The sequence below is a fragment of the Brevundimonas sp. GN22 genome (genome assembly GCF_054824005.1).
This window is the reverse complement of the sequence record NZ_JSYD01000079.1, coordinates 1-40,557: the sequence shown is the minus strand read 5'-3', so window position 1 is coordinate 40,557 and position 40,557 is coordinate 1. Positions and strand designations below refer to the sequence as shown.

At 62.1% G+C, this 40,557-nt stretch carries 32 protein-coding genes; 17 read left to right on the top strand and 15 right to left on the bottom strand.

Features of this window, described 5'->3' with window-relative positions; all coding sequences use genetic code 11:
• Positions 1-709, bottom strand: a 709-nt coding sequence (locus OB03_RS11565) for an AMP-binding protein (RefSeq protein WP_461344222.1), incomplete at its 3' end; no start/stop codon positions are given.
• 337 nt (positions 710-1,046) lie between these two features.
• On the opposite strand from OB03_RS11565, the gene OB03_RS11560 reads away from it, so the two are divergent.
• Complete coding sequence (locus OB03_RS11560; RefSeq protein ID WP_461344221.1) at positions 1,047-2,111, top strand: hypothetical protein; 1,065 nt, start codon at positions 1,047-1,049, stop codon at positions 2,109-2,111.
• On the opposite strand, the gene OB03_RS11555 is transcribed toward OB03_RS11560, so the two are convergent.
• Positions 2,108-2,506 carry a hypothetical protein gene (locus OB03_RS11555; RefSeq protein WP_242914665.1) on the bottom strand — a complete coding sequence of 133 codons (399 nt, stop codon included), beginning with the start codon at positions 2,504-2,506 and terminating at the stop codon, positions 2,108-2,110. The two genes, OB03_RS11560 and OB03_RS11555, sit on opposite strands and share 4 nt — an antisense overlap.
• Positions 2,507-2,670: 164 nt before the next feature.
• Here OB03_RS11555 and OB03_RS11550 point away from each other — a divergent pair, with 164 nt between their 5' ends.
• The gene (locus OB03_RS11550) at positions 2,671-3,036 is read left to right on the top strand and encodes a hypothetical protein (RefSeq protein WP_461344220.1); all 366 of its coding nucleotides are present in this window, start codon (positions 2,671-2,673) and stop codon (positions 3,034-3,036) included.
• A gap of 15 nt (positions 3,037-3,051) precedes the next feature.
• Here OB03_RS11550 and ppk2 read toward each other — a convergent pair whose 3' ends face one another.
• Positions 3,052-3,792 (bottom strand): polyphosphate kinase 2, encoded by a 741-nt coding sequence (ppk2, locus tag OB03_RS11545; protein WP_242914669.1) that lies wholly within the window; start codon positions 3,790-3,792, stop codon positions 3,052-3,054.
• A 104-nt stretch (positions 3,793-3,896) separates the two neighbouring features.
• Between ppk2 and OB03_RS11540 the strand changes: the two genes are divergently transcribed.
• Together OB03_RS11540 and OB03_RS11535 are read left to right on the top strand one after the other, a co-directional pair.
• Positions 3,897-5,054, top strand: a complete 1,158-nt coding sequence (locus tag OB03_RS11540) for a serine hydrolase domain-containing protein (protein WP_242914670.1) — start codon at positions 3,897-3,899, stop codon at positions 5,052-5,054.
• 180 nt (positions 5,055-5,234) lie between these two features.
• Positions 5,235-5,438 carry a cold-shock protein gene (locus OB03_RS11535; protein WP_242914672.1) on the top strand — a complete coding sequence of 68 codons (204 nt, stop codon included), beginning with the start codon at positions 5,235-5,237 and terminating at the stop codon, positions 5,436-5,438.
• A gap of 75 nt (positions 5,439-5,513) precedes the next feature.
• Here OB03_RS11535 and gluQRS read toward each other — a convergent pair whose 3' ends face one another.
• Positions 5,514-6,362, bottom strand: a complete 849-nt coding sequence (gene gluQRS / locus OB03_RS11530) for a tRNA glutamyl-Q(34) synthetase GluQRS (protein ID WP_461344225.1) — start codon at positions 6,360-6,362, stop codon at positions 5,514-5,516.
• Between the two features lie 80 nt (positions 6,363-6,442).
• Between gluQRS and OB03_RS11525 the strand changes: the two genes are divergently transcribed.
• The 3 genes from OB03_RS11525 (at position 6,443) to OB03_RS11515 (ending at position 8,555) form a co-directional block, all read left to right on the top strand.
• Positions 6,443-7,105 carry a DNA-3-methyladenine glycosylase family protein gene (locus tag OB03_RS11525; RefSeq protein WP_461344219.1) on the top strand — a complete coding sequence of 221 codons (663 nt, stop codon included), beginning with the start codon at positions 6,443-6,445 and terminating at the stop codon, positions 7,103-7,105.
• An 84-nt stretch (positions 7,106-7,189) separates the two neighbouring features.
• The gene (locus tag OB03_RS11520; protein ID WP_461344218.1) at positions 7,190-7,843 is read left to right on the top strand and encodes a trimeric intracellular cation channel family protein; all 654 of its coding nucleotides are present in this window, start codon (positions 7,190-7,192) and stop codon (positions 7,841-7,843) included.
• A gap of 142 nt (positions 7,844-7,985) precedes the next feature.
• The gene (locus tag OB03_RS11515; RefSeq protein ID WP_242914680.1) at positions 7,986-8,555 is read left to right on the top strand and encodes an HNH endonuclease; all 570 of its coding nucleotides are present in this window, start codon (positions 7,986-7,988) and stop codon (positions 8,553-8,555) included.
• On the opposite strand, the gene OB03_RS11510 is transcribed toward OB03_RS11515, so the two are convergent.
• Complete coding sequence (locus OB03_RS11510) at positions 8,528-9,703, bottom strand: serine hydrolase domain-containing protein (protein ID WP_242914682.1); 1,176 nt, start codon at positions 9,701-9,703, stop codon at positions 8,528-8,530. The genes OB03_RS11515 and OB03_RS11510 overlap by 28 nt on opposite strands.
• A gap of 228 nt (positions 9,704-9,931) precedes the next feature.
• Between OB03_RS11510 and OB03_RS11505 the strand changes: the two genes are divergently transcribed.
• Positions 9,932-12,274 (top strand): TonB-dependent receptor, encoded by a 2,343-nt coding sequence (locus OB03_RS11505; RefSeq protein ID WP_461344217.1) that lies wholly within the window; start codon positions 9,932-9,934, stop codon positions 12,272-12,274.
• Between the two features lie 66 nt (positions 12,275-12,340).
• Here OB03_RS11505 and OB03_RS11500 read toward each other — a convergent pair whose 3' ends face one another.
• Together OB03_RS11500 and rpmB are read right to left on the bottom strand one after the other, a co-directional pair.
• Entirely contained in the window at positions 12,341-14,044 is a 1,704-nt protein-coding gene (locus OB03_RS11500; protein ID WP_461344216.1) for a M1 family metallopeptidase, read from the bottom strand.
• 112 nt (positions 14,045-14,156) lie between these two features.
• A complete protein-coding gene (gene rpmB, locus OB03_RS11495) occupies positions 14,157-14,453 on the bottom strand; it encodes a 50S ribosomal protein L28 (RefSeq protein WP_242914687.1) in 297 nt (98 codons plus the stop codon).
• A 230-nt stretch (positions 14,454-14,683) separates the two neighbouring features.
• Here rpmB and OB03_RS11490 point away from each other — a divergent pair, with 230 nt between their 5' ends.
• The gene (locus OB03_RS11490) at positions 14,684-15,178 is read left to right on the top strand and encodes a DUF3617 domain-containing protein (protein ID WP_461344215.1); all 495 of its coding nucleotides are present in this window, start codon (positions 14,684-14,686) and stop codon (positions 15,176-15,178) included.
• 79 nt (positions 15,179-15,257) lie between these two features.
• Here OB03_RS11490 and OB03_RS11485 read toward each other — a convergent pair whose 3' ends face one another.
• A complete protein-coding gene (locus tag OB03_RS11485; protein ID WP_461344214.1) occupies positions 15,258-16,304 on the bottom strand; it encodes an NAD(P)-dependent alcohol dehydrogenase in 1,047 nt (348 codons plus the stop codon).
• A gap of 217 nt (positions 16,305-16,521) precedes the next feature.
• On the opposite strand from OB03_RS11485, the gene OB03_RS11480 reads away from it, so the two are divergent.
• Complete coding sequence (locus OB03_RS11480; protein ID WP_461344213.1) at positions 16,522-18,120, top strand: AbgT family transporter; 1,599 nt, start codon at positions 16,522-16,524, stop codon at positions 18,118-18,120.
• Positions 18,121-18,176: 56 nt separating this feature from the next.
• On the opposite strand, the gene OB03_RS11475 is transcribed toward OB03_RS11480, so the two are convergent.
• The gene (locus tag OB03_RS11475; protein ID WP_461344212.1) at positions 18,177-21,254 is read right to left on the bottom strand and encodes a DUF3857 domain-containing protein; all 3,078 of its coding nucleotides are present in this window, start codon (positions 21,252-21,254) and stop codon (positions 18,177-18,179) included.
• Between the two features lie 73 nt (positions 21,255-21,327).
• Positions 21,328-22,233 carry an acyl-CoA thioesterase gene (locus OB03_RS11470; RefSeq protein ID WP_461344211.1) on the bottom strand — a complete coding sequence of 302 codons (906 nt, stop codon included), beginning with the start codon at positions 22,231-22,233 and terminating at the stop codon, positions 21,328-21,330.
• 423 nt (positions 22,234-22,656) lie between these two features.
• Here OB03_RS11470 and OB03_RS11465 point away from each other — a divergent pair, with 423 nt between their 5' ends.
• The 5 genes from OB03_RS11465 to OB03_RS11445 all read left to right on the top strand — a co-directional run bounded on the left by OB03_RS11465 (position 22,657) and on the right by OB03_RS11445 (position 31,561).
• Positions 22,657-25,671 (top strand): TonB-dependent receptor domain-containing protein, encoded by a 3,015-nt coding sequence (locus tag OB03_RS11465; RefSeq protein WP_242914699.1) that lies wholly within the window; start codon positions 22,657-22,659, stop codon positions 25,669-25,671.
• A 125-nt stretch (positions 25,672-25,796) separates the two neighbouring features.
• On the top strand, positions 25,797-27,095 hold the full coding sequence (locus OB03_RS11460; protein ID WP_461344210.1) for a metal-dependent hydrolase family protein: 1,299 nt from the start codon (positions 25,797-25,799) through the stop codon (positions 27,093-27,095).
• 118 nt (positions 27,096-27,213) lie between these two features.
• On the top strand, positions 27,214-28,533 hold the full coding sequence (locus OB03_RS11455; RefSeq protein ID WP_461344224.1) for an Hsp70 family protein: 1,320 nt from the start codon (positions 27,214-27,216) through the stop codon (positions 28,531-28,533).
• A 253-nt stretch (positions 28,534-28,786) separates the two neighbouring features.
• Complete coding sequence (leuA, locus tag OB03_RS11450) at positions 28,787-30,484, top strand: 2-isopropylmalate synthase (protein ID WP_461344209.1); 1,698 nt, start codon at positions 28,787-28,789, stop codon at positions 30,482-30,484.
• Between the two features lie 96 nt (positions 30,485-30,580).
• The gene (locus OB03_RS11445; protein WP_461344208.1) at positions 30,581-31,561 is read left to right on the top strand and encodes an Lnb N-terminal periplasmic domain-containing protein; all 981 of its coding nucleotides are present in this window, start codon (positions 30,581-30,583) and stop codon (positions 31,559-31,561) included.
• 6 nt (positions 31,562-31,567) lie between these two features.
• Here the strand turns inward: OB03_RS11445 and OB03_RS11440 are convergent, their stop codons facing one another.
• Positions 31,568-33,634: an alkaline phosphatase D family protein gene (locus OB03_RS11440; protein ID WP_461344207.1), complete on the bottom strand. Its 2,067-nt coding sequence runs from the start codon at positions 33,632-33,634 to the stop codon at positions 31,568-31,570.
• Between the two features lie 249 nt (positions 33,635-33,883).
• Between OB03_RS11440 and OB03_RS11435 the strand changes: the two genes are divergently transcribed.
• Complete coding sequence (locus OB03_RS11435; RefSeq protein WP_461344206.1) at positions 33,884-35,098, top strand: class I SAM-dependent methyltransferase; 1,215 nt, start codon at positions 33,884-33,886, stop codon at positions 35,096-35,098.
• Here OB03_RS11435 and OB03_RS11430 read toward each other — a convergent pair.
• The 3 genes from OB03_RS11430 to OB03_RS11420 form a co-directional block, all read right to left on the bottom strand.
• Positions 35,095-36,642: a sensor histidine kinase gene (locus OB03_RS11430; RefSeq protein WP_461344205.1), complete on the bottom strand. Its 1,548-nt coding sequence runs from the start codon at positions 36,640-36,642 to the stop codon at positions 35,095-35,097. The genes OB03_RS11435 and OB03_RS11430 overlap by 4 nt on opposite strands.
• A 53-nt stretch (positions 36,643-36,695) precedes the next feature.
• Positions 36,696-37,406, bottom strand: coding sequence for a response regulator (locus tag OB03_RS11425; protein ID WP_461344223.1), 711 nt, complete (start codon positions 37,404-37,406; stop codon positions 36,696-36,698).
• A gap of 74 nt (positions 37,407-37,480) precedes the next feature.
• On the bottom strand, positions 37,481-38,983 hold the full coding sequence (locus tag OB03_RS11420) for a DUF4153 domain-containing protein (protein ID WP_461344204.1): 1,503 nt from the start codon (positions 38,981-38,983) through the stop codon (positions 37,481-37,483).
• Positions 38,984-39,512: 529 nt separating this feature from the next.
• On the opposite strand from OB03_RS11420, the gene OB03_RS11415 reads away from it, so the two are divergent.
• The gene (locus OB03_RS11415; protein ID WP_461344203.1) at positions 39,513-40,205 is read left to right on the top strand and encodes a Crp/Fnr family transcriptional regulator; all 693 of its coding nucleotides are present in this window, start codon (positions 39,513-39,515) and stop codon (positions 40,203-40,205) included.
• A 12-nt stretch (positions 40,206-40,217) separates the two neighbouring features.
• Here the strand turns inward: OB03_RS11415 and OB03_RS11410 are convergent, their stop codons facing one another.
• Positions 40,218-40,373, bottom strand: coding sequence for a LytTR family DNA-binding domain-containing protein (locus OB03_RS11410; RefSeq protein ID WP_461344202.1), 156 nt, complete (start codon positions 40,371-40,373; stop codon positions 40,218-40,220).
• Between the last annotated feature and the right edge of the window lie 184 nt (positions 40,374-40,557).

Here is a 40,557-nt window from a genome sequence, read left to right as displayed (position 1 = left end):
CGAAGGCGCGCATATAGGTGCGGGCACGCGAGTGCGGGATGCGCGCGGCCTTTGGCAGGCCGGTGGTGCCCGAGGTGTAGATGTAGAGCGCGGTATCGCGGTTGGTCAGGCCCTTGCGCAGGCCGCGATCCGGACGGACCGACGAGGCGCTGCGGACGGCATTGTCGAAGTCGCGGCGGGTGTTGGTCTCGTTCTCTTCGCCCAGACCCAGAACCCACAGCATGATGTCGCGGTCGATCAAACCGCGGCTGTCCTCGGCGGCCTGCCAGCAGTCTTCGTCGGTGACGACGTTGAACGCGCCCGAAATGTTCAGGCAGTGGGCCAGAGCCGAACCGTTGAGGTTGTTGTTGATCAGGGCCGTTGCCACGCCGACCTTGGAGAAGCCGAACCATGCCGCCACGTATTCAACACGGTTGTGCATCAGCAGGGCGATGGTGTCGCCACGCTTGAGGTTACGGCTGGCGGCCCAGTTGGCGTAACGGTTCGCGAGCGCTTCGAACTCGCGGTAGGTCAGGCGACGGGTCTCGTCTTCTACGCAGATGTTATCCGGGTATTTGTCGACGGCTTCTTCGATGTCGTCGCAGATCAGAACATCACTATCCAGAGCGATCGGCTTGATGCGCTTCAGGAGGCGTACAAGCCCTCCCAGAAAGCGGATTTCGCTCTTGATGTTCGCCACCATACCCATGAGTGCGCAGCCTTTCCCCATTGAATATTTTCTTTGTTGATGAACGGCATGGGGGCGCGGGTCAACTGCTCGAAAGGCCGCATTGGTCCATTGTTCCCGAAAACTGCACAGTCTCGGGTCGATTTGTATGACGTTGGGTAAAGTTAATAGGCGACCTTACGTCAACAATGGCACCGCACAGATATTGGATTGCGCCGGTTGTGTAGTGAACCAGACTTGTTGGACTGTTCGCCCAACCGTGATTTTATCGGATAGGCGAAGGGCCTGTGCAGGTGATGTGAAACAGGCATCGTCAGGCCATAGATTTGTCCCCATGTGCTGATGTCCTGATCGTTCGATCTAGGATGCTGGAGTTCGTATGTCGTCCAAAGCGTCAACGCCACCCGTCGAAAACACCCCGCGCGAGGGCCAGTCTGTGCCGCCGCCGGCGCGTATTCCTGCCGTCGGCGAAGGGACATTCCAGAAGGGCCGTGTCGTATGGGGACGTCCTCCCCAGGTCACGTTCCGGGCCGGACCTCTGCCGAGAGATGAGGGGCTGGCGCGTCTGATGGCCATGCCGCCCCATCCGCAGCCCCCGCGCACCCAGTCCGCCACGCCACGCGTGACGGGGTCTGCGGCTGCAGGTGCAGGCATGGGTGGGTTCTCCAACGTCCCGTCGCCCAAGCCTTCTGTGAGCGAGAGCAAGGGTGCGGTCCCGCAGGCCAACGACTCCGGCATATTCGGCAATACTCTGGTTCCGCCGCCGCCCACCAAGCCGAAGGCGTCCGAACCTGTGACGACTGCGCCCGCAGCAGAGGCTCCTGTGGTCGCTGCACCCGTGGCGACTGCTGTGCCGGAAGCGCGCGATGTCCTGAACGAACCGGTCGTGTCTTCCCCCGAGCCGGTGATTGCTGCGGCACCATCGTCAGTTAAAGGCAAGCGCGGGATCGGGACTTGGGTGGCTGTGGGCGCGATTGCGCTCGCCGCGGGCGTGGCAGCGGTGGTGTGGTTCAATCGCGAACCGGCCACTGTGACTGAAACGCCCGCTCCGCCGGTGACGGCACGAGAGGAGACAGCAACCGCGCCGGTGGAACTGCCTGCCGAAGCGCCTGTGGAAGCGCCTGTGGTAGCGGATGTTGCTGCGACCTCGACCCCGCCCGTTGCTGCGCCTCGTGCACCGGCCGCACCGGCTCGCGCTACGACTGCTCCCGCGCGTGAAGCCGCTGCAAGGCCCCGGCCTGCACCTGCAGAGCCATCACGCACGACTGCGCCTGTGGCCCAGACGCGTCCGGCACCCCAGAGCACCGCTCCGGTCGTGGTGGTCACGCCGCCTGTGGAGGCCGATACGCCGCCCGTTGTTCAGGGGCCGCCGCCCACCGCAGCGCGTCCGCCGGAAACCGATCCAAACGCGCCTGTCGTCACGCGACCGACGAGACTGGACTAAACCGGCGGCGGCGGGGCTGGCTTGAGTGGCACATAGCCCCGCTCGACCATCCGGCGAAGGGCTTCATAGGCCTCGGCCAGTTCTTCATAGGCAAGGCGGGCCGAGGACAGTCGCGCCACCTGATCGGGTGTGGCTGGCGAGCCCGACTGGCTGAGGCGCAGAGCTTCAGCCGCCCAGCGCGCGCGGGCCTGTGCCGTCATGACGGCCAGCTTTTCGAAATGGACGGGATCGGCCTCGCCCAGCATCTGGCCGATGACCTCGCGGTTTGCCAGCCAGGCGGTGTAGTCGATCTGTTCCAGCAAGCCGCGTAGCCGACGCTGGTCCTGCGGGTCCATGTCTTCCGGCTGGAAGTGATCGCGCGGGCGGCGGTAGTTCTGGGTCAGGATGGTGGACATCGGCGACCTTTCACTGTGCTGGGGCAAACAGGGTTGTGCAAACCAAGCTGGGCCATAGGGGTTAACTCCGCGTTGAGGACGGAACCGGACAGCGGCTGCGCCCATTTCGAATAGGAGAGTTCCCGCCAGCGTGTCGGGGACGATGCTACGATGGAGACGCTGAAATGGCTGATACTCTGACTACGCCCCAGACCCCGGCGAATGCAAACGACGAACGCTCGTGGGAGGAAGCGCTGGAGGAAGCCATCAACCTGTTCGAACAGGGCGAGTCGCTTAATCAGGAGCGTTTCGCTGAGCTGCTCGAAGAGTTGAAGCGCGGCAAGGTTCACGCCGATCACCTGCCCGCAGATGATCCGCGCCTAGAGATGATGGCAGCCCTGCGGGAGCGGGCGTCCAAGCTGGAAGCCAGTGCAGCACTGGGTACTGGTCCGACCGACCAGATCAGCAGCCTGCTGGGCGGTCTGACCGGCCAGCCCAGCAAGACGACGGCCCCCGCCGTCACCGAGATCGAAGGCCGCGGCGAAGACTGATGACTACAATGGCGGTCAGGGGTTCAGCTTGCCCTTGGCTGACTTTGCCGACAGGACGACATCGCTGTCCGGCTTGTCCACCTTTATGGGGGACTGGGCGGCGGCATGCAGGATGTGGCGGATGATGTTGAGACGCGCCGTCTTTTTCTTGTCGGTTTTAATCGCTGTCCAAGGGGCGAAGTCGAAGCTGGTCTTGGTCAGCATTTCGTCGCGGGCCTTGGAATAGAGGTCCCAGCGCGCTTGAGCCTCCTTGTCCATGGGCGAGACTTTAAAGCGTTTGATCGGGTCGCTTTCTCGTTCGGACAGGCGTTTGGCCTGTTCCTCGCGGCTGATGTCCAACCACAGCTTGATGATGGTGATACCCGAGTTGGCCAGCAGGCGCTCGAAGTCCTCGACGTCGCGCAGGAAGTCGGCGTGCTGTTGCGGCGTGCAGAAGCCCATTACGGGTTCGACGCCGGCGCGGTTGTACCATGAGCGGTTGAAGATGACTGTCTCGCCCGCCGCCGGCAGGTGCGGGACGTAACGTTGGAAGTACCACTGGCTGCTTTCACGCTCTGTGGGCTTGGGCAGGGCGACCACGCGGGTCAAGCGCGGGGCCATATTCTCGGTCAGGCGTTTGATCGCGCCGTCCTTGCCCGCCGCATCGCGACCTTCAAAGATGATCAGCGTCTTGCGGCCCTGTTCGATGCCTGCCGCTTGGATCTCGACGATTTGGACCTGAAGGGCTTCCAACTGGGCTTCATAGTCTTTGGACATGGCGTCTCGCTTCTCGCATTGGGGACAGGGCCAAAACCGCTGTGATTTGCCGCATTACACGCTCGTAACTTTGCTTATCTGCGACGAGGGTCAAGCATGGCGATATGCAAAACACCGACCAAGCCCGAACCGTTGCTGCCTCTGTTGGCCCAGATCGCCGCGTGTTTCTTGTCGCGGGGGCTTCGGCTTCCATGACGGGGGTGATGCCTGCATTTGCGCGGGCGCAGGCGGCTGCGTCACCATTTGAGGCAGGGCTCGAACGGGCGTTCGAAGCAGCCAAGCCTGTGGCGCTGGCGGGACGGGTCTGGAAGGACGGGCAGACGCTTTGGCAAGGGGCCAAAGGCTTGCGGCGCGCCGATGGTGAGGCTGCCGTGACCCAAGACGACCGCTGGCATCTCGGCTCCAACGGTAAGGCCATGACGGCGGCGCTATGGGCGCGACTGGTGGAGCAGGGCAAGGCCGCGTGGGACATGCCGCTGCCCCGCGCTGTGGAGGCTGCCTATCCGGGGATGGCCATTCATGCGGGGTGGTCGGATCGCAGTGTCGACGATTTCATGCGTCACCGCGCAGGGCTTTATGACGACACCTACATCACGCCGCTCTGGTTGATGGCTTCGCGGATGAAGCCACAGCCCCTTCCGGTTCAGCGGCGCGAGTTGGTGCAGGCGGTTCTTGCGGCACCTCCGAACGGTCCTCGGGGAACCTATACCTATGGAAACGCCAACTACATATTGGTGGGCGCGCTCATGGAGGGGCTGAGCGGACAACCGTGGGAAGAGCTGATGCGCAGCGAGGTTTTCGCCCCGCTCGGCATGGTGACGGCGGGCTGTGGCGCGCCGCAGGGAGAACAGCCGTGGGGGCATGGTGCACAGCTCAAACCGGTGAACCCTGAAAGTGCGGGTTCAGACAATCCTGCGGTGATGGGTCCGGCGGGAACCATCCATATGGGATTGGCCGACTATGGACGGTTCCTGAACGCCATGATGACGGCGGGCTGGCTGTCGCAGGACAGTTTGTCGCGGCTGCTCACTCCGCTGGATGGCGAGCAGTATGCCTTGGGCTGGATGGCACCCGGATCAAGGGCCTGGGCGGGCGGTCCGGCTGTATTACATAACGGTTCCAATACGATGTGGTTTGCGACCGTTGTTATGGCTCCGGCGAAAAAACTCGCCTTTGTGTCTGTGGCGAACGATGCCGAACACGGCGGAGAAGCCTGCTCTGCGCTTATGAGCGAAATGATCTCTGCGGCCGCGGCAAGTTGAAATAACGGAATCATTTCAGTTGACCGTTTGCGAATAGCAAGGGACAACGTTTGCGCAGTCCGGATATCGCGTGAGGTCCAAACTCGCGTCTCGCTCCTTAGTCGAACGAGGTTGTCCAGATGGACTGACGGGTTCTCTTCGGGGAATTCGACTGGAAAACGCGTTCAATGGAGACGCAACATGGCGACCGGCACGGTCAAGTGGTTCAACCCGACCAAGGGTTATGGCTTCATCCAACCTGATGACGGTGGTTCGGACGTTTTCGTCCACATCACTGCTGTCCAAAAGGCCGGCCTTGCTGGCCTGGATGACAACACCAAGGTCGAGTACGAACTCGAAAACCAGCGCGGCAAAACCGCTGCTGTGGAACTGAAGGTTCTCTAAGAACCCCGGCTCCCGGACCTAAAGGTTCAGGAAAACGCGGAAGACCTTTTGGTCCTCCGCGTTTTTTTGTGCCCGCTAGAAACCGATCTCGGCGCGCAGATCCTCGGCGGTCATGCCGCCTTCGCGCAGGGCTTGCAGGGTGACCGATCCATCGCGTTTGGCATAGCGTCTGCCGTCTGGACTCGTCAGCAGGCGGTGGTGGCGGTAGATTGGTTCCGGCCAGCCGAACAGGCTCTGGATCAGCCGCTGGATGTGGGTGGCTTCGAACAGATCGACCCCGCGTATAATGTGGGTCATCCCCTGCAAGGCATCATCGTGAACGGCGGCCAGATGATAGGCGGCTCCGGCATCCTTTCGCGCCAGAACGACGTCGCCGGCCGTCTCGGGGCGGGCCTTGATGCGACCAATCTCGCCCTGCGGCCCTTGGCCTTCCTCGAAGAAGGAAAGGCTGTCCCACGCTGCGCCGCCCAGTGTGTCACGCGCGGCATCCAGAGACAGTCGCCATGCGAACGGCCTTCCGGCCCTTAGCAGTTCGGCCTCTTCATCTTGTGGGTGTGGGCCGGGGCGGACGGCTTCGGCAGCGCCATGCGGGGCGTGGCCGATGGTGTCCAGAATCTCTTTACGGGTCCGGAAGCAGCGATAGACCAGTCCGCGTTGTCGCAGGTTCTCGACCGCCCCTGCGTAGTCGTCCAGATGATCGGACTGCCGCCGGACCGAGTGCTCCCAGTCCAGACCCAGCCATTGCAGGTCTTCATAGATGCCGTCTTCGAAGGCAGGCTTGCAACGGGTGGGGTCGATATCCTCGATCCGCAGCACAAATCGCCCGCCCGCTTCGGAAGCGGCTTGGCGGGCGGTCAGCGCGGAAAAGGCATGGCCTTTATGCAGGCGGCCGGTCGGAGAGGGGGCAAATCGGGTGGCAAACACGCTGGCCAAGCTAGTCTTGCGCGGGGTGGGTGTCGAGTTTGGGTCTGTGCATCGCGCACGCGGTGAACCATGGTGTGCCAATGAGCGAAACGGATTTGCAAAAGGCCGAAGCCCTTACCGTGCACATGGCGTCGGCGCGCGAGGCCCTGGCGGTCATGGATGCCCGCTTGGCTGTGATCCATAGCCAGACGCCGCCGATGGCGTGGCGGCTGCGGACCGGTGGGTTCGAGGGGCTGTTCCGGATGATCGTGGAGCAACAGGTGTCGGTGGCGGCGGCGGCCTCGATCTGGCGTCGGGTCGGCGAGGGGCTGGGGGAGATTTCGCCCGAGCGGGTCCTGGCGCTGGACGTCGAGGTGCTGCGGAGCTTTGGGCTTTCCGGACAAAAGGCGCGCTATGCCCACGAGATTGCGCGGGCGCATAGCGACGGACGGATCGATTTCGACCATCTGGAGCGTCTGGATGATGCGCAAGCTGTGGCTGCACTGACGGCGATCAAGGGTGTCGGGCGGTGGACGGCGGAAACGTTCCTGATGTTCTGCGAGGGCCGTATGGACGTGTTTCCGGCAGGCGATGTGGCATTGCAGGAGGCGTGGCGCTGGGCCGACCGGCAGGAGGCGCGGTTGAAAGAGCGCGACTTCTATAAGGTGTCGGAGGGGTGGCAGCCGTATCGGTCCGTAGCCGCTCAGATGCTGTGGCACTGGTATGGTGCGGTGAAGCGCGGCGAGATCACGCTCGAACCATAGCAAACCTTTGGCGAGGCAGGACAAACGCAAAGGTCGTGTTATGGATGGGGTTGGCGCAGATGTGGCCCGCGCCGGAGGATCGATGTGACACCGCTGACTGCGACGGCCGAACTGGCGCGACCGGAAAATGTACTGCCCCTGCTGGATTTCGCGGGTGTGGCTGTGTTTGCCGCGACCGGTGCGCTGGCCGCTGCACGTCAGAAGCATGATCTGGTGACCTTCGCCTTCTTCGCCGCCCTTACGGGCGTGGGCGGGGGGACGGTGCGCGATCTGTTGATCGGTGCGCCGGTCTTCTGGGTCAAGGACTGGTGGTACATCGCCATCTGTCTGGGCGCGGCGCTGGGCGTATGGGTGATCGGTGCGCGTACGTGGCGCTTTCGGGCCCTGCTTTGGCTGGATGCGATCGGATTGGCAGCCTATGGGGTGCTGGGTGCGGCCAAGGCAGCGTCCTATGGCGCGGCTCCGCTGATTTGCATTGTTATGGGCGCGCTTACGGCCTCGTTCGGCGGTATCGTGCGTGATGTGCTGGCGCACCAACCGTCGATCCTGCTGCGCCGCGAGTTGTACATCACTGCGGCCTTACTCTCGGCGACGCTGTTTGTGGCGCTTAAGGCTATCAATCTTCCGACGGTGGTCGCGGTGCTTTTGGCCATTGCCGCGGGTCTGGCCCTGCGGGCCGGTGCGATCCTCAAGGGCTGGAGTCTTCCGGCATTCCCCAGCACCCCGCAACGCTTCTGAAGCTTTGCTGTAAAAGAACCATGATCTTTCAGTCATGGTGATTGCAGGGAATCAGGTTTAACTTTCTTCGTCCTGACAAGGGAAGGAGAAGTGTCTTCAGTCCTCTTGCGTCGATAGTTTGCTGTGTCGGAGGGCCTGCGCGATGCAGGTGCTGACTGGTGCGCCCTCGGGGTTTCCGGCCCTCGTGTTGAATGCCGACTTCCGGCCTCTTTCCTATTTCCCGCTGTCGCTATGGTCGTGGGAAGAGGTCATCAAAGCCGTGTGGCAGGACAGGGTCGAGGTGGTGGCTACCTATGACAAGGTGGTGCGAAGCCCCTCCATGGAAATGCAGCTGCCCAGTGTGGTCTGCCTCAAATCCTATATTGATCAGGACCGTAGTCCTGCGTTTACGCGGTTCAATCTGTTCCTGCGCGACGGTTTTAGCTGTCAGTATTGCGGACAGCCGGGCACGTCACAGGACCTGACCTTTGACCACGTTCTGCCGAGGTCGCAGGGCGGGGTGACATCGTGGAAGAATATCGTCACCGCCTGCGGGCCGTGTAATCTGAAGAAGGGCGGTCGCACCCCGCTTCAGGCGCACATGCCGCTACGCCGCAAAGTCGAACGCCCGACCGCATGGCAGCTTCAGCAGGCCGGACGGAAGTTCCCGCCCCACACCCTGCATAAGAGCTGGCTCGACTACCTCTATTGGGATGTGGCGCTGGAGGCTTGAGGTGATGCGTCCACGGCGGCGGCGACCTGCTGGAGCAGGCGGCTACGCTGGGGCGAGCGTCCGGTCGCGGTGGGCCATGCGGACAGGATGACGACGACGGTGCGGCGGTTAGGGTCGATGGTGATCGATTGGCCGAAGATGCCGTAGGCGCCGAAGCGGCCGTTATCGTGCGTCCACCATTGGAAGCCGTAGCCTTCGACGGGTTCACCGATGTCGGCCTGTTTGGTGGTGGCTTGTTCCAGCCAGCCTTCGGGCAAGACGTCGCTGTCGCCGATCTTTCCGCCGTCGAGGATGAACTGGCCCACGCGGCCCCAGTCGCGAAGGGAGGCCATCACGCAGCAGCCGCTGGCTTCTTGGCCTACGGCGTCGATCATCCAGCCCGCGTCCTGCTCCATGCCGTAGGGACCCCAAAGCTTTTCGGACAGATAGTCGGCCAGCGGCTTGCCCGTGGCGCGGGTAAGCAGGACGCCGACCAGATTGGTTTCGCCCGTGGAATAGTGCCAGCGCGAGCCCGGCTCTGCGGCGCGTTTCAGTTGGCGCATGTAATGGAGCGTCGGGTCCATGCCGTCCGTCTCGTGCGGCTCGAAGAAGCGGGCTACGTCGGCATTGGGGTCGGTGTAGTCTTCATTCCAGTCAGCCCCCGAGGTCATGGTCAGCAACTGGCGCACGGTGACGCCGTCATATGCGCTGCCCTCCAGTTCGGGCAGATAGCGCATGATCGGGGTTTCGAGGCTTTCGATATAGCCGTCGGCGATGGCGGCACCAACGAGGGTCGAAGTCAGGGATTTGGCGACCGAGAAGGAGGTCCAGCGGCCTTCCGGTCCAAAGTCGAGGCCATAGCGTTCAAACCGCACGCGGCCATCTTGCAGCACCAATATCCCCGCCGTGTGCTCGGCCTGCATATAGGCGTCGACGTCGAGAGACAGTGGTGTGCCCTGCGGCAGTTCACGGGCATGGGGACCGGCCTTGATCACCCGATGGGGCACGATGCGGTCCATGGCGCGAAAGCCGGCCTCGCGGGCCTCTTGAGACCAGAACAGAACCTGCGACGGCTTTTCCAGAGTGGGCAGAGCGGTTTGTGCCGATGCGGGCAGGGCCACGGAGAAGGCCAGAGCCGCCGTGCCGATCAGGCCGGACAAGTGTCGCATGTAATCCCCCTCGGAAAGATAGTGGCAACGTCACAGTGAAGCGCGTTACGAGCGGCGTCTAGGCTGTAACATCGCCGCTTTATGACGATTGATCCGGTTGCGGAAGGATCGTCGCGAGCCTGAATCCAAACTGTATTTTTGGTGCCGCCGATCGGTCGTCTCTCATTCGCAAACCCTCGTTAGACCGCCTCTCGCTCGACGCCGGATGCGCGAGACGAGGGATATGCGATGAAACGTTTGATGGCGGCTGTCTCGGTGACGGCCCTTTCTTTGGCTATGGCGGCGCCGGTTCTGGCTGCGGACAACAATGAAGAGCCGGTACCGGTCTCGCCGGCCGATAGCGAGGGTCCGTCGCGGCTGTCCGATATTGTGGTGACCGCCACCAAGCGCGCGACCAACCTACAAGACACGCCGATCTCGATCTCGGTGGCCTCGTCCGAAGACCTGACCAACCGCAATGTGCAAAGCCTGATGGACCTGTCGGATGGCAGCGTGCCGGGTCTGCGCATCACGACCTTTGAAGCGCGCCAGTCGGCTTTGACGGTCGGCATTCGCGGCATCGTGCCGAACGATGCGAACCAGCCCGCCCGTGAACAGGGCGTCGGTGTCTATATCGACGGCGTCTATCTGGCACGTCAGCACGGTCTGGCCGCGGCGCTACTGGACATCGACCGCGTGGAAGTGCTGAAGGGTCCGCAAGGCACGCTGTTTGGGCGTAATACCGAAGGCGGTGCCCTGTCGCTGATCACCAAGAAGCCAACGGGCGAGTTTGGTCTGCGGGCCGTGGCCGGTGTCGGCAATCTGGATTCCTATAACTCCGAAGTTCACGTCGATTTTCCGGCGTTCGGCGACTTCGCCGTCAAGCTGGATGGCGTGATCTCGGTACAGGGTCCGGTGACCAAAAACCGTCTGTCGGGCGAGCAGGGCTTTGGTGAATATGACCGTCGCGGCCTGCGTGGTCAGGTGCGCTGGACGCCGAGCGATACCTTCACCGCTACGCTGGCGGCGGACATCAGCAAGGACAAGAACACCCCCTTCTATAGCCAGTTGCTGAACTGGAACTATTTCAACCTGCCGGTGGTGCCGTTCACCTCCGCCTCGATCCCGTCGGGCAGCATCCGTGACCTGTCACCGCTGGTCGAGGTTGAGGGCGAGGAGCGTATGCGTATGGCCGACATCGGTGTGCCGCAGCAGTGGAACATCAACGACACGCGTGGCATCGACCTGCACCTGTCGTGGCGTCCGAGCGACAATCTGGAAATCCGCTCCATCACCGCTTACCGCGATCTGGATGTGGACCAGTGGGACAACATCGGCGGCGCGCACCGTCCGCCGGTCGTAGGTCCGAACGCCAACTTCAGCCGCTACTCGTTGGCTGGCTTCTGGCAGCACCAGTTCAGTCAGGAACTGCAGGCCGTCGGTAACATCGGTGACCGCATCGAGTACGTCGCGGGCCTGTACTACTTCAAGGAAACCGTGTCGGACGATGCCGCGACCCCGACGACCAACCGCTGGAACGCGGACGGTACGGGCTACACCATTCTGGACCCCACGCCGACGCTGCGAGGTTCGCGCTTTATCGACCGCGCCTCGACCGCCCATTCGGAATCCAAGGCCATCTATGGTCAAGCGACGTGGACGCCGAACATCCTCAATGACGCCCTGCACCTGACGGTCGGTGGTCGTTTCACCTGGGATGACAAGGACGGCACGCTGGAGATCGTCAACAATGCGCTGCCGGTTGTGAACGGCGTCGCAGGCGAACTGCACTTTGCCTCCTCGGTCGAGCGCTTCGATCCGCTGGTGACGGTGGCCTATGAGGCGAGCGAGAACGTCAGCGTCTATGCCAAATACTCGACCGGCTATCGTGCCGGTGGTGCATCGTCGCGCTCGTTGACCTATCGTTCCTTCGATCCGGAAGAGGTCGAGGCCTATGAGGTGGGCGTAAAGAGCGATCTGTTCGACAACCGTGTGCGCCTGAATGCGGCCCTCTATGCGATGGACCGCACCGACAGCCAGTTGGACTTCAGCCTGATCACTGGCACCCGCAACACGCTGGAAACGGTCAATGCGCCGGGCACCACCAAGATCCGCGGGCTTGAGCTGGAAGGCCTGTTCCAGGCCACGGATAACCTGCGTCTGTCGGCATCCTATACCTATACGGATGCTCAGGTGCCGGACACTGCCAACCCGTTCACGGGCAATATGCAGAAGGTGTTCATCGCCTATACGCCCGAGAATGCTGCCAACTTCGCCGCCGACTGGGAATCGCCGTTCATGGGGGCGACGCTGAAGGCCCACCTCGACGCCAACTATGCAGACGCCAGCTACAGCTTCGAGCAGTTCGACGTGCAGAACGACAGCTCCTTCATCGTGAATGGCCGTGTCGCTATCGCCGATATTCCTACCAAGCTGGGTGGTCCGAGCATGGAAGTGGCCCTGTGGTCGCGCAACCTGCTGGACAAGACGTTTGTGTACCGCCGCGACCCGTCCAACCGTCCGACCTTCGGTGACTATGGCAACTTCAACATGCCGCGCACCGTGGGGCTGCAACTGACGGTGAAATACTAGGAAAAGCGACCCCTTCCGCTTCTCCCGAAACCTTGGCTCCGTAGTTTGGCTGCGGAGCCTTTTTCGTCAGCGGGCGGTGGCCTTCCACTCCTCGATATAGGGCAGGCGGCGCAGAACCTTGGATTTAGGATCAAGGATGATGTGCGCGTTCTCAGCGGCACCGAAGACGACGGTGCCGTCCTGCATTTCCAGCGTGCGGGTGACGCCGTCGATCTCGACGTCCACGGGCATGTTGAAGGGCTGATCGGAGCCTGTCTGCCACGTCAGGCGGACCTGATCGCCAAGACGCGTCATGACCAGATCGGGCAGGGCAGCGTGATACAGATAGGCTTCGAAGAACCATCCCATGTCCTTGCCGGTGATGTCGTTGACGATGGCGATGTAGTCGGCGGTGGTGCGGTAAACGGGCTTGAAATTGCCGGGCTGAGGATCGGCGCGATCATAGACCAGACGGCGCAAGGACTGTTTGAAAGCCTCGTCGCCGATGTAGAGGCGCAGGGTGTGGGCGATCAGCGCGCCCTTGTAATACAGGTCCAACGCGGGGCCGGTGGCGGCCTTATAGACTGTGCCCGCGGCCTGAGGTTCGCCTGACACCAATGGGTGTTGGTTGGCCAGTGTGCGGCGCATGGTTTCCAGCTCCGCCTGCATGGCGCGCTCGCCGTTCAGCCAATAGGCGTAGAGCGGCTGCATATAGGTGCCGAAACCTTCGTGCAGCCACATGTCGTCCCACGACACATTGGTCAGCTGGTTGCCGAACCATTCGTGCGCCAGTTCGTGTTGCAGCAGCCAGTCATAGCCCTTGCCGTCCAGCTTATAGCCATTGCCATAGGCGTTGATGGTCTGGTGCTCCATGCCCAGATGGGGGGTCTCGACGACGCCCAGTTTCTCGTCGGCGAAGGGGTAGGGGCCGACCCATTCCTCGAAGAAGGCGAGCATGGACGGGAGCTGGTTGAACAACCCTTGGGCCTTTTCGGGCGGGACGCTGTCGAGGGCCCATAAGTTCAACGGGATACTGTTGCCGTAACGGCTTTGATACTGGCCCGACAGTTCCTGATAGGGGCCGACGTTCAGCGTGATGGCATAGGTGTCGGGATCGCGCGTGGACCAGTTCCACGTCGTTGACCCGTCGCCGTGCTCGGTCTTGTTGATCAGGCGGCCATTGGCGGGCGCGGACAGGCCCTTGGGCACGGTGATGTGCATGTCCACGCGGCCAGGCTCGCCCATCGGGTGGTCGATGCAGGGCCAGATCAGGTCACAGCCTTCGCCCTGAACGGCCGTGGCGATCCACGGCTTGCCACCTGACTCGCTCCAGACCCAGCCGCCGTCCCACGGGGCGCGTTTTGCAGGGTGTGGCGAGCCGCCATAGGCAATGTTGACGATGACCGATTCTCCAGCGTCCAGCGATTCTGGAAGCGGGATGGTCAGGCGGCCCTCGGGGTTGGTCCAGTTATCGATGCTCTGGTCGCCGACCTGGATGCCGTCGATGGAGAATCGGGTGTCCAGTTCGAGCACGATGGACGCGACAGGCGCGGTGGCCGTGAAATCGAGGCGGGCGTGGGCCTGAACGGTCTTGGTGTCGGGCTTGATATCGAATGCCAGATTGGCAGCGTCGAACCGGACGGCTTCCTGTTCAGGTGTGCGGGGTGTGCCGCTGGACAGGGTGAAATCGGTTGTCGTGGCGCTCTGGGCCCACGCGCTTGCCGCCGATAGGGTCAACGCCGTCGCCATAACGGCACAGCAGGAGGAGGTGAGGCGGCGGCGCAGGGTCATCGTCAAAGTCCACTGGAGGCTGGATAACGACGAGCTTTACGGGCGTATGGGCAAAAGAAAAAGGCCGGTGTTTCCACCGGCCTCTTCCAGAACTTCAAATCAGCAGGGCTGATTAGGCAGCGGCTTGTTCAGCCAGCTTGGCCTTGACCTGACGCTTGATGCGCAGGGCATCAGCCGACAGCTTTTCATCGCGAGCCTTCACGATGAAAGCGTCCAGACCACCCTTGTAGTCGAGCGTGCGCAGGGCAGCGTTCGAGATACGCAGGGAGAAGGTTTGGCCCAGAGCGTCCGAGGTCACCTTGACCGTCTTCAGGGACGGCAGGAAACGACGCTTGGTCTTGATGTTCGAGTGGCTCACATTGTGGCCGACCATCGGGCCGATACCCGTGAGTTCGCAACGACGCGACATCTTAAGATCCTCAAGGTCACATCCGCGCAAACATTGCGGACGCATGAAAACAGGTTGCGCGTCAGGCTTGGAGGCCCACGCGAGAGGGGGCCGTATAGAGGAAGGACTCACTTCCCGTCAACCCGAGTCTGGGCCGGAGTCGGACTTGAAAGCAGAATCTGGCGATAAATATGAGGGATCGAACCCGTTCACCCGCCGTTCAAACCCGTATCACTATATCGGAGCCTATGATGAGCCGTTCAAAAATCAAAACCGCTTCCATTGCTCCGGCCAAGGGATTTCGCCTGGCTGCGGTGACGCTGCCGTTTGTTGCGGGTGCTGTTCTGTTGGCGGCACCGGCTTCGTCGCCGCAGGCTCAGGGCTCGCAGAGCCAGGTGCTTCCCGGCTATTGGGAATACACCACCAGCGTGCTTGGTGTGCGCGATACCGAACAGAAGTGTGTACGACCTTCCGAGATCAACCGCTTCTTCGGCGGCATGTCGACGCGCAAATGGCAGTGCACCTATTCGGTGCGCGAGGCGTCTGGCGGTAATGCGCGCTTCCAGGGCGTCTGCACCGACCGCAAGAACCGCCGCGTGAATGTGCGCCTGAGCGGCACCTATCAGCCGGAATCGTTCCGCTTTAACGGCGGAGCCCAGCTGACGCGCGGTACCCCCTATATTCCGGCTACCATCACGGCCCGCCGCCTGTCGGCACAGTGCCCCGCCAACGCCGAGTATTTCTGATCCACCGATCAGAGCGACATAAAGAAAGGCCCGCCGGATCGCTCCGGCGGGCCTTTTGCTTTTCGACGTCTGCGTCCGATCACATGGTGCTGTTGTCGATGACGAAGCGGTATTTGACGTCCGACTTCAGCATGCGCTCATAGGCTTCCTCGATCTGCTCGGCGCGGATCAGTTCGATTTCGGAGGTGATGCCTTTTTCGGCACAGAAATCGAGCATCTCCTGCGTTTCCTTGATGCCGCCGATCAGCGAACCGGCGATCGAGCGGCGACCGCCGATCAGGACGCCGACGCTGGGCGACGGGTGTGCGTGTTCCGGCACACCGACGAGGCACATGGTGCCATTGACCTTCAGCAGCTTGGTGAAGGCATCGAGATCATGGCTGGCGGCGACAGTGTTCAGGATGAAGTCGAAGCTGCGGCTGTGGGCCTTCATCTGGTCCTTGTCCTTGGACACGACTACTTCGTCAGCGCCCAGATCGAGCGCGGCCTGAACCTTGGATTCGGAGGTGGTGAAGGCAACAACGTGTGCGCCCAGTGCGTGGGCCAGTTTGACGCCCATGTGGCCAAGGCCACCGATGCCGACGACGCCGACCTTCTGGCCCGGACCGACCTTCCAGTGACGCAGCGGCGACCACGTGGTCACGCCGGCGCACAGCAGCGGGGCAACAGCGGCCAGTTGCTCGCTCGGGTGGGTGATTTTCAGGACGAAGTCGTCCTTCACGACGATCCGTTGCGAATAGCCCCCCAAGGTGTGGCCCGGGGCATCGGCGGTCTTGGAATCGTAGGTGCCGACCATGCCGTTTTCGCAATACTGCTCCAAGCCGTCGTCGCACGAATGGCAATGCTTGCAGCTGTCGACCATGCAGCCGACGCCGACAACGTCGCCTTCTTTAAAGCGGCTGACCGAGGCACCGACAGCAGACACACGGCCAACGATTTCGTGGCCCGGCACGCAGGGGAATTTCACCGCACCCCATTCGCCGCGTACGGTGTGCAGGTCCGAGTGGCAGATGCCGCAGTAATCGATCTCGATCTGGACATCGTGGGTACCGACCTCGCGGCGCGGGATTTCGATGGCTTCGACCGGACGGTTGGCGGCAGTTGCGCCATAGGCTTTGACGTTCATGAACTTGTTCTCCGGCAGGGATACGCACGAGGGCACGTGGGATGTCGCCGCAGTCTAGTGCCGTTGATGGCTGTGACCCAAGCGGGAATGGCGCGGGGGCGCGACATCATGTGCACCTGCGCGTCGTTGCCAGACAAAACCCTGCGGTTGAATATCTGTTGTATCCGTACCTTGCAGGGGAGGGCGGGCCTAAAGTTCAACCCGATAAGGACTTCGTATGACGGACCCTCAGCCCGCGCCCGAACAGGCCGTTGCCAAGCGCAATGCCTTCACACGCTTTTTGGATACGGTGGAATGGCTGGGCAATCTGTTGCCTCATCCTGTGACGCTGTTCTTCTTGTTGGCGGCGGGTATGGTCCTGCTTTCCGGCCTGTTTGGATATCTGGGAGTGGCAGTTGAAGACCCTCGCCCTGCGGGGGCTTCGGGGCGTGCCGATGACGGCATGATCCGTGCGGTCTCGCTGCTAAGCGCCGATGGCGTTCGCCGAATCTTCAGCGGTCTGGTCACCAACTTCACCAGCTTCGCGCCGCTGGGTGTGGTGCTGACGGCCATGCTGGGGATCGGGGTGGCGGAAAAATCTGGAGTGCTGTCCGCGGCGGTGCGAGGCATGGTGCTGGGGGCGTCCAAGAATATGGTCACCGTCGTCATCGTGTTTGCGGGCGTGATGTCCAACACGGCATCGGAGTTGGGCTATGTGGTCCTGATCCCGCTGGCGGGCGTGGTCTATTATTCGCTCGGGCGTCACCCATTGGCGGGTATGGCGGCGGCGTTTGCCGGTGTTTCGGGTGGCTATTCCGCGAACCTGCTGATCGGGACCATCGATCCGCTGCTGGCCGGTATCACCGAAGAGGCGGCTCGGCTGATCGATCCGACCTATTCCGTCACGGCGACTGGGAACTGGTACTTTATGGTGGTGTCGACCGTGATGGTGACGGTCGTGGGTTGGGCGGTCAGCACCTATATCGTCGAGCCGAAACTCGGGGCCTATAATGTCGAAGACGCAGACCCGACCGCGCTGGCCGGTGCGACTGCCGATCCCCTCACGCCGGTCGAGAAGAAGGGCCTGAAGGTTACGGGGCTGGTACTGATGGGCGTGCTGGCGGTGATGCTTTTGACGGTGGTGCCGTCGTGGGGTGTCCTTCGTGATCCCGAGACGGGGGACGCGATGCGTTCGCCGTTCTTCAGCGGGTTTGCCGTCTGGATTTTCATCTTCTTCCTCGCCATGGGCTGGGCCTATGGCAAGGTCGTCGGAACGGTGAAGAACGACCGCGACGTCATCGACGGTATGGCCAAGGCCATGAGCTCGCTGGGCCTGTATCTGGTAATTATCTTCTTTGCTGCCCAGTTCGTGGCCTTCTTCAACTGGTCCAACATCGGCTCGATCACGGCGGTGAAGGGGGCGCAGACGCTTCAGGCCATGGGGCTGACCGGTCCGGTGATCTTCATCGGTTTCATCCTGATCTGCTGTCTTGTGAACCTGATGATCGGCTCGGCTTCGGCGCAGTGGGCGATGACGGCCCCGATCTTCGTGCCGATGCTGATGCTGCTGGGTTATTCGCCGGAGCTGATTCAGGCCGCTTACCGGATCGGTGATTCCACCACCAACATCATCACCCCGATGATGAGCTATTTCGGCCTGATCCTCGCGTGGGCGGTTCGATACGACAAGAAGGTCGGGATCGGCACAATGATCGCGATGATGCTGCCGTATTCGATCTTCTTCACCATCGCCTGGACGATACTGTTCTTCGTCTGGGTGTTTGGTCTGGGTCTGCCGGTGGGACCGGGGGCTCCGACCTTCTACAGCGTTGGCTGAGAGTGACCGGACAAGAGAAAAGGGCCGCCCGGTGGGGTGGCCCTTTTTGTTGCGCCTTAATCCGTGCGGACCATTATCAAAGGCTCGGATGCAAAGCTTTCGTCCGCGTTCGGGTCGGCTTCAAGGGCTGCAGCCATCATAGCTTCACCCTCGGCCTCCTGCCCGGTTCCTTTCAACATCTTACCCAAACCGTATCGGGCTATCTGGCTATCCGGGGCTAGTTCGATGGCTTTGCGATAGACGCCAATGGCCTCGTCCTCGCGGTTCAGGATGTAGAGGAGGTAGGCCCTGCGGACATGCAGACCGGCGTCGTTCGGCTTTTGGGCGACGGCCTTGTCGCAGACCTCAAGAGCCGCCTCGCGACTTTGGGCCATCAAGGCTTTCGAGACGCAGGCTGCGGACAGATTGTCCAGATCGATGCGGGTCAATTCCTCGAAGCGGGCGCGGTCTGCGGCCGCGCCGCGTGTGTTGCCGCGCAGATCGCGAATGCTCGCCCGGTCTATCAGAAGGGACGGGAAGTCCGATTCCACGCTCAAAGCATCGGTCAGTATAGCTTCTGCCTTGGCAGGCTCTGCTGGTTTGAGCTCGGCAGCGGAAGTTCTGGCCATGGCGACGAAGAAGGATGTCGTGGCATCCGGATAGCCAACGGCTTCGGCAAAGGCGGCGGTTTGTGCCATGGCCTCTTGTGGTCGCCCTATGCGCAGGAGCAGGCCGGCCAACTCAGATTTGAGGCCACTCTCATCCGGCTTGATCGTGGCGATCCGCTCCAGATCGGCAAGGGCGCGCGCGTGCTGGCCCATCCGCTCATAGGCTGCCGATCGACGATAGAGGGCATGCGTGTTCTGCGGCCATTTGTTGAGCGCGCCGGTAAAGGCCAGAACAGCCTCCAGATCGTCCTTCTCGATTTCGGCCAGCCGTCCCTTGGCATGGAACAAGATCGTGTCGGTGGGATCGGCAGCTTCGGCGGCGGCGATATCTGCGCGCGCCTTGTCGAACTCTTCGAGCGCAAGATAGGCCAGGGCGCGGTTGGCCAGTGCATTGGCGTGGGGCGCAGAGAAGCCCGCGATAGCGGCGTCGAACTGGCCGATGGCACCAGTATAATCGGCCGCATTAAACAGGGCGTAGCCGCGTCGCAGGGTTGCTTCCGGATTGTTGCCGTCGGCCGTGTTCAGCGTCTCGCGGTCCGAGGCGGTGAGGCTGTAGCCCGACCGCAGCCGCATGGTGGCCCTCATCTCCTTGAAGGTGTCCATATTGGCTTGTTCGCTTGCCCTTTCAGCGGGGGTCGCAAACGGACGCAAATTGATGGAGCCGCGGTCGGTTTCGAGACGGTTGCCGTTGCGCTCGACGGTGCGGAAGAACCGGGTGGCACCGGCGTCCACTTCATACGGCTCAACGGAAACGTCCAGCACATCGTGGTCTTCGGGCAGGATCAAGCTTGTGCGGAAGGAAGATGAACTGGGGAAGGAGACGGCGTAATCGGCATCTTTGAACCGCGGATTTGCGTGCGGCTCGATCCCCTTCCATGTGACGTGGGCCAGCGGGATGCTGACGGGGCCGTTGGTCCAGTCAAATGTGATGCGGGCCGTGGCTGTAGCGACGAACTCGTGGGTGTCCTCACGGTACTCCCACTGGCTCTTGAGGTCCGAAATCGTGCCGTATTCCTTGAGGAATTCGGTCCAGCGGTCGTCGTACCAGCGGGTCATCTCGGCTGCCGAGGCCATGCCGGTTGCCGCCTGCATCTCGGTGGCCCTGTCCCCGCGATCGGTATCCGTCAGCGTCAATCGGGCAGGGCTATAGATCCCGTCCGACAGGTCGATCTCCATCTGCATCAAGCTCATCGGGCGCGGCGGAAGCTGAAGGGGGATATGTTCGAGCTGGGCACGTTCCACCACCGGTAGAATGTATTCGTGCGCCAGCGGAACGTCCGGCCTCAGGCTGCGGTCTCCGATGCGGGTGCCGTCCAACAGGTGGGTTTCGCCGTTGATCCTGGCTTTGACGATGACGTGGTCAAAGGCACTGACCATCGGCAGGTATTTGTCGAGCGGCAGGTTTTCCGAACTAACAAGGGCGGGCACGGCGTCGATGCCCAGTTCCTTCAGGATGGCGACGAGCAGCACCGTCTTGCCCTTGCAGTCACCCTGTCGGCTGGCCCAAACCTCGCTGGCGGAGCTTGGCAGCCAGCCGCCCTCGCCCAGCGTTACAGCCAGATAGCGGACCTCGTCCTGAACCAGTCGCAGGGCGGCCACAGCGCGCGCTTGTGGCGTGGTGTGCTCGGCTCTGATCCGCGCAATATGGGCTGCCAGATCGGCGGCGTCCGGCAGGGTCGCCGCCTGCTGATAGGCCGGGCGGATATAGTCGGTAATGACGCTCCATTGTGGAATGCTGCTGATCTGCCAGGCGTAGTCGGGGATAGAGCGGGCGGCGAACCTTTCCGGATAGCTTTCGGCCTCGGCGTCGACAAGCCGTTCGGTGATGATCTTGAACCCGCCCTGCTCGGTGGTCGGCGGCACGGTGCTATAACGGCCCGCACGGGTTTGCACCCTCATTGAGGACGGCCAGCTTATCGTCGAGAGCGCCAGATCAATCGGCGCGGGCGACACCGGCACGGATAGGGACTCAATTGGATTGCCGAACACATCGAACTGGGTGCGGACCGAATAGGCAAAGTCGATGGTGTCGCCGATGCGAACGTCCGGGACAATGAGGACGCCGGTCAGGATGCCATTGATCTGTCGCGACTGTTCCAGCCCAGCCTCGCGCCTCAGGATGGTGAAGTCGCCCTTGTCGAGGATGTCCAGCGTCTCGCCGTTGCGGATCAGCTTGGCGGAGTGAACGGTGGGGCTTTGTAAAGCGGGATTCCAGTTGAGCGCGAGTTGTGACCCTGACTGGAGGCCCAGCGGCGACAGGATCTTTACCCTCGCCCGCAGATAGGTCTCGGTATGGGTGCCAAAAGCCCGCGTATGGCTTTCGATCCTTTCATACCTAACGTGCTGCGAGGGGACATCGGGACGGTTCGACAGGTGCGGTGCATCGGCCGGAAGCCATTCGGGCGCGGGGGCGCGAAGGATGACCTCTCCCGCCATCGCTGAGGTGCTCAGCAGCCATGCTGCCGTCGCCAATGCCAGTTTCTTCACGCACACGCCCTTTGTCGATATTCTGCCATAATTCGATTAGCAGAGCGGCGGGGCGGAAAATAGGGGAAAACCCTTATCTGGGCGCGCGTTTGCGGATGAGGCCTTCCTGCGCGACGCTGGCGACAAGTTTGCCGTCGCGGGTGAAGATTTGGCCGCGGTTGAAGCCGCGTCCGCCCGAGGCAGAAGGGCTGTCCGTCACGTACAGCAGCCAGTCGTCGGCGCGGAAGTCGTTGTGGAACCAGATGGCGTGGTCGAGGCTGGCGATCTGGAAGTTCGGATCAAAGAAGCCGATCGCGTGTGGCAACCCGCAGGTGCTGAGCAGGGTCATGTCCGACGCATAGGCCAGCACAGCGCGATGCATGGCCGGATCGTCACCCAGGGGGCTGGAGGTGCGGAACCACGAAGCGTGGCGGGGTTCCTCCGGTGTCGGCGCAATCGGGTTGCGGACATAGACGTGTCGGAACTCGATCGAGCGAGGACGAAGAGCATAGTCGCGCAAGGCTTCGGGCAGGTGATCGACGACGGCGCGCCACAGGTCGATCTCGGGGATCAACGCCTCGGGCGGTGGCACGCTGGGCATGGTGTCCTGATGCTCGAGGCCGGTTTCGGGCACCTGGAACGACAGCAACATGTTCAGGATAGGCTCGCCGCCCTGCGAGGCGATGACGCGGCGGGTGGAGAAACTGCGCCCGTCATGGTCGCGGGCGACGCGGAAGATGATCGGTCGGCCTTCCTGACCGGGGCGCATGAAGTAGCAATGCAGCGAGTGGCAGGTCCCGCCCCCGACGGTTTGCTGCGCCGCTTGGAGGGCCTGTGCCACAACCTGCCCGCCATAGACCCGTCCCTTGCCGCCCGGCAGCGGGATGCCGCGGTAAAGATCGGTATCCAGCGTCTCGACCGTCAACAGATCGACCAAACCGTCAACACGCGCTGGCGCGGAAGGAGAGGAGGGATCTTTGGGAGAGGGCAGTTCGGTCATGATGTCCGGTGATGCGTCTATCAGGGAGGGCCATATCATCAGCCTTGGCGGGCACAGGTGCAAGCAAAAGCGCTTAGTTTGCCTAGGGTCAACGACCGTGCGCTTGTCTGTGATGCGCAACCTCTAGTAGCGATCGGATTGAGCAAGAACTTTCCAGTTTCGAAAGCCGTGGCGCACTTGCGGTTGAGTTTGGCCTGTGCACAACTCGTGCGAGACATCGCTGGAATATTTCTCCCATATGTCGGCCTCGAAGAGAATATTAAGCATTATATTCTTCTCAATTGGCGAAAATAGAAACCTTTTTGCTCTACTGGCTTGAATTTATCTGTTCGCTGAACGACCATTTTCCCCATGCGGCAGGCGAGGGGTTTGCCGCGAGTGCAATGCTGTTTGTCAGAGTTGTATGTGATGGGGGAGACGCGAATGCGCCTCGGTGGACGTTTTTCGACGGGCCGTTTGGCTCACCGCACCTTGCTGGCGGGGGCTTGTGCCTATGCCGCGCTTTCGGCAGGAGCGGCGCTTGCGCAAGAAGCGCCGGAGGGCGGCGAAGAGACAGTCGCGCAGGTGAGCGAAATCGTCGTCACCGGCTCGCGCATCGCGCGGCGCGACTATGCCTCCAACAGCCCGCTGACGTCTGTGACCGCCGAGGCGATTGAAAACACCGGTCAGGTCACCGTCGAAAAAGCCCTGACGCAGATGCCGCAGTTCGCAGGGGCCATGGGGCAGAGCACTTCGGGCTCGTCCTCGACCTCCCTGAACGGTGGTCAAGCCTATGCCAGCCTTCGTGGTCTCGGCTCCAAGCGCACGCTGCTGCTGCTGGACGGCAAGCGTCTGCAACCGTCGAACCCGGACGGTTCGGTAGATTTGAACATCATCCCCGAAGCGCTGATCGGCAATGTCGAGGTGATCACCGGCGGTGCCTCGACCGCCTATGGCTCCGACGCGACCGCTGGCGTGGTCAACTTCCGCCTGAAGCGTGATGTGCAGGGCGTGACTGTCGCATCGCAATACGGCATTTCCGACTATGGCGACGGCGAGAGCTTCCGCATTTCGGTGACCGCGGGCGACCGTTTTGCCGATGATCGCGGGCGGGCGGTGATTTCGCTGGACTATTCGATGCGCGATGTCGCGCTTCAGGCCGAGCGTGACTACTACTACCGCCGTAACCGCCAATCGAGCACGGCTATCATCGCGCAGGGCACGGCATGGTTCGGCACCAACCGTCCGAGCATCGCGGCGGTAAACGACCTGTTCGTGGGTCAGTATGGAACAGCACCGATTGTAGGTGCGGGCGGTTTCTATAATGGCCAGATCGGTTTCAATACTGGCGACCAGACCCTGTTCAATCTGGGTACCTCTTCGCCGGTTTCGAACCTCAAGGACCCCGAGACCGATGGCGCGTTCCTGAACGCTTCCGGCACCAACATGCTGTGGGGCTGGGCGCACAACAGCATCCAGAACGACAACGAGCGCTATTCGCTGTTCACGCGCGTCGACTATCAGCTGACCCCCAAGGTGGACTTCTTCCTGCAGGGAACGCTGACCAGCTATGAGTCCGAGGGTATCTACAACCCGACGCTGGCGGGTCTGGCCTATGCGCTGAGCGTGCCGGTCACCAACCCTTATATCGGCGCGGATTTCGCCAGCCTGCTGGCCTCGCGTCCCGATCCGACGGCCGATTTCTCGTTCTGGAAGGATCTGGATTTCGCGGGCACCCGTCTGCAGAAATATGCCTATGACGTCTATCAGTTCATCGGAGGCTTCTCGGGGCAGGTTGGCTACAAGGACTGGACGTGGGAAGCCTATGCCAGTGTGTCGCGTTCGGACTTCGAGAACGTTCAGGCCGGCGGCGTATCCCGCACGGCCATCAGCAAGCTTCTGTACAGCCCGACGGGCGGCAGCGACCTGTGCGCGGGCGGCTTCAACCCGTTCGGTGCCCACGCGCCCTCGCCGGAATGCGTGAACTACGTCACACGTCGTACCAAGAATACCAATGAACTGAGCCAGCGTATGGCCGAGGCCAGCGTAACCGGCGGCCTGTTCAACCTGCCTGCGGGCGAGGTGCGGTTCGCGGCGGGTGTCGGCTATCGCTACAACGACTTCGTTTTCGAGCCGGACTCGCTTCTGGCGCAGCCGGACGGCACCAGCGACATTCTGGGCTATTCGGAACTGCGTCCGTCGTCGGGCGATGTCGACTCGACCGAGATCTTCGCCGAGTTACTTGTTCCTCTGCTGAAGGACCTGCCCTTTATCAAGACGCTGGAAGTCGATCTGGGCTATCGCTACTCCAACTATAGCTCGGTCGGTGGCGTTCAGGCCTACAAGGCCGATGTGAACTGGGAAGTGAACGATCTGCTGCGTCTGCGCGGCGGCTATAACCGCGCCGTTCGTGCGCCGAGCGTGGGCGAGCTTTATGCTCCGGTCTCCACCGCGACGGTCAACGTCGGCACGGCCACCGCGGCCAATACCGACGGCGATCCGTGCGATACCCGCTCGTCTTTCCGTCAGGGCGCAAATGGCCAGCGGGTCGCCGATCTGTGTGTTGCGCTGGGCGTGCCGTCCAGCATCATCGACACCTACCAGTTCGGTGCCGCTCAAGTGTTCGCGCTGACCGGCGGTAACCCTGATCTTGAAGAAGAAACGGCCGACACCTATTCGATCGGCGGCGTGATCCAGTCGCAGTTCCAGTCGCCGTGGCTGAGCAATATCTCGGCCTCGCTGGACTGGTACCAGATCAAGGTGGCAGACGCGGTTGGTACTCTGGGTGTGGGCAATGCCATCCGCTACTGCTTCAATGACGGCGGCAACAACCCGACCTACGATCCGAACAACTACTATTGCCAGCTTCAGGACCGCAGCACGGTCGACGGCAATATGGTCAATCCGCTGCAGCCGCTGTTGAACCTCGGCGCGTTCAATGTGACGGGCGTGGACGTGCAGTTCGACTGGCGTCTGCATCTGGCCGATCTGGGCTTTGGCGACAGCGGTACGATCACGCTGGGCTCGGCCATCTCCTATCTGCAGAGCTTCGAGATCCAAGCGCTGCCGGGCGCGCCGGTTTATGACTATGCCGGCACCTGGGGCACGGCCATCGAGGCCAACGCCGGTCAGGCCCACCCCGAATGGAAGGCTGTCAGCAGCATCGGCTATTCGCGCGACAAGTGGAATGTCGGTCTGCGCTGGAGGCACACCTCCGAGATGATCAACTCGGCACGCGTGACCTCGCCGAACAGCACCACGCGCGGTGTGGACGCCTACGACGTGTTCGACCTGAATGCCCGTGTGGACCTGCCGTGGGAGACCTCGGTGCGGTTCACCGTCACCAACCTGTTCAATGAGGAACCGCCGCAGGTGGGCGACGTGCGCGGCACCTATGACCCGCAGAACTACGACGTTCTGGGTCGCTACTATTCGGTCGCCGTCACCAAGAAGTTCTGATGCCAATCGGGGAGCCTCTTTCAAGGGAGGCTCCCTTCACGCTTTTCCGGTGGACGAAGCTTCACCGGTGAGGCGACAGTGAAAGCTCATGGGGCAGTGCCTTCGGCGCTGCGGAGGAGGAAAGCATGAAAGTATCGTTGAAGAAGGGTCTGGCCGCCGGTGTGGTCGCTGCCCTGCTGGCCTCGGCTGGCGCAGCCTTTGCGGGCGAAGTGTCCTACATCCACGCCGGTCGCGTGCTGGCCGATCCGGCCACGGGTCGTGTCGCCGAGCGCCAGACGCTGGTGATCGAGGACGGCAAGGTCAAGGAAATCCGCGACGGCTTCGTGGGCGAGGGCAATGTTGTTGACCTGTCCAGCAAGTTCGTTCTGCCGGGCTTTATCGACAGCCACGTCCACCTGAGCAGCCAGCAAGGCGACGGTGACCGTGCGTCGCGTTACACCAACACCTCGGCCGACGCGGCTCTGAATGCGGCCTATTATGCCCGCATCACTCTGGAAGCCGGTTTCACCACCGTCGCCGATCTGGGCGGGCCGGGCGAGTCGGCCGTGGCCCTGCGCCGCAGCATCCAGCAAGGCCGCACCGCAGGTCCGCGCATTCTGGCTGCCACCGGCATGGTGACCCCGCATGGCGGTCACGGCGATGCCAACGGCGTGGCCGAACAGTTCGTGCCGATCCTGCGCTCGACCGCGGTCTGTTCGGGTCCGGACGACTGCCGTCGTGCAGTGCGCGAGCGCGTTCGTAACGGTGCGGACATCATCAAGATCTCGGCCACCGGCGGCGTTCTGTCCGACACCGGTGCCGGCCTGAACCAGCAGTTCTCGGATGACGAACTGAAGGCCATCGTCGAGACTGCCCACTTCATGGGCCGTCAGGTCACCGCCCACGCCCACGGAACCGACGGTATCGCCAGCTTCCTGCGCGCCGGTGGTGACTCCATCGAGCACGGTACCTTCATCGACGAAGAAGGCATCCGTCTGCTGAAGCAAAACGGCCGCTATCTGGTACCGACCCTGCTGGCCGGTGACTTTGTCGCCCGCGAAGCTGTGCGTCCGGGCAACCAGTTCACCCCGTTCCAGCGTCAGAAGTCGCTGGAAGCCGGTCCGCTGATGCTGGACATGGCCCGCCGCGCCCACCGCGCCGGTGTGAAGATCGCCTTTGGCACCGACAACGGTGTGGCACCGCACGGCACCAATGCCCGCGAGTTCCAACTGCTTGTCGAGGCTGGCCTGACCCCGCTGCAAGCCATTCAGGCGGCGACCATCAATGCGGCTGACCACTTCCGTCTCGGTAACGAGATCGGCCGTATCACCGCAGGCTATAGCGCCGACATCATCGCTGTTGACGGCAACCCGCTGGAAGACGTCACGACCCTGATGGACGTCGACTTCGTCATGCGTGCCGGTAACGTCTACAAGAACAAGTAAGCCCTAACAGGCTTGGCAGGGGCCGTCCTCCGAAAGGAGGGCGGCCTTTTCCTTTTGGCGGGGGCGCAATCGCCCCCGATTTGCTGTAGGGGGAGCGCCCCCTGTTTCTGCCTGCCGGATCAAGCCTGTGACGCATCCCACCATCGGTATCGACTTTGGAACTACCAATACGGTGGTGGCCATCAGCCAGCCGGGGGGCGACACCCATGTCATGACGCTGGAAGGACCTGAGGGGCCGGAGAAGGGCTGGCGCTCGGCGCTGGGGTTCCAGCTGGTGCACAATGCGGGCGGCGTGGCCGAGCGCGTGATCACCGCAGGTCCGTGGGCCATCGAGGCTTACCTGGAAGACCCGATCGAGACCCGCTTTATCCAGTCGTTCAAGAATTTCGCTGCCAGCAGCGCCTTCACCGAGACGGTGATCGACAGCAAACGATACAAGTTCGAGGACCTGTTGGCCGCCTTCCTGAAACAGGTGAAGCAGTATGGCGGCGAGGCGATGCAGAACCTGCCGCCGCGCGTGATCGTGGGTCGTCCGGTGACGTTTGCAGGGGGCAATCCGAAGGAAGATCTGGCGCTGGAACGCTATCAGGCAGCGTTCGAGCAGCTGGGCTTCGAAGACATTCGCTATGCCTATGAGCCGGTTGGTGCCGCGTTCTATTTCGCACGCAATCTGACGCAGGCGGCGACCGTGCTGGTGGCCGACTTTGGTGGCGGTACGTCGGACTTTTCCATCATCCGTTTCGAGCCGACGCCGGAAGGGCTGCGCTCGACCCCGCTGGGACGGGCGGGTGTGGGCATTGCAGGCGATGCCTTCGACTACCGTATCATCGACCAACTGGTGTCGCCGGAGCTGGGCAAGGGCACGGAATACACCAGCTTCGGCAAGGTCCTGCCGATCCCGCAGCGCTATTACACCGCCTTCGCCAAATGGGAGCAGCTGGCCCTGCTGAGAGCGTCGCGCGATATGAAGGATATCCGCTCGCTGGTGCGCGATGCCGAGGAGCCGGAGAAGGTCGAGCGTCTAGTCGAGGTGCTGGATGACAACCACGGCTATGCCCTTTACCGCGCCGTGTCGGACCTGAAGGTCGCGCTCTCATCGCAGGAATCAGCCGAGTTCGTTTTCGCTGTCGGCGATATCGATATTCGCGCCCATGTGACCCGCGCCGATTTCGAGGGCTGGATCGCAGCCGATCTGGAAGCAATGGAAAATGCCGTCGATCGTGCCTTGGACGAAGCGGCTATTGCAGCGGACGGTGTGGACCGCGTCTTCCTCACGGGCGGCACATCTTTTGTGCCTGCGGTTCGCGATATCTTCCTGCAGCGCTTCGGGGCGGAAAAGATCGAAAGTGGTAGCGAGTTCGAGTCTATTGCCTCGGGTCTGGCTATGATCGGGCAGGAAACGGACCTCGATCTGTGGAGCGAGAGTAAATCCTTCTAAGGATAAAACTTGCACTCAACGCTCCTTGCGGGATTTGATTTCCAAGATGGATTGCTAAATCCCGCTTTGGGGGTGGATTTTTGCGGTGCGGTATATTAGTGACCGCCCCCATGGTTGAGATGAAGTTCCAACTCGGACTCGCCCTTGGGCGACTTATGCGTGGCCGCCGGGGTTAACGGCTGCCTCGGTGGCGACGCGCTGTTCGCCGCACATCTCCCGATAAAAATCTGCACATCCAAGAGAGGCGCATCCCATGCTGCGCGACCCCTCGGTCAAATACCGTCCCTTCCCGCAAATCGACCTGCCGAACCGTCAGTGGCCGTCCAAGACGATCACCAAGGCTCCGCGCTGGCTGTCCACCGATCTGCGTGACGGGAACCAGTCGCTGATCGACCCGATGAATGCGGAAAAGAAGACCCGCTTCTACGAGATGCTGCTGAAGATCGGCGTGAAAGAGATCGAGGTTGGCTTCCCGTCGGCGGGCGCGACCGAGTTCGACTTCATCTCGGGTCTGGTGCGCGAAGACCGCATCCCCGAGGATGTGATGGTGCAGGTGCTGACCCAGTCGCGCCGTGACCTGATCCAGAAGACTTTTGAGTCGCTGGAAGGCGCGCGTACCGCGACCGTCCACCTGTATAATGCCGTCTCGCCCGCTTGGCGCGAAGTGGTGTTCAACATGGACCGCGCGGGTGTGAAGGCGCTGGCCATCGAAGGCGCAAAGATCCTGCGCGAAGAGGCCGAGAAACGTCCCGATACCGACTGGCGCTTTGAATATAGCCCCGAGACATTCTCCACTGCCGAACTGGATTTCAGTCTGGAAGTGGCCGAGGCCGTTCAGGACATTCTGGAGCCAACGGTTGAAAAACCGATGATCCTGAACCTGCCGGCGACGGTCGAATGCTCGACGCCGAATATCTATGCCGACCAGATCGAGTGGATGATCCGCAACCTGACGCGCCGCGAGGCAGTGATCGTTTCGTTGCACCCGCATAACGACCGTGGCACGGGCGTAGCGGCGGCGGAACTGGGCCTGATGGCCGGTGCGGACCGTATCGAAGGCTGCATCTTCGGTAACGGCGAGCGTACCGGCAATGTCGACTTGGTGACGCTGGCGCTGAATATGTACACCCAAGGCGTCTCGCCGGAGCTGGACTTCTCCAACATGGAGGAGATCGTCCAGACGGTGGAATACTGCAACCAGATCGACGTGCATCCGCGCCATCCCTACGCGGGCGAGCTGGTGTTCACAGCCTTCTCGGGCTCGCACCAGGATGCGATCAAGAAGGGCTTTGAAGCGCAGGAGAAGCGCAACGACCAGATCTGGAACGTGCCCTATCTGCCGATCGATCCTGCCGATATCGGTGCCAGCTATGAGGCGGTCATTCGAGTCAACTCTCAGTCCGGTAAGGGCGGCATGGCGTGGGTGCTGCAACAGGACAAGGGCTTGAAACTGCCCAAGGCCATGCAGGCCGATTTCAGCCGCGCGGTCCAAAAACTGGCCGATCAGACTAGCCGCGAACTGACTAGTGCCGACATCTGGGATGCCTTCCAGAAGACCTATCGCACCGAAGGTCCGCAGCAGTTCGAGCTGATGACCTTTGCCGAGCACGGCATTGCCAAGAGCGACGGCCAGCGTGTCTTCACCGGCGATGTGAAAATCGGCCACAAGGTGCAACAGATCACGGGGCGCGGTAACGGCCTGATCTCTGCCCTGTTGGACGGTATGCGCGAAGCGGGCGGTCCGGCGTTCGAGATCGTCGACTATCAGGAACACGCCATCGGCGCGGGCTCGGACGCCAAGGCTGCCGCCTATGTCCAGTGCAGAATGGAGAATGGCCAGACGGTATTCGGCTTCGGCATGGATTCCGACGTGGCCACCGCCTCGGCCCGTGCGGTCATCAGCGCAGCCAACACCGCATCCATCCGTCAGGAACAGACGCTGGCGGCCTGATCAGTGCATCCTTTCGGGATGTTCAACACTTGAGAGTGACGTAGCGGACCTGTGTGCTAGGCATGGGTCCGCTTTCGTTTGCGCATGGGTGCCTGGTTGAAATCGAATTCTGCGAAGCGCCGCTGGGCGTGGGGAAGCCTGTTTGTCAGCGTGCCGTTTCTGGCTTGGACGTTTTTGGCCGTTCACTTCCAACTTGGGGCGTTGGGATGGTGGGTCTATGCGCTTCCGGTGCTGATTGCGGGGATGGTGCTGTGGGCCTCCACCATGGGTGCCAAGCGGGCGTGGGCGGTGCTCGGGATTATGGTGGTTATGGTCGTGGTCGCGTGGGCGCAGGTGCGTCCGCTACAAAACCGTGACTGGGCACCGGAGCTGTCGCGCGGTGTGCAGGCGAACATAGACGGCTCGGTCGTGCAGTTGAAGAATGTGCGCGATTTCCGCTGGCGTACGCGTGATGATGGCAAGGCTCGCTGGATCACCAAGACCGTTGATCTGGACAAGTTGGAGCATGTGGATTTCATCCGAACCACTTGGGCCAGTGAAGCCATAGCCCACACCATGATCAGCTTTGGTTTTAGTGATGGGCAGTATGTGGTGTTTTCGGCGGAAATCCGCCGCGAGAAGCACGAGAAGTTTTCCGAACTGGGCGGCTTCTTCAAGAAGTTTGAACTGGTGCTGATCGGCGCGACCGAGGAGGACATCGTCAAACTGCGCACCCATGCGCGCAACGAGGATGTGTCCATCTATCGCCTGACTATGACGCCGGAACAGCGTCGCAGTCTGTTCCTGTCCTATGTGGGCTTGGGCAACGATCTGGCGGCTCAGCCGCGTTGGTACCAGACCATAACCACCAACTGCACGACCGTGATCTGGAAGCTGGCGCGGGTGGTGGCTCCGGGCTTGCCGATGGACTGGCGCATTCTGTTGTCGGGCTATACGCAGGACTATCTGTACGACCTCGGTGTCATCGCCCACGACCGTCCGCTGGACGAGATCAAGGCCAAGGCGCACGTGACCGAAAAAGCTCGCGCCCTGCCGGATGGCGCAGACTATTCGGTGGCAATCAGACAAGGGTTGTAGCCGGACCTAAAGGTCGGTGACCAGATCGGCGTGACCCTCGGTGCCGAGGTGTTCCAGACGCGGCTGTTTGCCCTTGGCCCACGGCGCGACGCGGTGGGTAATTCGATAGGATACCTCGATACCATCGGGTGTGGTGGCGGGGTGGTCAGGGCGAACTGTTCCAATGAACTCGACGCGTAGGTCATCGGGCGTGGCGGTCAGGATTGCAAAGCCGTGGCCGCCCTGATCCGCAAACGCGAGATGTGGGGCGACGTCCGGATTACGCACGGACTTGGCTGCTTCGATGTCGCCGGAGCGGGCATATTCCCGACAGGAGTCGACGCCATAACGCACCGCCATGTTCATGGCGGGCAGGACTGGGCCTTCGCCGTTCTTGCGCGCCAGATAGAAGGGCGAGAGCGGGCGATCCAGCGGCAGGGCCGCCTCCGCCGCCTGAAACACGGATGGCGTGGAAATGGAGCCGACCACGAACTCCACGGCGACGGGCGCATAGTCCTGTGGCGGAAGGTCCGGCGACAGATAACCCGCGAAGAAGGCGTGGCGGTCACCTACCAGCGACACCAGATTGGTCACGCCCTGATCCTTGGCAAAGTTTAGCAGCTCGCGCCGCTCTGCGGGATAGCCGCACCAGTCGTCGGTTCCGGAAAGGGCATAGCCTGCCGATGGCCATTTCGGCTCGAAACCGTCGGGCAGGTTCTGGAAGTCGGTGCGGCGGTGCAGCATGCCGAACGAGTTGCCCCACAGCTTCCAGCGGGCCGTTGATCCGGCAAGGCGTTCCTTGAACCACTGTTTCTGACGCTGACCCAGAATGCTTCCGGCGGGCTTGTCGCGGGCCGGATTGGGGACCGCTTCGCCGTTATAGGTCAGGGTGTCGGGCGCACCGCCCGGATAGTCGCGGCCTGCGTCCAGCACCTCGATCACATCCTGCGGCGCATACCATGGGAAGCCGCGCGGCATGAATGGCGCGGCGATGTTCTGCTCGGCGACGGATTGAGACTTGAACGAGCGGTTGTCGGTCAGGATCAGTTCGACGTTCGCGCCCCAGCGTAGGGCGCGATAGACGCTCAGACTGTTGATGGCGGCCAGATTGTTCGGCTCGTGCGAGAGGCCGTGGTCGTCGATATCCACCAATGGCGTGTCGCTGACCTCTGGCGGCAGGAAGCGGCGAAGGCCGTCTGTCGTTCCGGTGACGCGCGCGGGGATGTACTCGAACCACGCCTGATTGGCCGCGACCTTTAGCGACTGCGCGGGGACTGGGTCGTCATAATTGATCTGGCTCTGGAAGCAGCGGTTCGAGAACTCGTGATTGTCCCAGATGCAGATGAAGGGCCAGCGCGCGCGGGCGTCCTGAATATCGCGGTCGGCCAGATAGGCGCGATAGACGTGGCGATAGTCTTCGATTGTGGTGGGGACCTGGATAGTGCCGACACGGCGGCCTGTTGGTAGCGGTCCGATTTCGTTAACCGTGCGGCCCTGCACCTGTGGCTGATCGGCGGGGGACCAGATCATCTCGTAGATGAAATCGCCCAGATGTAGGACGAACTGGAGTTGCTCGGCCTCGGGGCGTGCCATGTCCTCGACCAGCATGCGACGCAGAGGCGTGGCGTGCCCGATGTTGATGTTCTGGCAACTGACGAAGGCGAAGCGGACGGGGGCGGTGTCGCGCTCGTTAGGTGCAGTGAAGGTGCGGCCTGTGCGGCTGGCGTATCCGTCAGCGTCTATGAAGCGGTACCAGTAGGTTGTCGAAGGTTTCAATCCGCCGACCAGCACGCGACATGTCCAGTCGGCCTCGGTCAGAGGCGTGACCTGATCGTGGGCGATGACGGTGCGGAAGTCGTCGTATTCGGACACCTCGACCTGAAGGTCGGCGGCGCGACCTGTGCGCGGCGGGCAGCGCGTCCAGAGCAGTACATTGTCCGGTTGAGGGTCGGCAGAGGCGACGCCCTCAGGAAAGCGGTCTCGAGCAATGCCGCGCACATTGGTGGCGGCACCGGCTGGACCGGTCATGACGAGGCTGGCCCCCACAGAGGCGGCTGCGGCAATCAGAAACTGACGGCGGTCGGGTGTGCTCATGGCGGGGTCTAGCGCAGTGAAATCTGCGCGCAGACTGGGGGCGCGCGCGATCTGCCGCCAAGTTAATACGGCGTAATCCGAAAAACCCTTTTCCTTGAACGATCAGCGTTGATGGGTTCAATGTAGTTACAACCTGTACCTGTATCCCTCCTGAGTACGCGTATTCGACGGCGGGGAAGACAGGCGCGGGGCGGATCGTTTCGGGGAGACCGGACGTTCCTCGCAGGGAGAAAATCGGAGGCGAGCGCCATGACCGTTGCCGAGACTGTAGTTGCCAAGCCTGTGGGCACGCCGAGAGTGTTCGGGCTGTTTCTCAAGCTGCTGTCGTCGAACTGGACGTGGGGACAGCTGGATATCGAACTGCCTAACGGGGCGCGGCACGAACTGGTTGGGCGCGACCCGGGTCATCGGGCGGTGCTCCAGATCAAAAGCTACAGAATGGCGGGGCGCGTGCTCAAGAGCGGCGATATCGGCTTTGCCGAGGCTTATATGGAGCGCGAGTTCGATACGCCGCAGCTGGCGGTCTTGCTCGAGACGCTGGCCAATAACTATGACGGGATACGCAGGCTGTTCGACGGCAACCGCATGGTGCGGATCGTCAACTGGTTTGCCCATCGGCTGAACCGGAACAGTCGCGAGGGTTCGCGCCGGAACATCCACGCCCACTATGATCTGGGCAACAGCTTCTATTCCAAATGGCTGGACCGCAGCATGACCTATTCGTCGGGTCGTTTTGGCGGGACGGCCAGAGCGCTGGAACAGGCGCAGGCGGCGAAATATCTTGCACTGACGCGCATGATGGATCTGCGGGCGGGCGAGAGCGTGCTGGAGATCGGTTGCGGTTGGGGCGGGTTTGCCGAGTTCGCGGCCAAGTCCGTCGGGGCCAAGGTAACCGGCATCACAATCTCCAAGGAACAGTATGACTTTGCCCGCGTACGGATCGCGCGGCAGGGCCTGAACGAACAGGTCGAGATCAAGCTGACCGACTATCGTGATGTGACCGGACAGTTCGACCGTGTGGCCTCTATCGAAATGTTCGAGGCCGTCGGACAGGAATACTGGCCAGCCTATTTCGGCAAAGTTCGCGAATGCCTGAAGCCCGGGGGACGGGCCGGACTACAGATCATCACCATTCGAAATGACCTGTTTGGCGGCTATAACAAGCGCACCGACTTCATACAGAAATACATCTTCCCCGGTGGGGTATTGCCATCGGAGGAAAGCCTTGCGCCGGTGATCACCGAGGCAGGCTTGACCACCCGAGCGGTTGAGCGGTTCGGCATCAGCTATGCCGATACTTTGGCGGCCTGGGCCCGAAGGTTCAGCGCAGCCTGGCCTGAAATCCGGCGTATGGATGCCAAGTTTGACGACCGTTTCCATCAGTTGTGGCTGTTCTATCTGGCCTATTGCGAGGCGGGGTTCCGGTCCAAACGGACGGACGTGATCCAGATGGCGCTGACCTAGGCGCGGGCAGGATCTGACAACGGGAGAGTGATGGCGAAGCGCGCGCCGTTCGTGCTGTCCACCAGATCCAGATCGGCGTGATTGGCCCTGAGTAGAGAGCGGGCGATGGACAGGCCGAGGCCTGCGCCGCCTTCGCTACGACGTGTGGTGAAGAAGGGCTCGAACAGGCGAAGCGCATCGCCCTCGGCCACGCCCGGGCCGTCATCCTGTACCGTGAGGACGACGTGGTCGTGTTCGGTGCGGGCCCCGAGAGTGACGATCTTGGCCCCGACCTGACGGCTGTTTTCCAGCAGAATGGTCAGCACCATTTCCAGCGTGGCTTCGGGCACTGCGACCATGGGCAGGGGCGAGGGCAGGTCGGTACGGATATCCAGCGATACGCCCAAGCCGTCGGCGATGCGGCGCGTGACATCGGGGATAGCAGTGGCCACACCGGCTTCGGGACGGGCCATGTCGGCGCGGGCCAGTTCCATCAGGCGCGACACCAGATCGGACAGTCGCCGCGCGTCATCGCCGATGTTGGCGAGGAAGCGGTTGCGTTGCTGCGGGTCCATATCGCCGGCGTGGTCCTGAAGAAGTTCGACCGCGCCTCGGATGCCTGCCAGCGGTGTCTTGAACTCGTGGCTCACGGCGGCAGCGAAGTCGCGCAGATAGCGCGAGCGGCGGTCCACCGCCTCGGCCATGCGTCCGAAGTCTTCGTATAGGTCACGGATTTCCACCGCGGCGGTCGGCGGGGGCGGAGGCACCGTGCCGCCGCCATAACTGACATCGCGTGCGGCGTGGCGGAGGCGTTCAATGGGGCGGGCGATGCCGCGCGAAATCACCACACCCAGAACCGTCAGCAGGCCCAGCACGGCCACGATGCCAAAGGCGATCTTGCCCCGATCCTGATAGATGCCTTTGAACAAGGCGCGCGGGGACCGCGAAGTCAGGATCACGCCCTCGACCTTGCCGTACACGATGATTGGACGGGCATGGTGGATGCGAAGCGCGGACGCACGGCTAAGCCATTCGAACGAATAGCGCGGGTGATAGCCTGCATTGCGACGAAGCACGGTCGCGGGGCGGCCCTTCAACGCGGTCTGCACCTCTGGCAGGTCATGCCAGCTTCCGCCGCGCTCGACGCCGCGTACCACAATTCCATTGCGATCCAGCATGACGATCGAGGCCAGTGTCGTGCGCGAGGTTTCCTCGATGATGGGATCAAGTCGCTCGATAACCTCAAGCGCATCCGCAGCGGGCGGTGTCTGCGAGGTTCCCGCCTTGGGGCGAGGGGGCAGGACCGGATCGGAGCGTAGGTCTATGGTGGCGGGCTGGGGCGCATAGTAGCCGGGCTGGCGGCGCATTTCGGTGGTGACCACCATGGGAACCGCGCCCGGCCACATGGCCTCGGCGGTGGCAGAGATGGCGGCGGTCTGGGTGATCAGCTCGGCTTCGGTCTGGCGCACGAGGGTGTTCTCGTACACGCGAAGGAAGATGGCGCTCAGACCCGGAAGAAGGGCGGCGAACAGCAGAACCGACAGCAGGATGGTCCGCAGGCGCATGGCCGGCCAGTGTGACCGCACAAACTCCCGAAGCTGTTCGACCGCCCTTTTGATCACGCCTGTGCGCCGATACAGGGACCCATCTGATAGCCTACGCCCGCACGGGTATTGATGACGTCTGATGCGCCCAGGGCCGCGAACTTGGCCCGAAGATTACGGACGTGGCTGTCGATGGTGCGGTCGGTCAGGGCAAAGCCGGGGCCATGGATGCGGTCGATGATGGCGTCGCGGGTAAAGACCATCTGTGGCTTGGCCGCTAGGGTCTTCAGGATGCTGAACTCGGTCGCGGTCAGAGATACGTCCTGATTGTCCCAGCGGGCGGCCCAGCCGTCGGTGTCCAACGACAGGCGTCCGATCTTGACCCCGCCCGTCGGAACAGGCGGCGGCGACAGGACGGTGCGGCGCAGGATGGCGGCGACGCGGGCCACGACCTCGCGAGGGCTGAAGGGTTTGACGACGTAATCGTCGGCACCCAGTTCGATGCCGAGGATGCGGTCGATCTCGTCATCGCGTGAGGACAGGAACAGCACGGGCAGGTCGCTCTGCGCACGGATGCGGCGGCAGACCTCAAGCCCGTCCATGCGCGGCATGTTGATGTCGAGGATGACCAGATGCGGCTCATAGGTGTCGATGGCGGCAAGGGCGGCTTCGCCGTCGCCCGCTTCGCACGTGGCCAAACCCGCCTTGGCCAGCGCAAAGGCCAGAAGGTCGCGGATGTGCGGGTCGTCATCAACAATCAGGACTGTGCGCTGCATGATGCCCATGTTGAGTCTCCGCTCCAAAAGGTCAACGGGGCGCGTGGGCAGGACGGGAAATGCGGTGTGGGTGTGCATGTTCATCAGTCGATCCATTCAGCATCACAGTCGGGGGAGAAGGGCAGGGGACGCTTGGCACCGGCAGCGGGATTGATCGCCAACACCCGGTCCAGACGGCGGGCATCACGCCAGCGCCAGCTGTGCCAGTCGGATTGCTGGGTCTTTAGAGCTGCGGTCTGATAGGCGAGGGCACCGGCGATGCGCTCTTTGAACACGGGGTCTGTCGCGGCTTTTTCCAGTCGGGCTAGAGACACCGCGGAGGCACCGTGCAGACCGGCGAGATAGCAAAGGTCCAGCGAGGTCCCGCGACCACCCATTTCGCGGGCGTGGCGAACGTTCCAACTGGCGGCGACGGCACCCAGATCAGTGGCATTGATGGCGACCAGAACGACCCCTGCGGTCAGCGCATTGGCATTCACCAGCCAGCTTCCCGAGCGGTTCTTGAAAAGACGCCAGCAGATCAGCACCAGACCAATGCCAACCAGCACCATCCACACCAGAGCCGCGATCCGCAGGCGGGTAAGGGAATAGACGTCGATATAGTTGACGGTGCGAAGGATACTGGAAGCGACCAGGAACAGGTTCTGTCCGACCCAAAGCAAGACCAGTCTGCGCACCCACGGCTGTTGGGCGGTTGGCGAGGTAGGGCGCAGGCAGACGAGCACAAACAGACCGGCCAATAGCGCGGTGAATATCAGCGGATAGGCACCGCGGTGTGCGTATTGGGCGAGGGTAAAGCCTTCGGGTAGTGCTGCACCGCTCCAGAGGAAGGCGATGTCCATGCCGTTCTGGATGGCAAAGATCAGGTTGAACACAACCAGAGACAGCACGACGGAGGCGGCTGGAACGACACTGGAATGGCCGCTGCGTTCCGGGAGGGCGAAGGTCTTGCGCGTCCAACGCGGACGCAAGGTGCCATAGACTCCGATCAGAACCAGAACCCAGAAAACGAGGCGGGCAAACTGGTTTTCGCCCAGCGCCGGCATCCGAAGGCGTGCGGCCAGGTCCGCCAGCAAGGGATTGGCCATCAGGAACAGACCGCCGAACACCACCGCACCGATAAGGGGCAGGATCAGAATCCGCAGCACGGCGCGCACAGGCGTAGTTTTCCCGCCACGCGCCTTGAGCCGGCCGAGGCGGGCTAGGTCTAGCGCGGGGCCTGCGACCGCAGCGACGACATTGAAGAACAGCCGCTGGCCCCATCGGAATGCATCCTCGGCGCGACGAACACGGCTGGATTGCATGGCGATCATGATGGCGATGCCGAACAACACCCACGCGAGGAAGCTGGGACGGTCGATCAGGATGAGTGTCAGAATGGCGGCGCTCCCTGCCGCGACCTGCGCCCGCCTGTCGCCCTGCCAGACGCGACGGACGATGGCCAGGACCGCAAGCCAGCAAAGGCACAACACACCCAGCGTCGAGCCGGGAGCGTAGTCGAACAGGATGACATCGGCGGCCACGGTCAGCGCCAGTGCAGCACAGGCCTTTGACCAGAATGACAGCTTGGGCGGATTGAGTGTCACGGAGGTGTTCCTGCGAGTGAGGAACCCGTTCTGGACCCGCGCTATCGAGGCTGGATGACTGCGGCGAGGAGATGCAGAGCAGGAGATGTGCAGAAACCATGCACCCGGAGCCAACCTCAGCCCGCTGAAAGCTGCACGGTTAACCTAGTCCAAAATTGGACATTGCTGTTTTCGCACGACACCCACTGCTTGTCGCAGACAATTCGTCGTTAAAGCGCGGGTCGGCCGCCAAATTCTTTAATTAAAATAGTGAAGGTTCCAGCGCCTCCTGCTCGGAGGCGTATTTTTTGCCTCCTAAGGCAGGTCCTTGTTTTGGTGAATGAATGACCTTGCCGAAAAAATGATTCTCGGTGTGGGAACGGTTCAGCTTTGCATTGATTTACACATCACCAATCCGCCGATATTTCGCCATTCTCATGGCACTCACTCATTCTGTATTGGGAGCGCCTGTATGGGGTTTGCGACACAAAACTACGCTGTCAGTTCACAATCGCTACAAGCGGCACCGTCGCCACTTTGGCACCCGGTGGTGAGCCTGCTTCCTGACGCAGCTAAGAACTTCTGCATCGAGCGCGGGCAAATCATTACACTGGAACCCGACGAGGCTCCGCCTCGTGACCACGTCTTCTTCTCAACGTTCGGCGCGCTGGGGGTCTTCATTCAGGACAGTCCGATCTGCATTGATACTGTCCTGCCCGGCAGTGTCTGGGGCTGGGACTACGCCATCGGACGCAACCCGTTCGAGGCCAAGGCGCTGACGGCGTGCGAGGGCTTCCTCGTCCCGGCTGGGGAACTGAAGCAGCGTATGGATGACCTTTGGTTGTCCCGCTTGATGAACGCCAATGGCACCTTGCGTGCAAAACGCCTGGCGTCAGAGGCAGCGTGCAATGCCATGCACACCTGCCTGCAACGCACCGCGAAATGGATTTCACGCCTTTGGCGCGCGGGTGCTGGCGGCAATGTCAAAATCACCCAGAGCGATATGGCCGAGATCACCGGCTTCCAGCGTACAAGCGTGAATGCGGCCTGTGGCGCGCTTCAGGATCGCGGCGCTCTGCGTATCCTACGCGGACGGTTGCAGGTGTTGGACATTGACGCGCTGGCGGCGATTGCCTGCGGCTGTGACGGGCACCACCACGCGCCGGCTCCCAAGGCGGAGGAGAAACCCCGTGTGGTCGCAACGCACAAGCGTATGGACGAACGCGACCTGGTGCAGACCTAAGAGCTAACGAGGTCAGGTGCTGGACAGCCAGCGCCTGACCTCTGCTACTCGCGAACGCGCGACGGTGGCCCAGATGTCACCTTGCAGCTGAAGCGCCAGATTGCGTCCGTTGGCCTCGGTTGCGAGGACTTTGTTCTTGGCGACCCACCATGAGCGATGAACGCTCATCCCTGTGACGGGGTGAGCCTCTGCGACTGCGTCCCATGCGGATCAGCACCAGATGGCTGCCGTCCGTGCGCGGATCGTCGTGCCGCAATCGGACGCCTCCACGTGGCTGGCGCAAGGACAATCCGGCTAAGGGCATCCGAGCGCTACATACAGACGGTGCTGTCAGTCTAACGCTAAAGGTGCT

Coding starts and splice junctions, on each gene's coding strand:
- OB03_RS11535 (WP_242914672.1), top strand. CDS start 5,235: ATGGCGACCGGCACGGTCAAGTGGTTCAACCCGACCAAGGGTTATGGC.
- OB03_RS11410 (WP_461344202.1), bottom strand. CDS start 40,373: ATGAGCGTTCATCGCTCATGGTGGGTCGCCAAGAACAAAGTCCTCGCA.
- OB03_RS11430 (WP_461344205.1), bottom strand. CDS start 36,642: ATGCGCCTGCGGACCATCCTGCTGTCGGTTCTGCTGTTCGCCGCCCTT.
- OB03_RS11500 (WP_461344216.1), bottom strand. CDS start 14,044: ATGACCCTGCGCCGCCGCCTCACCTCCTCCTGCTGTGCCGTTATGGCG.
- OB03_RS11515 (WP_242914680.1), top strand. CDS start 7,986: ATGCAGGTGCTGACTGGTGCGCCCTCGGGGTTTCCGGCCCTCGTGTTG.
- OB03_RS11435 (WP_461344206.1), top strand. CDS start 33,884: ATGACCGTTGCCGAGACTGTAGTTGCCAAGCCTGTGGGCACGCCGAGA.
- OB03_RS11560 (WP_461344221.1), top strand. CDS start 1,047: ATGTCGTCCAAAGCGTCAACGCCACCCGTCGAAAACACCCCGCGCGAG.
- OB03_RS11540 (WP_242914670.1), top strand. CDS start 3,897: ATGCAAAACACCGACCAAGCCCGAACCGTTGCTGCCTCTGTTGGCCCA.
- OB03_RS11480 (WP_461344213.1), top strand. CDS start 16,522: ATGACGGACCCTCAGCCCGCGCCCGAACAGGCCGTTGCCAAGCGCAAT.
- OB03_RS11425 (WP_461344223.1), bottom strand. CDS start 37,406: ATGGGCATCATGCAGCGCACAGTCCTGATTGTTGATGACGACCCGCAC.
- leuA (WP_461344209.1), top strand. CDS start 28,787: ATGCTGCGCGACCCCTCGGTCAAATACCGTCCCTTCCCGCAAATCGAC.
- OB03_RS11510 (WP_242914682.1), bottom strand. CDS start 9,703: ATGCGACACTTGTCCGGCCTGATCGGCACGGCGGCTCTGGCCTTCTCC.
- OB03_RS11465 (WP_242914699.1), top strand. CDS start 22,657: ATGCGCCTCGGTGGACGTTTTTCGACGGGCCGTTTGGCTCACCGCACC.
- OB03_RS11555 (WP_242914665.1), bottom strand. CDS start 2,506: ATGTCCACCATCCTGACCCAGAACTACCGCCGCCCGCGCGATCACTTC.
- OB03_RS11505 (WP_461344217.1), top strand. CDS start 9,932: ATGAAACGTTTGATGGCGGCTGTCTCGGTGACGGCCCTTTCTTTGGCT.
- OB03_RS11440 (WP_461344207.1), bottom strand. CDS start 33,634: ATGAGCACACCCGACCGCCGTCAGTTTCTGATTGCCGCAGCCGCCTCT.
- ppk2 (WP_242914669.1), bottom strand. CDS start 3,792: ATGTCCAAAGACTATGAAGCCCAGTTGGAAGCCCTTCAGGTCCAAATC.
- OB03_RS11460 (WP_461344210.1), top strand. CDS start 25,797: ATGAAAGTATCGTTGAAGAAGGGTCTGGCCGCCGGTGTGGTCGCTGCC.
- OB03_RS11485 (WP_461344214.1), bottom strand. CDS start 16,304: ATGAACGTCAAAGCCTATGGCGCAACTGCCGCCAACCGTCCGGTCGAA.
- OB03_RS11470 (WP_461344211.1), bottom strand. CDS start 22,233: ATGACCGAACTGCCCTCTCCCAAAGATCCCTCCTCTCCTTCCGCGCCA.
- OB03_RS11490 (WP_461344215.1), top strand. CDS start 14,684: ATGAGCCGTTCAAAAATCAAAACCGCTTCCATTGCTCCGGCCAAGGGA.
- OB03_RS11550 (WP_461344220.1), top strand. CDS start 2,671: ATGGCTGATACTCTGACTACGCCCCAGACCCCGGCGAATGCAAACGAC.
- OB03_RS11525 (WP_461344219.1), top strand. CDS start 6,443: ATGAGCGAAACGGATTTGCAAAAGGCCGAAGCCCTTACCGTGCACATG.
- rpmB (WP_242914687.1), bottom strand. CDS start 14,453: ATGTCGCGTCGTTGCGAACTCACGGGTATCGGCCCGATGGTCGGCCAC.